Raw genomic sequence first — 57,671 nt, 5'->3', positions numbered from 1 at the left:
TCGCAGTCGTCACCACTGAGGGCATCCGTTCGACGCGACGCGAGGACATCGCCGCTGTCGATGTCCACCACGGAGATCGACGTACCGGATGCGCCGACGTCGAACAGAGCGACGCAGCGCTCGCCGGCCAGCACACGCGTCTCACGCAGTGCACCCAACTGCGCACCGAGTTCGGACACGAGCACAACGCCGTCGGAGAAGTCCTGGTCGTAGGCCGTCCTGGGGTCGCTTTCGCGCAGTGCGAGCACCGGATAGAAGTCCGCTGACGCATATTCGGTCGCCAGATTGTGTACCGAGGTGATGACGGCATCCCACGGATCGGGAGCGAGGCCGTTGGGTGCGGGCCGGGATGCGACGGGTTCGTGCACTTCCAGGACAGCACCGGGGCGAGCGTTGTCACTGATCACGCTGCGCAGACCACTCGACCCCAATGAAGCGCCGAGTACGGACACATCGGGAACCGCGGACACTAGAAACCTCGCTCTGGTAGGCCCCAACCCACGTCAGGTCACCAGAGTACCGCTACAACCGGACATTCACCACGTTTTACGGCGATGAAACAAACTGCGAGATCGTTTAGTCGACGCTCGACCGAACGAAGTTCAGGTAGGCCTTCGACGGCGTCGGCCCGCGCTGGCCCTGATACTTCGACCCCACCGCGGCACTGCCGTACGGATTCTCGGACGGCGACGACAGCCGGAAGAGACACAGCTGCCCGATCTTCATGCCCGGCCACAAGGTGATCGGGAGGTTGGCGACGTTGGACAACTCGAGCGTGATGTGGCCACTGAAGCCCGGATCGATGAAGCCTGCGGTCGAGTGCGTGAGAAGACCCAGCCGCCCGAGCGAGCTCTTCCCCTCGAGCCGACCGGCCAGGTAATCCGGCAGCGTCGTCAATTCAAGCGTGGAGCCGAGAACGAACTCACCGGGATGGAGGACGAACGGCTCACCGGCCGCAGGTTCGACCAGCGTCGTCAACTCGTCCTGCTGCAGCGACGGATCGATGTGGGTGTAGCGGGTGTTGTTGAACACCCGGAAGAGCTTGTCGAGCCGCACATCGACACTCGACGGCTGAACCATCGACGGGTCGAACGGTTCGATCGCCAGGTTTCCCAGGGTCACTTCGGCACGGATGTCACGGTCGGAGAGCAGCACCTCTGCAGGCTACTGGTCCTGGGCGGTCCCCCGCGACACACCCGAGTCCCGATCACGACATATAGCTCCGCAAAGGAAAAGCCGGACAATCGAGCGGCACAACCATTCACATTCGGGCAACTCCTATCAGGAAGAGTGAAATGACAATTCCGTTCGACGTCCCCACGTACTGGGATGACAGATCCCAATGCCTCGTTCTGGCTACCACTCCTGCCGAGAATCCGGCCTTGTGGGAACAATTTTTGGACGGCGCAGAGGAAAGCTACACGCGACACGGTGTGACCACCGCACTCGAAATGTCGACCATTCGTGACGGCAGCACTACTGCACTGTTCTTCGCCGCACTCGACCGAACCGGACAAATAGTCGGCGGGGTACGGGTGCAAGGACCGTATTCCTCGGTCGATCAATCGCACGCACTGATCGAATTCGCCGAATATCCCGACGGGCTACGCCACGTGCACACCATGCTCGACGAACGCATCGGCCACGGAGTCGTCGAACTCAAGTCCGCGTGGGTCGCTCAGGACGCACCCCACGGCCGCGCCGTCACCGCGATGATCGCGGAGTCCCCCGCCTACAGCACGGCTCTTCTCGGCGCGCGCTACGCCCTGGCCACCGCGGCCTCCCACGTCCGCGCCGCATGGCTCGACACCGGAGCGGTGATCGCCACCCAGATCGCGCCGATACCCTACCCCGACGAACGCTACCGAACCGAGGTGTTCTGGTGGGACAGAACAACACTCGCTTTCAACGCCGACCTGGCCACCTGGCGCCGGATGCGGCACAACACGGTTACCCTTCTCGCACACCGCCGCGCAGCCGTAGAACTCCCGGAAGCAGTCGCATCATGAACGATCGAAACACACCCGGCCACCACTGGAAGCCTGTGATATTCGACGAGACGGACGCCACACAGCGTGACGCACTCGACGAACTCAGACGCGATCCGACCCTCACATTTCTGGACGAGCGGAAGACACAGAGAAAGGGCCTGCACTCACTGCTTCCCAGCCCTGAGCAGAGCCTTCTCGACGAAAACGACAGGTGGGTATTCTTTCCCTGGCGAAAAACTGTCGTCGCCGTACTCGGACCCAACTCGTTTCGACACCTGAGGCTGGACAGAAACAGGAACAAGATAACCCTCGCGGAACAGAATTCCTTGGGAGATCTCACGATAGGAATCATCGGACTCAGCGTCGGGCACGCCATTGCCCACACCCTCGCACTCGAAGGAATCTGCGGGACGCTTCGCCTCGCAGATTTCGACGAGATCGAACTTTCCAACCTCAATAGAATTCCGGCGTCCATCCTCGATCTCGGCATCAACAAAGCGGTCGTCGCTGCCCGACGCATTGCCGAAATCGACCCGTATCTACGCGTCGAAATCGCCGAGGACGGCATCACCGAGAACACCATCGACGAGTTCTTCGACGGACTCGACCTGCTCGTCGAGGAATGCGACTCCCTCGACGTCAAGGTCCGCGCCCGCGAGGCAGCGCGGTCGCGACGCATCCCGGTACTGATGGAGACCTCCGACCGAGGACTGCTCGACGTCGAGCGCTTCGACCTCGAACCCGACCGCCCGGTGTTCCACGGCGTCCTCGGCGAGATCGACTCGACGAGCCTGCACGGGCTGGGCACCCGCGACAAGATCCCGATCGTGCTGGATCAGCTCGACGCCTCACTGCTCTCGGCACGCATGGCCGCTTCGATGGTGGAAGTGAGCGAAACGATCGAGACCTGGCCACAGTTGGGCGGCGACGTTCAACTCGGCGGTGCCACCATCGCCGCTGCCGTTCGACGCTTCGGCACCGGAGCGCACCTACCCTCGGGACGAATCCGCATCGACCTCGACAACCATCTCGACGCGCTCGCGCCCCCGAACCCGACGCGTCGGGCGCAGAAGTCCTCGGACGATACCGCCGTCGACGCTCACCGCACCTCCGTCGATTCCGACGCGCTCGTTCTCGACGCTGCCCGCCGAGCGCCGTCCGGTGGAAACAGTCAACCGTGGACGTTCACCCGAGACGGACGCACCGTACGGATCGGGGTCGATCGTTCACGAACCTCGACCCTCGACATCGCCTTCCGCGGCAGCTACGTGGCGGTCGGTGCGGCCGCCTTCAACGCGCGAGTGGTGGCCACCGCGCAGGGCAGGCTCGACCGCACCGATGTCGACGAGCACGGAGTCGAGATCACGCTGAGTGCGGGCGACCCACAACCCATCACCGATCGACGCCTGCTCGACGGCGTTCTCGAGCGGTGCACCAACCGGGAAATGGGCACCGGCGCGCCCTTGGACGCGGACATCGCCGCCGATATCGCCGCTGCGGCAGCAGCAGAAGGTGGACGGGCAGTGCTGCTGACGGCACCCGAATCCATTGCCGCAGCCGCGAACATCCTCGCTGCCGCGGATCGAATCCGGTATCTCACACCGCACCTGCACCGAGACATGTTCTCCGAGTTGCGTTGGCCGGGAGATCTCGATCCCGATCGGGGAATCGAGGTGTCGACCCTGGGGATCGACGACGCGGACCTGTCCAAGCTCGAGATCGTCAAGCGGCCGGAGGTCATGGAACTCGTGCATGCCTGGGACGCCGGCGCGGCGCTGGGGAGCGATATGCGCGATCGAGTGCTGTCGAGTTCGGCACTTGCAGTGGTCGTCGTACCCGGATCGACCGCAGAACATTACATCAGAGGAGGATCTGCAACGGAGAACGTTTGGGTAACTGCGCATTTGCGCGGTTTGGCAGTGCAACCGGTTTCCCCTGCGTTCCTCTACGCGCGGACCGCGGAGGAATACCGACAACTGTCGACGCACCACGCAGAAACACTGCAGCAGTTGAGTTTCGAGTTCCGCGCACTGCTTGAAATCGAAAACACCGAGTCCGTTGCACTGGTGTTGCGGCTCAGTTGCGCCCCGAAAACCATGATACATAGTCGCAGACTTCCTGTTTCAGCGTCTGTATCGGGGTAGAGTTCCGGCGAAGACCAGGGGGAACAGTCCTGCACTGAGTCTACGAGAGGCGGGAGTGGGGCCCTGGAGCACAATCGGACGCTCGAGGTCCTCGTCACCGGCGTCGCAACCGAACTCATGGGAGTCGATGCGGCGACGGTGCGCGAGGCCTACGACTCCGTGCTGCGGCAACTCGTGGACTACCTCGGCATCGACTTCAGCTTCCTTCGGCACAACGATTTCGAGGCCAGGGCCACCAGACTCAGCGCGGAATGGCCACCGCGACTGAGCGTGCCCGATCCCGATCCGCTCGCAGTGGTCTACTTCGACGACGCAGACTCGGTATTCCGCCTGGCCGAAACACTGACCGAACCGGCAGTGTTTCGGCCGGATCCGGGGCAGGAGGACTACCGCCGACGCGTCGAGCAGGGGTCGGGATTCTCCGCGACCTCGATGGCCGTCGTTCCGCTGCTGCACTCCGGACGCACCACCGGCATCCTCGGCTTCATCAAGATCGGCGACCGAAGTTGGTCCGAGGCAGAGCTCAACGCGCTCAAAGCAATTGCGGCACTGCTCTCTCAACTGCAGTCACGGGTGATCGCCGAGGAGCAACTTCGATTCTCGGCGCTGCACGACCACCTCACCAAGCTGCCGAACCGCACGGCCCTCGCGCAACACCTCCGCGAACGGCTCGACCCGTCCATGCCCGGCCCAGTCGCCGTGATGCACATCGACCTCGATCGACTCAAAGCACTGAACGACTTTCTGGGCCACCTCGCCGGAGACCACTACCTCGAGACCATCGCCGATCGACTGCAGAGCTTCGTCGGCAAGTCGGCCGGTCTCGTCGCACGCCTGGGCGGCGACGAGTTCCTGGTGGTACTCGCCGGGCCGTGCTCGGCCCGCGTCGCAACACACCACGCCGAGATGATCGCCGATGCCATGAACGCCCCCGTCACCCTCGGAGTCGAACGAATCAGCAGAAGCGCGAGCATCGGAATCGCCTTCGGTCAGCCGGGCAAGCACACCGCCGAGTCGCTTCTGCGGCAAGCAGATCAGGCCGCCCTGGTGGCCAAACGCGCAGGCGGCCACGACATCGCCCTGTTCACCGAAGAGATGCACGCCGAAGCCGAACTCCGCAACGACGTCGAGATCCATCTGCGCGACGCCATCGCAGGCGACTCGCTCACCCTGCACTTCCAGCCCGAGGTGGACCTGGTCACCGGACGCATCACCGCGGTCGAAGCCTTGGTCCGATGGCAACACCCCACCCGCGGACTGCTCCCCCCATCCGCATTCATCCCGGTGGCCGAGGAGACGAACCTCGCCGGTGAACTCGGCCGCTGGGTCCTCGACCGTGCCTGCCGCACCCTCGCCGACTGGCAACGCGAGATCCCTCACCTCGACATCGCGATGCGCGTCAACATATCCCCTGTCCAACTGGTCACCAACGGATTCGTCGGTGCCGTCGCCAGAGCACTCACGGAGTTCTCGATAGCCGGGCCGAATCTCTGCCTCGAGATCACCGAAGTGGCAGTGGTACAGGACCTTTCCCGCACCCGTGTGACACTGCGCGAACTTCGCGAACTCGGCGTGCAAGTGGCCATAGACGACTTCGGCACCGGATACAGCTCCCTGTCGCACCTCAAGGAACTCCCCGTCGACGCACTCAAGATCGACCGCGCCTTCGTCACCGACCTCGGAGCCAGAGACACCGGCGACCTCGCCATCGTCCAGTCCATCATCGGACTCGCCGACGCATTCGGACTGAACATCATCGCCGAAGGCGTCGAAACACAGAGCGCCAGAAACACCCTCATCGAACTGGGCTGCACCCGCGCACAGGGATACCTGTTCTCCAAGCCGGTAGCCGCACACGACGCCCTCACCCTGCTGCACGGCGTGCGAATCGACATCTGAACGCCCTGCTAACCTGGCACCCGCACCACACGCCGGTGTAGTTCATTGGTAGAACGCGACCTTCCCAAGGTTGAGAGGCGGGTTCGATTCCCGTCACCGGCTCCACAGACTTATGAACCTGCGTCGTTCCTGCAGGCTCCACTCCTGCCCCTCTCGAGTCGTTACTGCAGGCTCCACTCCTGCCCCTCTCGAGTCGTTACTGCAGGCTCCACTCCTGCCCCTCTCGAGTCGCTCCCGTCTCGTCCGTATCGCTGAACTCACAGACGCCGCCGAGTCACTGCGGTCACTCCTGAAACAAACCGACCACCGCTCAATATCGGTCGGTACCCTTGCTACCGACCGGTAACATAGGTGAATTCATTCATTGTATTCGCAAGAATTCCTGCATTCCAGAAGAAACTTCTACCGCCTACTTTGTCGTGCTAGAAATCCAATGTCGACATTTGTTCACCGACATATGACCTGACAGGAATCCCCCTCATGCGATCACTATTCACAATTATCGCGGTCGCCCTGACGACGATGGCCGTGGCCGTCTCGTCGGCGACCGCCGCCCCCTCACTCGCCGCACCCCCGAGAACCCAAGGCGGAGCAGGAACCCTGCTGTGGGAAGATCAATTCAACGGGTACGGCGGACCCGACCCCTCGAAATGGGGATTTCAGACCGGCCGCTGGGGCGCGAGTTCCGGTGAGCAGCAGTACTATACGAATTCCTGGAACAACGCCAACCAGTTCAACGGCTCACTGAACATCACCGCGCGTCGGGAGTACCCACCGGACCGCAAGCGGGCACCGTACAACTTCACCAGCGCCCGCGTGGTCAGTATGGGCAAGCAATCGGTGACGCCGCCGGTGCGGATCGAAGCATCGATCAAGATGCCGAGCGCCCAGGGCCTGCTGCCCGCATTCTGGACCCTCGGCCTACAACCCGGTGGCGAATATTCATGGCCCAGCCAAGGGGAAGTGGACATCGTCGAAATTCCCGGACTGTACGGACCGTCATTCAATTTGCACGGCCCCTCGAAGTGGAACTCCAATCAAGATGTGAAAACCGGCGGCAGCATGAATCCGGTCGACAACGGATTCCACACGTACCGAATCGACTGGCTGCCGAACAGCATCACCTGGTTCGTCGACGGAATCGCTCGATACTCCTTCACCCAGGCCCAGTACGAGGCGAAAGGCGGCAACTGGAAAGCGTTCTCGGGCGCTTGGCCGCACTACATCCTCTTCAACGTCGCCGTGGGCAACAACTGGACCGGCAAGACACTCAACAGCACGCCGTACCCGCAGACGATGAGTGTCGACTGGCTACGCGTGAGTCGCCTCTGACCTGCAGAGCAACCCTTCTGTCCGCACGGGGCCCAGCCACTACGGCTGGGCCCCGTGCGCTGTGCGCATTCGACACGGTTTCGGCGGCAGAACAATTCTTGTGACTTTTCTCAGCTGACACCCGATTTCATAGGGACATTCCACAGTTCGAGGAATATCGTCTGTTCATGCGCGGGCCACGGCGGACTCTGATCACCCTCGTAATCGCCGCTGCCGCTGCGCTGCTCGCGCCCTCCGCACACGCGGGGCCGCTGATGCCCATCGCCGCTGCCCCCGAGCAACCCGATCACGCCGATGCCATCCGCTACGCGGCATCGAATCGCGACGCCGCCCCTCCCGGCGCCAACGACATGAGCTGCAAGCCCACCGCAGCCCACCCCAACCCCGTCGTCCTGGTGCACGGCACCGACGCCACCGCATACTCCGACTGGGCCGGCTTCGCACCGATCCTGAAAGCCACCGGATTCTGCGTCTTCGCCATCAACTACGGCACGTCGCCGGACGGTAGAACCAACGGGTACGGCGTCATCGAAGACAGTGCAGCGCAACTGAAGGCGATGACGTTGTCGATCCTCCGGGCCACCGGTGCCGCCGCGGTGGACGTGGTCGGCTACTCGCAGGGTGCCGCGGTCGCTCGGTACTTCGTCAACAGGCTCGGCGGTGCCTACGTGGTCGATCGATGGGTGGGGATCGCATCACCGACATACGGCGGCACCATGTACGGAGTTGCGCCCGTCGTGCAGGCAGTGCCCGGTGCAACCGGTGTGGTAGCAGGCGAATTCGGGCCGGGTCTGGCCCAACTGATGGCCGGATCCGACTTTCTCGATCGGCTCAATGCCGGCGGCGACACCGTGCCCGGGGTGGAGTACACGTCCATCGCAACGAGGGTCGACGAGGTAATTCAGCCGTACACCAATGCGCTGCTTCGGGATCCGGGAGCGCACAACATCGTGGTGCAGGACGTGTGCCCCGATACCGAGGTAGCGCACTTCACGTTCACCTACGATCCCACCGCGCTGCGGCTGGCGCTCAACGCCCTGGACCCGGCGAACGCGCGTCCCCCGACCTGCGTACCGGTGGCGCTGGGAGCCGGAATCCTCGACGTCGTCCTCGCCAGCCAGTGACCCTCAGGTCAGCAGCTGATACGCCCTGAGCCCGACGTAGAGTTCGGCGGCCTGGATCGGATCACGGAAGTCGCGACCGGTGAGCTCGGCAATTCGACGCAGCCGATACAACACCGTATTGCGGTGGTAGTGCAGCGATTCGGCGGCGTCGCGGGTGGAACCGCCGCACGAGAACCATGCGTCCAGGGTGTCCAGCAAGCTCTGCCGTTCGGCTCGAGGCAACGCCAGCAGATCACCGAGTATCTGACGCGAGGCGATCCGGCCCGATTTGGGATCGCGGACCAGCAGTAGCGGCACCGGCACGGAGTCGTAGCGCACCGGTGCCGAGAGTGAGGCCCCGCTCGAGGTGCACGACCTCGCCAACCGAGCCTGACCCACGGCATCACCGATACCCGACGGGGACCGGAAGACCGAACTGACCCCCACCCGTCCCGGACACAGTTCGCTCAGCATGATCAACGCTGAATCGATCTCCGATTCCGTTGCGGCACAGATCAGCCCGACGCTACCGTCCACCTCGGCATCCCACACCGATTCGGCACCCGCGGTACGGAGACGGGCGATCAACCCGTCGATCCCCACCGCTGCGGTCAACGGCTCCTGCGAGACCACTGCGAAGTAGCCGTGGTCGGGAATGCGAAACGTGCGCAACGCGTCCGCTGCCGCAGTCGGATTGGCACCGTGATCGGCGAAGAGCACACGGATGAGGCGTCCACGAGCTTCGGCGCTTTCGCGCGCACGCATGTCGGCGCTCTCTCGATAGGCCTCCGCTGCCTCGTCGGAGTACACGTCGACCAGCGCCCAGACCTGAGCGGCCATGTCCAGCAACGCATGACTGGCCCGGCCGTCCGAGCGTTCCATCAACTCGTCCCAGACCAACCTGCCGCCCAGCCGAAAAGCATGCAGCAGAGCAGCCAACGGCACCCCCTGTTCGGCCTTGAGCCGGCCCGCGTCGCGCGCCGCCTCGAGTCGCATGGGAGCACGACCGGACAGCTTGCCCAGCATCGACGCCAGATTGCTCCGCGACGCCTCGTAGAGCTGCTCGGTGGTGAGCAGCGTCGATTCGAGGTAGGCGTGCTCGGCCCCCAGAATCCGTCGTACCAATTCGGTCGCGAGATCGTCGACGCCGTCGAGCATCGTCGCGGCCAGATCGGTCGGTGACGGATGCACGTCGAACTCGGTCGCGGTCATGACAGAACTCTAGCCTCACCCGTGTAAGCCACGCCACAGCGAAATTGTGCGACGGCACAAACCGTCGCACCCGATTGAGGCCCGTGGCCCATAGCGTCCGGCGTCCGAGTGCGACCACAATCACAGTGGAAGCCGTGTACCCGAACGACGAGTGGAGCCGAGAAGTTGACCAGCGACGTCACCCCACACCTGCAATCCGTACCGACGACGGGACCCACCGACGCAGTCGACTCCGCACTCGTCGATCTGTCCGAGGGAGAGAAGAACTGGGGACGTCTCACCCTGGCCGAGCGGCGGGCCCTCCTCGAACGCGTGCATGCGCTGACCACAGCTCACGCGCAGGAATGGGTGAGTGCGGCATCGTCGATCAAGGGACTCGACGCCTCGTCCAGCCTCGTCGGTGAGGAATGGCTGTCGGGTCCGTACTCGTTCCTGAACGGACTCGGCACCGTGGCGCACACGCTCGCGGCGCTCGAAGCCGGCACCAGCCCACTGGCCGGTGCCACGTTCGGGACGGCACCCGGTGGGCGCACGACGGTGTCGGTGCTGCCCCTCAACATCTTCGAGCGACTCCTGCTCAACGGGTTCACCGCCGAGGTGTGGCTGAAGCCCGGAATCGACCGTGCAACCGCACAGCGGACCGCGGGCCTCGCCCAGCTCGATCCCACCCGCACCGCAGGCATCGGAGTAGTACTCGGCGCAGGCAACATCACCTCCATCGCGCCGCTGGACGCGCTGTACGAACTGATCGCGTTCAACCGTGTCGTCGCACTCAAGCTCAACCCCATCATGGATCCGCTGCTGCCGGTGTTCGAGAAGATCCTCGCGCCACTCGTCGACATCGGCGCACTGCGCCTGCTCACCGGCGGAGCCGACGTGGGCACCTACCTGGTCCAGCACGTGTCCGTCGACCACGTGCACATGACCGGCAGCGCCATCACGCACGACGCGATCGTCTTCGGTCCGGGCTCGGACGGAGCTGCGCGCAAGGCGGCCAACGACCCGATCCTCACCAAGGAAATCTCCAGCGAACTCGGCGGCGTCTCGCCCACCATCGTTCTGCCCGGTGAGTGGAGCCGTGCCGACATCGAGTTCCAGGCCGAACACATCGCCACCCAACGCCTGCACAACAGTGGATACAACTGTGTCGCTTCGCAGGTCGTCGTACTGTCCTCGGAGTGGAAGCAGCGCGACGAATTCGTCGCCGCCCTGCGCGCCGCCCTCGACCGCGCGCCTGCACGAGCGCCGTACTACCCCGGCAGCGACAAGCGAGCGTCCGACGCCACCGCCACCTACCCGTCCGCCGAACGCCTCGGCGAGCGCGGCGGCCGCGTGCTCATCACCGATCTGAACCCCGGCGAATACGCGCCGCTTTTGCAGACCGAGTACTTCGCACCGGTCATGGGCGTCATCGAATTGCCCTACAGCGGAGCCGCGTTCGCGGCCAAGGCGGTACAGGCCGCGAACGAGGAATTCACCGGCACACTCGGCATCAACATCATCGGCACCCCCGGCACCATCAAGGGACTCGGAGAGAAGTTCGACACCATGCTCGCCGACCTGCGCTACGGCACCATCGCCGTCAACGCCTGGACGGCCATCGGCTTCCTCACTGCAGCGGCCACCTGGGGCGCATTCCCCGGCCACACCGTCGACGACGTGCAGAGCGGAATCGGCATCGTACACAATGCATTACTGATCGACGGGGCCGAGCGAACAGTGGTGCGCGGGCCGTTCCGGCCGCTGCCGCGCTCGCTGATCAACGGCGAGCTCTCCATCTCCCCGAAGCCACCGTGGTTCGTCACCAACAAGACCGCAGCATCGACCGGCAAGCTGCTCACCGCATTCGCGGGCGCACCGTCCTGGTCCAAGCTGCCGGCAATTTTCGCCTCCGCCCTGCGCGGGTAGAACCCAGCGTCGACGACGACCGAAGGACAATCATGAGCTCTCAGCGCACGACGGCCGACTACATCGTGGTTGGCGCAGGTTCGGCAGGCGCGGTGGTGGCCAATCGCCTCAGCGCAGACCCCCGCAACGAGGTGATCCTCCTCGAGGCAGGCCCCGAGGACAAGAACAAGTTCGCCCACATCCCCGCTGCGTTCTCCAAACTCTTTCGCAGCGAGGTCGACTGGGACTACCTCACCGAACCGCAACCGGAGCTGCGTGATCGCAGCATCTACTGGCCACGCGGCAAGATGCTCGGCGGCTCGTCATCGATGAACGCGATGATGTGGGTTCGCGGATTCGCCGCCGACTACGACGAGTGGGCGGCGGTGTCCGACGACTCCTGGTCGTTCCGCAACCTCGTCGGATACTTCCGCAAGATCGAGAACATCGAGGGCACAACCGAACTCGACGCAGGTACCGACGGCCCGCTCGTCGTCTCGCACCAGCGCAGCTCACGCGCCCTGACGTCCTCGTTCCTCGACGCCGTCGAGGAGGCCGGCTACCCGGTTGAAACGGCCAACCTGCCCGAGCCCAAGGGCTTCAGCCGAACCATGGTCAACCAGAAGCGCGGAGCACGGTGGAGCACCGCCGATGCATACCTGCGGCCGGCGAAGAAGCGCAAGAACCTCACCATCCTCACCGACGCGCAGGCCACTCGTGTCCTCTTCGAGGGCAGCGCCGCGGTAGGCGTCGAATACACCTCCGGCGGAGCGCTGCACACCGTGCGCGCACGCCAAGAAGTGATCCTGTCCGGCGGAGCCATCAACACCCCGCAACTGCTGATGCTCTCGGGCATCGGCGACCAGGAACAACTGAAGTCGCACGGCATCGCCGTCCGGCACCACTCACCGGGCGTCGGGCAGAATCTGCTCGACCATCTGGCCGCCCTGATCGGCTGGCAGACCGAGACCGACTCCCTCTTCCACGCCGAGAAGATCCCGGAACTGGTCAATTACCTCGCGCGCCGACGCGGCATGCTGACCTCCAACGTCGGCGAGGCGTACGGATTCATCAAGAGCCGCGAGGACCTGGCCCTGCCCGACGTCGAACTCATCTTCGGCCCGGCACCGTTCTTCGACGAGGGCCTCATCGCCCAGGACGCCCACGCCGCAGTCATCGGGTCCGTATTGGTGAAGCCGGAGAGCCGCGGCGAGATCACCCTCCGATCGGCCGACCCGTTGGCCAAGCCCATCGTCGAACCCCGCTACCTCAGCGACCCCGGCGGACTGGACCGCAAGGCGATGATCGAAGGCCTCCGCGTCTGCGTCGCGATCTCCGAAACCCCGTCGTTGAAGGGACTGCTCGGCGACGTCGTACGGCCAAGGGTGGCGTCGAACATCTCCCCGGCGGACCTGCTCACCGAGGCCCTCGAGCAGAATGCGCACACTCTGTATCACCCCGTGGGCACTGCCCGTATGGGCAACGATGCCGACAGTGTCGTCGATGCCGAGCTGCGGGTCCGGGGCGTCGACCGCCTTCGCGTCGCCGACGCGTCGATCATGCCGAGCATCATCCGCGGACACACCCATGCGCCGTCTGTGGTGATCGGCGAACGAGCAGCGGACTTGATTCTTCGTTGATCCGCGAGTGAACCTTCGGAAAATTTCCGGTTTGGCCGTCCGAATTGTCGGGTAACAGGTGGGCACGCTCCCTTACAGGGGATCGAGATGGAACCCATCCGCTCGGCAAGCAGCGCCGAATGACCCACAACGCTCGAGAGACGAGCACGGAAGGTTGACCGACATGTTCACTGTTCGTAAAGCTTTGGCCGCCACCGCAATCGGTGCACTCACCATCGTCCCGCTTGCCGCATGCTCCAGCGAGGAAGCATCCGACACCGTCGACGCAGCCACCTCTTCGGCAGCAGAAGCCGTGGAGAGCGAGCCCGAGCCCTCAGCCGAGGTCCCCGACCTCAGCAACGGTGTCGACACCGCAGTCGCTCTGGATCCCGGCTTCACCGGCGCACTGACCACCCTGGGCCTCACGCCCGGCGTCGTCGGAACCGCGACTCTCGCAGACGGATCCATCCGCTTCCCGATCACCGGCGGAGACGTCAAGTACTGGGAGCCCGGCACCGTCGATCCCTACGTCCAGGGCGAGATCATGCACGACGGCAGCGGCCTGTCGCTGACCGCAGGCGAGACCGTCGTCGAGCTCATCAACTTCGACATCGACCCGGGCACTTCGCTTCTCACCGGTGACGTCATGGTCAACGGCGAAGAAGCAGCCGCAGACGCAGTCCTGTTCGATCTCGACGGCCGCACCCTGCAGCCGTTGGCAACCGGACCCGACAACACCGCAATCCTGCAGGGCACCGAGGTGAAGATCTCGGAGACCGCTGCCGGACTGCTCAACAGCACCTTCAACACCGATGCTGTGACCCCGGGACTGCTCGTGGGCGTTGCGACCATCACGGTCAGCACTGCCTAATCACCCCCGTACACCCCGTGCGCGAGGCGTCACCGTGAAAGACGGTGGCCCTCGCGCACGGGTGTTTGCATCGCACGACCAGGAGCCGACAGATGAGAGCGTTCACGAGGATCTACGGCGGACACCCGCTGCATGCGGTCGGACTGCTGCTCTCGTTCGCGCTCGTCGGCTATGTCGTCACACTCGCCGGGCCCCTGACTCTGTGGAACAGCGACGTGTGGTGGAAATCCGTTCTCGTCTGGTTCTTCGGATCGGTACTGCTGCACGATGCCGTACTGTTCCCGCTCTACTCGCTGGCCGATCGGCTGATCACCAGCATTCCACGCCGACACCTGGCCGTGTCACCGGTGAATTTCGTTCGAGTTCCCGCTCTCGGGACTGCACTGACGTTTCTGATGTTCTTCCCCGGGATAATCTCCCAGGGCGCGGAGTCGTACCGGGCCGCAACCGGTTTGACTCAGGAACCCTTTCTCGGACGTTGGCTCGCGCTGACCGCGGTGTTGTTCACCGCGAGCGCCGCCGCCTACTTCATCCGATGGACCTTTGTACGGAGCCGAGCATGAGCGTTACCGCCGATACACTCTTCAACCGCGCAGCAGCCGGACTACCCTGCTGGATAGGCGATTCCGACGGCAGCAGGCAGCAACTCCCCACCGCACGGTGGATGGGTGGCAGCGCCTCGTCGGCCGAGGATCGCCGCGCGGACCACGCCATGCTCAGCCGCTGTACCGGGCCCACGATCGATCTCGGCTGCGGGCCGGGTCGGCTCACCGAAGCGCTTGCTCGACGCGGTGTTTCGGCACTCGGCGTCGACACCTCCCGAGCAGCAGTCGATCTGACCATCGGGCGCGGCGGCAACGCCGTTCTGCGCGATCTCTTCGAGCCGCTGCCCGACACCGGCAACTGGTCGTGTGTCCTCCTCGCCGACGGAAACATCGGTATCGGCGGAGACCCGGTGCGTCTGCTTCGCCGGGCGGCCGACCTGCTCGCACCCCACGGAGCCGTCATCGCCGAAGTGGATGCGCCCAGCGACACAGGAGTTCGCCACCGCACCGTTCGATGGGAAACCGACACCATGGTCGGCGACTGGTTCGCCTGGTCGAGTGTCAGCGCCGACGCCACCGCGGATCTCGCCGGTGCCGCCGGCCTGCGAGTGGTGGACGTGGCACCGATCGACGGGCGCTGGTTCGCTCAGATGACGCTGGCTCCGTTCACCAGTTCGTGAACAGCAGATGATTGATCGCCAACGCACCGATCACCTGCAGTGCCAACCAGAAACGATGCGTCCTGATCGGCAACACCGCGGGCGCGATCAGCATCCACATCGCGAAGGGCAGCCAGATTCTCTCGGTCTCGGCTTTGCTCAACTGGCTCAGATCAGCCATCACCACCGCGGCGATCGCCGCGATCACCAACAGATTGATCGGCTCGAGCCGGGTGAGAATCCGCGGGAACGCCGCGGGCACAGCAACACCCAGCGCGCAGAACAGCGCCGCGAAGTTGGCCCAACCCCAGTACTCGAACGGGCGATCGGTCGCGATGCCCTGGTAGTAGCGCTCCTGCACCAGCAAGTAGCCGTCGTACCACCAGAATCCGTACGCGGTGAAGATCCCGGCGACGATCAGTGCACCGATCAGCGCGCCGACGAACGGCAGAATCTTCCGTCCGGCGATCAGTACCGCGACGGCGGGCAGGCCCATCAGCACCAACCCGTAGTTCAGGTACACGCCGAAACCGAGCAACACTCCCGCGCCGATCGATGCGGGCCACAGGTAGCGCTTCGTGGAGATCGCCAGCAGCGCAATTCCCCACGCGGCGACACCTGCGTAGAACGCATCGGCCGAGACGGCGATCCAGATTGCCGCCGGGGCGATCGCCACGAACGGTGCTGCACGCCGTGCGATGTTCTCGTCGCCGAGTACCCGGAGTGTGAGTACCAGCGCCACAGCGGCACTCGTACCGACCAGCACGCAGAGCGTCGCCGCCCAGGCTCCACCGCCGAGGCCGAGACGGTCGAGCCACACGAAGGTGAGCAACGCGCCGGGTGGATGACCCGACACATGCGTCGTCCACGAATCGGCCTGGTAGTCCAGGATGCGCTCGGAGAAGCCGCGGAGCGTGGCGGGAATGTCGGTGACGCCGGGCACTTCGTGCAAGTACTCGTCGGTCGATGCCAACCGGTTCACGAAGCCGCGCTTCCAACCGTCCACCATCGCCAGCGACATCGTCCAGGCCGCCGACGCAGCCCACACAACGACGAGCAGCCGTGTCCACGACAGGCGTCGTGCGAGCGTCGGCCCCCACAGCACAGTCGCCACCGCGATGAGGACGGCGAACGGCGTTCCCCATCCCACGTGAATCTCGCGGAAGCCGAACAGCGGTGCCGCATCGGCGAAATCGCGCACCTGCTGCGGGGTTCGGTTGATGATGGGGGTGACGAGTTCGTTCCCCAGATACGGAACGACGAACGCGACCGCGACGAGCACGACGGCCAACGTGCCTGCGACGGCTTCTCTCCAGTAACGGATAGTGTTTTCTCCCTGCGGACTCGAGGCGAACGCGACTTCGGACCAGCATATCGACCGACTGTGATGGAGGATGAGTAGATGAACTACGACGTGACGGGGCGGGCCGAGATAGCCGTCATCGGCGGCAGCGGCTTCTACTCGTTCTTCGCGGGCGACGCCGAAGAGGTAATGCTCGACACCCCCTACGGCGCCCCCAGCGCCCCGATCACGTTGGGCGAGGTGGAAGGTCGGCGAGTCGCATTTCTGCCCAGACACGGCCGAAACCACGAGTTTTCACCGCACACGCTGCCGTATCGCGCCAACATGTGGGCGCTGCGGATGCTCGGGGTGAGTCGAGTGTTCGCTCCGTGTGCGGTCGGATCCCTGGTGTCCGAATACGGCCCGGGCACCGTCGTGATTCCCGATCAGCTCGTCGACCGAACCTCAGGGCGTGCACAGACCTACTTCGACGAGGGCGGGATTCATGTCGAATTCGCAGACCCGTACTGCCCCACGCTGAGGAAGTCCGCGGTCCAGGATTCGACGATCGACGGCGGCGTCATGGTCGTCGTCGAAGGCCCTCGGTTCTCCACTCGTGCCGAGAGCCAATGGTTCGCCCGCCAGGGCTGGACGCTGGTGAACATGACCGGCCACCCCGAGGCGGTCCTGGCTCGCGAACTCGAACTCTGCTACGCACCGATCGCATTGGTGACCGACCTCGACGCCGGCATCGAGTCCGGTCAGGGCGTCAAGGCGGTGGACGTGTTCGCCGAATTCCAGAAGAACATAGAGCCGCTCAAGGCACTGGTGCGCTCGGCCATCTCCGACGCTCCCACCGGAGACTGCCCCACGTGTCGGGTGCACACCGGCCTCACGCTGCCGATCGAACTGCCATGACGCGGGTACTGCTCACCGGCGCAGCCGGATTCATCGGCGGTCACATTCTCGATGCGGCCGCCGTCTCCGGCCACGAGGTGGTTGCCGTCGACGCCATGCTGGAATCGGCTCACGGCCCAGGAGCGCGGGCCGACGGCATCATCGATCTCGATGTACGCGACAAGGACTCGCTCGTCGACGTACTGCGCGGGGTGGACGTCGTGTGTCACCAGGCCGCCGTCGTCGGAGCCGGAGTCGATGCCGCGGATGCCCCGGCCTACGCCAGCCACAACGACTACGGGACGGCGGTTCTGCTCGCCGCGATGTACGAGGCAGGCTGTTCCCGACTGGTTCTCGCTTCCTCGATGGTGGTCTACGGCGAGGGGCGATACCTCAATTCCTCGGGCGAAACCGTCGTTCCGCCTCCCCGCACCCGCGCCGATCTCGATGCCGGGCTGTTCGACAATCGCGATCCGCGGTCCGGTGAGCCACTCGATTGGCTTCTGGTGGAAGAGGATTCGCTACTCGAGCCCAGGAGCACCTACGCCGCGAGCAAACTGGCTCAGGAGAACTACGCCTCCGCCTGGGCGCTCGCCACGGGCGGCTCCGTAATCGCACTGCGGTACCACAACGTCTACGGACCGCACATGCCGCGCAACACCCCGTATTCCGGTGTGGCCGCGATGTTCCGGTCGTCTCTGGAACTCGGTCAGGCCCCGACCGTGTACGAGGACGGCAAGCAGGCCCGCGATTTCGTGCACGTTCACGACGTAGCGGCCGCCAACATCGCGTCGATCGAGGCGGAGGTAGACGGCTTCACCCCCCTCAACGTCTGCTCGGGGCAGCCGATCACCATCGGCGAGGTCGCCACCATCCTCGCCGACGCACGTGGCGGGCCCACGCCCGAGATCACCGGACGCTACCGAGCGGGCGATGTACGGCACATCGTCGCCAGTTCCGCACTGGCCGAACAGACTCTGGGATTCCGCGCGAAGATCATGCCGAGGGACGGTCTCACCGCATTCGCCGACGCACCGTTGCGCGACGCCGAGGGCACGGGACCACCCCGTGTCTGAGCAGAAGTCGGTCACCGTCGTCATCCCCTGCATGAACGAGGCCGAATCGCTTCCTGCAGTGCTCGATTCGGTTCCCTCGGGCTACCTGACGATCGTGGTGGACAACAACTCCACCGACGCCACCGCCGCCGTGGCCGCTGCCCACGGAGCAACAGTGGTCACCGAAACGGTGCCCGGCTACGGCGCAGCAGTCCATGCAGGCGTCGTCGCGGCCGACACCGAGATCGTCTGTGTCCTCGACGGAGACGGCTCGATGGATCCACGCGACCTGCCGACCCTCGTGACCGCTCTGGATCACGCGGACCTCGCCGTCGGTCGCCGCCGACCGGCGAAGGGAAGCTCGCCCCTGCACGCCAGGATCGGCAATGCTGTTCTCTCACTTCGACTTCGCACCAAGTACAAGCTTCCCGTCCACGACCTGGGAGCCATCCGCGCGGTACGCCGTCAGGCATTGCTCGACCTTGACGTCACCGACCGCCGCTCGGGCTACCCGCTGCAGCTGCTCGTGCTGGCGGCCGAAGCCGGCTGGACCGTCGTCGAACACGACGTGGACTACCGACCACGGACCGCCGGTACGTCCAAGGTCTCGGGCTCGGTGAAGGGGACGATCGTCGCCGTGCGAGATTTCTGGAAGGTGCTCTCGTGACCGTCACCGCTCTCGTCGTCGCCAAAGCCCCCGTTCCCGGGCTGGCCAAGACGCGCCTCGCCGCCACGATCGGCGACGCCGCCGCCGCCGAACTGGCCGCGGCCTCGCTGCTGGACACCCTCGACGCCGTCTCGGCCGCCGACGTCGACCGCCGCGTCGTCGCCCTCACCGGCACCCTCGCCGACGCGGCCCGTGCCGACGAACTCACCCTGGTTCTGGCGTCGTTCACGGTGATAGCGCAGCGCGGCGACGGATTGGGCGAACGACTGGCCAATGCACACGCCGACGCAGCCACCACCGGCGCGGTATTGCAGATCGGCATGGACACCCCACAGGTCACGGCGCAATTGCTGTCCGACGCTGCCGCGTATCTCGGCACCAGCGACGTGCTGGGGTCGGCAGAGGACGGTGGCTGGTGGGCGCTGGGGCTGCGCAACCCCGCCCTCGCACGGTCCCTGCTCGACGTGCCCATGTCTGCGCCGTCGACGGGCACCGACACATTCGATGCTCTGGCCGCCGCGGGAGCGTCGATCACGATGCTCCCCGAATTGCGCGATGTCGATTTCGAGGCCGATCTCGAAGCGGTGGCGCAATTGTGTGCACCGACCAGCCGATTCCGTATAGCCGTCAGGCAAATGGGCAATTGATCGGGGTTTCGGTCCGTTCCGAAAGGTCTGTTTTCGACGAAACTCGAATTTGTGCCCGAAACCTCCACATCCGTTGTGGAACAGAGCCTTCGATCTGCCCGAATTGCCGGACCGGACACGACCAATATCGAATCGCAACAAAGCCGAACCACCGTTTCACGGCGATTTCACAGACACAGGTGCTAGAAAGTGTGACATGACCGGGTTGTTGATAGGCGTAGCCGTGTGGATGGTGTTCGCGACAGTCGTCGCCACCGTCCTCGGCCGCGTCGCACGCCGGGGCGATTCCGAAGAGTTGGGGTCCACCATCGAGTGGGACGTCGACGCTCTCGATCACGAAGTTCACCACGAGAACTGACGGCGTTCAGTCGACCCGTTCGACGATCTCGGTCAGAATACGAGCCGCCGCGGCCAGTGTCTCCCGCTGCTGCTGCGTCAACTCGTCCAATTGCTCGGCGAGCGCGATTTCCCGAGCGGCGACCTCCTGACGCGCAGTCGCCGTCCCTGCATCGGTCAGCCGCAGAACCACCTGCCTACCGTCCGTCGGATGCGGCTCCCGGCACATCAGCCCCGACTCGACCAAGGCGTGCGAGGACCTGGAAACCGACGGCGGCTTGATCCGCTCCCGTGCCGCCAACTCCCCCGTCGTCATCGGCCCCTCACGGAGCAACGTCGTCAGAATCGACAGGTGAGCCACCGGCAATCTGTCGCTGGAATGGCGCAGCCGAAGCCTCCGATTCAGCCGCATCGCACTGACGGACAAATCCCTTGCCAGCCGGGAATCGGGCAGATCACTCACGCTGTCCAGATTACGACACCGAGGTGCATTCGCCCGATTTCTCGAAACAGCGGATCCATCGATTTAATACCTCTCGAACAAACCGCTGATATGGTTCTCCACGGTTGCCGGGGAGTGAAATCGAAATCGGGAGAACGTCGTGAGTCGCGTGGGTTCCAAAGTATTGACCGTTGCCGTCATGGCCGTGGCTACGTCGCTGCTGGTCACCGGGCCCAACGCGATCGCCAATCCCAACGCGGTCAATCCCATTGCCGGACTCAACGGCACGTTCGGACTGCCGCAGCTGAAGGGTCGTGCACAAGCCGTCGCTCAGGTGACCGGGATTTCGAGCCCCAACAACACGCAGAACGTCAACATGATCGGCACCGATCTCGGCATCATGTGGGACAACGGCCGCGGCGAGGTGTTGACGGCTTTCGGCGATACCGCCGGTCTCGGCGTACCCAACCTGCTGCAGGGCAGCCTGTGGTCGTGGCGCAGCAACGCCATCGTGCGTAGCAACGACCGAAACCTCGCCGACGGCATGAACTTCGACAGCGTCGTACTGGACCCGATCGGTCAGACCAAAGAGGTCGTCCCCAGTCCCAAGATCCCGTTCGTCGAGATCAGCCGAATCCCGACGGCCGGCGTGGCCGTCGGCGACAGCCAGTACCTGAACCTGATGTCGGTCAAGAACTGGGGACCCGCAGGCACCTGGGAAACCAACTTCTCCGGCCTGGCGGTGTCGAACGACAACGGGGAGAACTGGGCAGCTCTTCCCGACACCCAGCGGCCCAGCGTCGGCGGCGATCGCAACTTCCAGCAGAGCGCCTACCTCAAGGACGGCGGTTACGTCTACCAGTACGGCACACCGCCCGGCCGCTTCAACCTCGGACACATCGCCCGCGTCAAGGAACAGGACATCGCCCGGCTCGGCGAATACGAGTACTGGACCGGCCAGGACTGGAAGAAGGGCGACCCAGCCGCGGCCGCACCCATCGTCGGCGGCGTCGGCGAACTCTCCGTCGCATACAACGCGACCCTCGGTCAGTACCTGATGATGACGACCGACAACGCCAACTCGATCGTGCTGCGGCGCTCGCCGTCGCCCGTCGGGCCGTGGAGCCCGCCGGAGGTTCTGGTCGACACCCGCGAGGTCAGCTCCATCTACGCGCCGTACATCCACCCCTACTCGACCGGCCGCGACCTGTACTTCCTGGCCACGGTCTACCAGAACTACAACGTGCTCCTGCTGCGCACAACGCTGTAGGAGCCCCCACTAGGCTTCCCCGGGTGGACGCCGCAGACTGGGATCGCAAGTACGAAGGCCGAGAACTCGTCTACGGCGAGGCACCGAACGCAACATTGGTGGAAGTCGCGACGACGCTGAAACGCGGTCGGGCACTCGACCTTGCGTCCGGTCAGGGTCGAAACGCCATCTGGTTGGCAACCCGCGGCTGGACCGTCGACGCCGTCGATTTCTCGTCGGTCGCACTGACGAAGGCGAGTCGTGTTGCCGCCTCGGCACCGCGCTCGGTGCGCGAGCGCCTGACCTGGGTCCACGCCGATGTGACGCAGTTGTCGACAGAACCGAACTATGACCTGGTTCTCATGTTCTACCTCCATCTGCCCCCGGAAGAGCGGCGTACGGCCGTATCGACGGCAGTTTCAGCGCTGAAACCTGATGGAATCCTCATGATTCTCGGGCACCATGCCGAGAACATCGAGTCAGGCGTCGGCGGCCCGCAGGAAGCCGAAATCCTCTACACACCAGAGGATTTGGCGTCGGACATCGGTTCTCGGTTGACCGTTCTCACGGCCGAGAACCGCTATCGCGACGTGACCGGCGGCACAGCGATCGATGCACTGCTACTGGCGAGTAGGTCTCCCCTTGGCAGCGAACCGGATCGGGGGTAATATCCCTTAAGTTACCGACGAGTAGCTAACTTGGGCGGTACTCACGAGACCGCACCACCGACTGGAGAGCGAACGAGCAATGGGCCATTACAAGAGCAACCTTCGGGACCTCGAGTTCAACCTCTTCGAGCTCTTCGGACTCGACGAGACACTCGAAGGCGACAACTTCGGCGACATGGACGGCGAAGTTGCCCGCGACATGCTGCGTGAGGTCGTACGCCTGGCCGAGGGACCGCTGGCCGAGTCCTTCGCGGACGCCGACCGCAACCCGCCCGTCTTCGATCCCGACACCCACAGCCTGAAGCTGCCCGACTCCTTCAAGAAGTCGTTCAAGGCGCTCTACGACGGCGAGTGGTGGCGCGTCGGCCTCGACGAGGAAATCGGCGGCATGCCTGCCCCGCGCAACCTCCTGTGGGGCATCAACGAGATGCTCCTCGGCTCGCAGCCCGCAGCATTCATGTACTCCGCAGGCCCCGGCTTCGCGAACATCCTGTTCCACAACGGAACCGACGAGCAGAAGGAATGGGCCAAGGTCGCTGTCGAGCGCAGCTGGGGTGCCACGATGGTGCTCACCGAGCCCGACGCCGGATCCGACGTCGGTGCCGGCCGCACCAAGGCCATCAAGCAGGACGACGGCTCGTGGCACATCGAGGGCGTCAAGCGCTTCATCACCTCGGCTGTCTCCGACGACCTGTTCGAGAACATCTTCCACCTCGTACTCGCTCGTCCCGAAGGTGCCGGACCGGGCACCAAGGGCCTGAGCCTGTTCTTCGTACCGTCCGTCCTCTTCGACTTCGAGAAGGGCGAACTGGGCGAGCGCAACGGCGCATTCGTCACCGGCGTCGAGCACAAGATGGGCCTCAAGGCCTCCGCCACCTGTGAGCTCACCTTCGGTGGCCACGGCGTCCCCGCCAAGGGCTGGCTCGTCGGCGAGGTCCACAAGGGCATCGCGCAGATGTTCGACGTCATCGAGCACGCTCGAATGATGGTCGGCACCAAGGCAATCGGCACCCTCTCCACCGGCTACCTCAACGCACTCGAGTACGCCAAGGAGCGCGTCCAGGGCGCAGACCTGACGCAGATGACCGACAAGACCGCTCCCCGCGTCACCATCACCCACCACCCCGACGTGCGCCGCAGCCTCATGATGCAGAAGGCGTACTCGGAGGGCCTGCGCGCGGTGTACCTCTACACCGCCGCACACCAGGATCCGGTCACCGCCAAGCAGGTCTCGGACGCAGACGCAGACATCGCATACCGCGTCAACGACCTCCTGCTGCCCATCGTCAAGGGCGTCGGCTCCGAAATCGCCTACCAGGTACTTGCAGAATCCCTGCAGACCCTCGGCGGCTCCGGATTCCTGCAGGACTACCCGCTCGAGCAGTACATCCGCGACGCCAAGATCGACTCGCTGTACGAAGGAACCACCGCCATCCAGGCGCAGGACTTCTTCTTCCGCAAGATCGCCCGCGACCGCGGTGTAGCGCTCGCTCACGTTGCCGGACAGATCAAGTCGTTCATCGACAGCGAAGCAGGCAACGGCCGTCTCAAGGCCGAGCGCGCACTGCTGGCCACCGCACTCGAAGACGTGCAGGCCATCGTCACCTCGATGACCCAGCACCTCATGGGTGCACAGGACCAGCCCACCGAGCTGTACAAGGTCGGCCTGGCATCCGTGCGATTCCTCATGGGCTTCGGCGACCTGCTCATCGGCTGGCTGCTGCTGCGTCAGTCCGAAATCGCCATCGCTGCACTCGACAACGGTGCAGAGGGCAAGGACAAGGCGTTCTACGAGGGCAAGATCGCCGTGGCCTCGTTCTTCGCCAAGAACATCCTCCCGCAGCTCACCTCCACCCGCGCAATCCTCACCAACATCGACAACGACATCATGGAACTCGACGAAGCAGCGTTCTGATCCACTGATTCACAACGGCCGCACTCGTTCTCGAGTGCGGCCGTTGTCGTGTGTGTTGGGGGCAGGTGGTTACGGGGTTGCGAGCCCCCACCGGTCGCAAATGCGCGCGCGTTTGTTGGTGGGGCATAGTTGCGAGGCTTCGGCTGCCGCAAAAGCGCGCGCGTTTGTCAGATGCGCGCGAATTCTGCGGGATCCTCAGGCAATTTCGCGCGCTTTCGGCGAATGCGCGCGCGTTTGCGGGCCACACGGCGTGCCCCGCACGCTCCCTCGCGGTGGAGGCAGGGCAGCAGCCCGCTCGACCGCGCGGGCTACGCGCGCCACCAACTCCGCCGGATTCGCCAGGTCCGCCCAGGTCCAACGCACGACGGGATAGCCGAGATCGCGCACCGCGTCCTCCCGTACCTTCTCCCTGAACACCACGTCGCCGGGGTTCTCATCCGGCCGTAAGTATCTGGTGTACTTGGCTTTACCATCGAACTCGCACACGACGACGCCATCGACCAGCCAGTCGACCCGCGCCAACGTACGCCCATCCGAATCCAGGATCTCCACCTGCGACTCCACTTCGAATCCATTCTTGCGCAGGATGATTCGACTCTGTGATTCACCAGGGTTTTCGCTCCGCCCGTCCATGAGAGACACGGCTCGTCGCGCCTGCGCCACTCCTTTCCATCCCCGAGCACGCTGCAGCTCCGCGTCGAGCTCCTCCGGATCGCAGCGCTTCAGAGCCACGTCACCTGCGATAACGGCCGACAGAAGGGGCTCAGTCCGGGCAAGGTCGACAATCGTCCGCGCCAGCGAGGTCACGGGAATTTCGTCGACGGTCGCGTACGGCACCCACGGCGCACAGTGCACAATCACCGCCGAGTTCGCGCGGCCTCCGCCGCGGCGATGTCGCGTGACATGGACCTTGTCGAATCCGCCAGTGGGCAAAGGCAATCCGTGCAGTAGCGCCGCCGAACGGTGACTCACTGCGCTGCCCTCGGCAATCGTCGGCAATATGGCGTCGATCAACAGCCGATGCCGCTCCTGCTCCGACAGGCCGGCGAGCCTCGACGAGGGAACGTAGACGCCGTTCACCAGACGCTCCCAGCCCTCGCGTTCATAGAGTGCTCGCAACTCGTGATCGGCATGGCCATCGGCAAGCGCCTCCGAGCGTCGCACCATTCGGTCATCCTTCATTCTCCGAGTCTCGGCTACACGCGCAGCGACCCGAGGACGAAACTGGCCGCCTGTGCACAACTTCGAACCTGTGGATGAATACAGGTACGGGGGTACCAGTTCGCCACGCCGTCCGTCACGCCGTCCGCCACGCAAACGCGCGCGCGTTTGCGAAGACAGGGGCCGAACGGGTACCGGGGAGATCCGAACACCGAGCGCGTCGGCGGCGCAACACATACCGGGCCCAGCGTCGACGGCCGACACGAGTCGCCGGACCACAAACGCGCGCGCGTTTGCCAGATGCGCGCAGATTCGCCCCCGATACGGTCACCATTCCGCGCGCGTTCGGCAAATGCGCGCGCGTTTGCGAACGCTGGGAACCGCAGGGGCCGAACAAAGCCGAATTGGCCGAGCCTGAGGAGCCGAGCCGAGCAGGAGCGAAGCGGAGCCCAGCAGGAGCGAATCGACCAGCCGCTATTGCTGCAGTTTGCGGAACTTGCTGCCGTGGAACACGATTGGGTTCACTTCGCTTTGCACGTCCAGGGAATGTATGCGCAGCAACACTATTGCGTGATCGCCTGCAGGGATTTGCTGCTCGATGGTGGTGTCGAGCCATGCGGTGGCACCGACGATGAAGGCTGCGCCACCGTCGGTGACGGTGAGATCGAGGCCGGCGAAGCGGTCACCGGTTTTGGCTGCCAGGGTACGGACGGCGTCGTTGTGTGCCTCGCCGAGAACGCTGACGCCGATGTTGGGTGCCAATTCGAGTTTCGGCCATGTCGTCGACGTGTTCTGGATGCACACCGCGACGAGTGGCGGGTCGATGGACACCGATACGAAACTGCTGGCCGCCAAGCCCACCAGGACGCCGTCGATCTTCGCGGCAATTGCGACGACGCCGCTCGGGAACTGCGCGTACGCCTCACGAAGCGTCTGCTGATCGAGGACGGTACGTGTGAGCGTCATGGACGAAGCTCCCCTTTCGATCTCGTGGTGCACCCCCGCGTGGGCACAGTTCTGTCGAGCGAACACCTAGTGCAAGCAAACACCCGATCGGGCGGCGACGCCACAGTCCGAATCGACATGATTCGAACTGCCGACTCGCGGTTGCGGCATCACTCGTCTTCGTCCGGTTCCGGGGCGGGATCCGCTGCGGGTGCCGGGTCCGGGCGATCGGGCTGGACGCACCGCACGATGGGGATCGGGTCGTACTTCACCGTTCTGGTGTTCCGCGAAATTTCCCTGCCCGACGCGGCATCGCTGATCACCCTGGTATCGCTGGCGGTGAATCCCTGGCCTCCGCCGGACGCGACGCAGCCTGCGCCTGCGGGCAGTGTCACCGTGTTCGGTGAGGTGAAATTGGTTCGCGAACCGGTGATCGATTCGACGTCGACGGTCTTCGTTCCCCACAGTCGCACGGTGACGCTGGACGAGTCGGCGAACGATTGGATGACCACGCCGGTGTCGTTCGGATTGGTGAACTTCAGGTCGATGGCACCTTCGAAGACCGTTGCCTCGCGCGCCTCGGGGTATCGGCTGATGTAGTAGCTGTGTTCGGTGTGGTCGGTGTCTTCCATGCCGGCGAAGTACGACGCGTTGTAGAGCGTCGTCGCGAACTGGCTGATGCCGCCGCCGACCGCGCGATCCGGTCGACCGTTGTCGATGATCCCCGACTCCACGAAGCCCTGCGCGGTGCCTCGGGGACCGGTGTACCCGTTGAGCGAGAACGTTTCTTTCGGCTTCACGAGCGCACCGTTCACGATCTGCGCCGTCAGCCCGATATTGACGCCCGACGCGTACTCGAACCCACCGGTGGTGTACTCGGCGATCACTTCTCGCACACCGAGATTCTGCGCGGCTTCGGTGGTGAGAGCGGGCGGGGCCGGTTCGTAGATCGCCTCGGTGGTGCGGGGTCCGTCGGCGGACAGCAGCGCGGGCAGTTGCTCGAGAGTCTTGCGCCACTCGACCAGCTCGCCCATCTCTCCGGGAACGACGGTCGGGGCACCGCCGGAGAAGGTGAACGACGCGTCCGTCGGCGGTACCTCGGTGCGCACGAGTTGCGGCGCGAGAATGCCTATGGCGACGTCGGTGTCGTAGATCGGGGTCAGTCCGCCCTGGCCGTCCGGGTCGAAGCGCAGAACCTCGCCCACCCGATCCGTCGGCAGGATCGCATCGACGTTCTGCCGGCCCGCTACGGTCACCGGTGCCTCGACCGCAGGAACGGCGATGTCGGTGAAGGCTCGATCCACGGCGTCCTGCGTGACCGTGACCGGTGTGGTTTCGTAGACCGCTTCCGTTGCGCCCGAGGCCCATTCGGCCTGCAGGTTTCGACGCGTCCCGTCGGCGTCGAGGACCCGGCCCGGCAGCGGCGCGACGGCAATCGGTGTGCTGCCGTCGAACACGACGTCACCTTCGACGGGCTCGCGGTCGGTCTCGACACGCAATCCGTCCACGGCAGCAGTGAGCGCTTGCCCGTCCGTGGTCGACACGACGCCGATCTCGCGGCTGCCGAAGAAGGACGTCAGCCGAGTGAACGGATTGATCGGCTGCGATCCGGCGCGGTCGAGCGTCGCGTTCCAGTCCACACCGAGACCGGCAGCGGCCGGGAGTACCTCGACCTGTCGATCGCCGACGTCGACCGACACGGGCTGCTCGGCGCGGGCACCCAACTCCGAGCGCAAGAGAGCTTCGGCGTCGGAGTGGCTCTTGCCGCCTACCTCGATACCGGCGACGGTGACGCCGCGGGGCACTCGATCGCTGGAGGTGATCCAATCCGCCGCGTACAACAGTGTGAGAACCGCTACCACCGCGCCGGTCCCGATCGCGATCTTCCGCCACGGCGGCACGAACCCGGACCCGTCGGCGGGCTGCGGCGAGCCGCCCTCCGGCGGAATCACGGGTGGCTGGACCGGCGATTCGGATTGGGGAGAGACCTCTGTCTCTGCAGGAACATCGGCTTCAGCAGGTCCAACAGATTCCGCGGCGGCGACAGGTTGCGCGGGGACTACCGGCTGCGCGATGGTAGGTGATTCGTCGGCTGCGGGCGGCTGCTGCGGGGCCGGGATCGAATCGGGCTCGGCGTCCCCCGGCACGACGGCAGCGGCGGGGGCTTCGGTGGCCTCGGCATCGTCGACGACCGGATCTGCGGTCACCGGGTCTTCGACCACCGGATCATCGTCTACCGACCCTGCATCGCCCGACCCCGGCCCATCGACATCGGTTTCCGCGCCGGAAGGCTGCTCGGCCTCGGCTTCCGGGACCTGCTCCGCCTCGGACGAATGCTTCGGAGCGTCCGTCTCGTCGCGGACCGCACCGAAGACCTCTGTGGGAGCGTCGTACGGCGGTACGTCGGGTTTCGGTTCGGCACCGTTGGGCGCGTCACCCGACCTACTGTTGCCCTCGCTCACGTTCGACCCTTCCAGGACCACCGTTGGTTGTTGTTCCGCCCTTCTGCACGGCGTACCCCTCGCACGAGCTTACGCAAACCGAACGGTGACGCTCACTCTGGAGACCATCGGCACAGCGACGAGAAAGGCCCCGCGCTGCTGCCGGGTCGGGGGTCAGGCAGCAGCACGGAGCCACTGGGAATATATGCACACCACGCCACGCCGTTACAACGACTGCAAAATTGTCTCGTCAATTCATTCGGTTGAATGATCCGCGGGCCGTCGAACTGTCCCCTTGCCCGACGGCTTGGGCCCAATGTCCCGTCCTGACCAGCGCGAGAGTGAGCAGGAGCCGATCTCGCGGATCGGTCAGATCATGCCCGGTCAACTCCTCGATGCGGTGGACCCGGTAGATCACGGTGTTTCGATGGCAGTAGAGCGCCTTGGCGGCGTTGGTGGGCGAGCCGTCCGACGCGAGCATGTGGGCCAGGGTGTCGAGCAGCGTTCCTCGATGCGGCTCCGGGTGCGTCCACAGTTTTCCCAGAGCGTGGCGCACCAGCAACTCCGACGATTGGTCGTCGGCCGCCATGATCACGCGGGGCAGTCGGTCCGTCGCCAGGGCCACGCCGCTGTCTTCGGTGATGGTCTCGGCCGTCAATGCCGCGAGCCGATACGCCGCAGCGAACGACGACAGGCCCTCCGGCGAATGCGCGACCCCCACAGGCCCGACGGCCTTGGCAGCGAGGGCGTCGACGACGGAGTTCCACGCTCCCGTTCCGAGTGCAACGAGCGCGAACTGATGGCCGTCCCTGGTGTTCCAATGCGAGACCGCACCGATCTGATCCAACGCGTCCTCGGGCGCCGGGAGCGGCGGCGACCCTTGATCGTCGAGCGGACCGACGACACACGCGATCTGCTGCGATGCCGAAAGGCCAAGGGTGGCACGTGCTTCCATGACGAACGCCGGATCACCGCCGCGCCCCGATCGAAGGCCGTCGAGTATCACCAGAACGTTGGCGAGATCGCGCTGCTGCATCCGGGCGCTTTCCTGCCGGTATGCCTCGACGAGGGTTTCATACTGGCTGTCGAGCGCGCGCCACAGCTGCTGACCCGCCACGAGCAGCAGATGCTCGTCGATGCTGGTTCGGCACTGCTCGCGCTCGAGCATCAGCTCCTCCCACAGCGTCCGACTCCCGAGCGTGTACGCCTTGAGTACCAGTTCCATCGGAATTCCTTGGCGTGCACGCTCTCTGCCGGTACGACGCCACACCTCGCGCGCGTTGTCACCCGCGGCGGGCAGCCCCGACAGGGTGCGGAGACCTTGATTGATGTGCTCGCGAGTGCTGCGCCGAATCTCGCCTGCGATGTCCGGAGTGGAGCTGGCCAGGTAGGCGGGTTCCTGCTCGATCAACGCCAGCGTGATGGAGTCAGCGATCGAATCCGCCCGTGACGTCAAGGCTGCCCACGCGCGTCGGATCTGCTCCTGGTCGGAGTCCGTCACCGCTCCCCGGGCAGCCGAACGCGCCGATGCGCGTCGACCATCGGGAGCACCCACCTGCACAGTTTTGCGCACTGAGCCCACATGACAGGTCGATTTGACCGTTACTGGTGCCCAGGGACCCAAACATTCTGTGCGCAGCGCCCATATCGCCCGTTGTGCGAAACGCACCATAGTGAACGCAACAGATTGTGAGGTGGATCACTTGAACGCTATCGACACGAAGGACCCGGTCCTCACCATGACGGACGTCGAGGTGTCCTTCGGCGGAATCGTCGCGCTGTCCGGCGTCAGTCTCGAGGTGCGACCCGGCGAAGTTCTCGGCGTCATCGGACCCAACGGTGCAGGCAAGACGACGCTGTTCAACGTTGCGTGCGGACTCGTTCGTCCCCAATCGGGAACGCTCGGACGACACGGCGAAACGTTGACCCGTCTCCGACCGCACGACCTACCCCGGCTCGGCATGAGCCGAACGCTGCAGGGACTCGGACTGTTCGATCGGATGACGGTTCTGGACAACGTCATGGTCGGTGCCGATCGAACAGCGAAGACCGGAATCCTCGCGGGCCTGCTCGGCCTACCGTCGAGTGCCTCCGACGATGCCGCGGTCCGCTCCACCGCGATGGCCACCCTCGAACGCTTGCGGATCGACGGCCATGCGCACCGATTGCCACCGAGCCTGCCGTACGCGGTGCGCAAACGTGTCGCACTCGCACGCGCCCTAGTGAGTGAACCGACACTGCTCCTGCTGGACGAGCCCGCCTCGGGTCTGTCCAGTGACGAAATGAGCGAACTCGGCGACGAGATCCGTGCGCTGGCAACAACAACCAGCGATTCGGATCCGGATAAACCCGCAACGTCGGTCATGCTCGTCGAGCATCACATGGATCTCGTCATGAGTGTGTGCGACCGGATCTACGTGCTGGATTTCGGCAAGGTCATCGCGCAGGGAACGCCCGACGAGATTCGCGAGGATCCGGCCGTGCTCGCTGCATACCTCGGAAACGAAGTGACGCATGAGGACTGACGCGGCGCACCTGACGATCACCGATCTGACCGTTCGATACGGACCGGTCACCGCCCTCGACTCGGTGTCGATGACCGTCACGGCCGGAGCTGTCACGGCCGTACTCGGCGCGAACGGAGCGGGAAAGACGACTCTGCTGCGCACCATCTCGGGATTGCTGAAACCGGTGTCGGGGAGGATCGAACTCGCCGGGGTCGACATCGTCGGCGTGGCACCGGATCGCATGTCCCGCAAAGGTCTTGCCCACGTTCCCGAGGGGCGGGGCGTCATTGCCGAGTTGACCGTCGACGAGAATCTTCGACTCGGCGCGATGGGACGCAACCGAAGTCACGACGCCGTCACCCTCGACCGCATCTACGACATGTTTCCGCCACTGACCGGTCGTCGAGCATCCTCGGCACACACCCTGTCCGGCGGAGAGCGACAGATGCTCGTGATCGGCCGAGCGCTGATGGCGACACCGTCGGTGCTTCTGCTCGACGAGCCGTCTCTCGGACTCGCACCGAAAGTCGCCGCGCAGATATTCGAGACGTTGCGCAGACTCGTCGACTCCGAGTCGATGACCGTCGTGCTCGTCGAACAGAACGCCCGCAGCGCGCTGTCGATCGCCGAACATGCCGTCGTCCTCGATCTGGGCAAGGTCGCGGTGGAAGGTCCCGCCGACACCTTGGCCGGGGACGACGCCCTCCGACACGCCTATCTCGGGTTCTAGAGCAAGCCGAAAGGACGCCAGCCACAGTGCAACAACTGCTCACCATCCTCATCAACGGCGTGACCACAGGCATGATCTACGCCGCGTTCGCGCTCGCCCTCGTACTCATCTGGCGATCGACCCGCATCGTCAACTTCGCACAGGCCCCGATGGCGATGATCACCACGTACGTGGCACTGGTCGTCATCGACGCCGGCTACTCGTACTGGATCGGATTCGGAGTCGCGCTCCTCTGCGGCCTGCTCCTGGGAGCGTTGACGGAGCGACTCATCATCCGATTCGTCGACAGCTCGTCGCACATCAACCCGGTCATTCTCACGCTCGGGTTGTTCATCATCATCCACGCGGTGTCCGCCATCGTCTTCGGTAACCAATTCCGTTCCTTCCCTGCACCGTTCGGTCTCACCGGACAGCGGATCGGCGACATGAACGTAGCGTTGACCGGGTACGACATCTTCAAGATCGTCGCCGTCCTCGTGGTCCTGGGATTGCTGATCCTGCTCTTCCGGTTCACCGATCTGGGACTGAAGATGCGCGCGAGCGCCTTCGAGCAGGAGGTCGCCAAACTCCTCGGCGTGCGTGTGAGTCGAATGCTCACTCTCGGTTGGGCGCTGGCCGCAGTGGTCGGTTCACTCGCCGGACTGCTCATCGCAGGTGGCTCGCTCGTACATCCGGGCTACATGGACTCGATCGTCGTATTCGGTTTCGTCGCAGCGGTTCTCGGCGGACTGGACAGTCCGGCGGGAGCAGTGGTCGGCGGCCTGCTGATGGGCATCGGGCTCAGTTTCGTCAGTGGCTATCTCGGTCAGGATCTGGTCTCCAGCGCGGCATTGGTGATCCTGATCGTCGTGCTTCTGCTACGACCGAGCGGGCTGTTCGCCAGCTCTGCGGCCAGGAGGGTGTGACATGAACGCAACTCTCACTCGCCTCACCGCAACACCGGTTCGACGCCACATCCTCGGTTCCCTCATCGGACTGATCGTCATCGTGCTCGCCCTCGAATCTCTGAGCACCTTCCGACAGAGCCAACTCACCTCGGTGGCCTACCTGGCCATCGCAGCCGGCGGACTGACGGTGCTGACCGGGCTCAGCGGCCAGCTCTCCCTCGGGCATGGTGCGTTCATGGCGGTCGGCGCATACACCGCGGCATTGATGTTGCGGGCCAACGATTCGGGATGGTCGGTACCCCTCGTTCTGCTCGCCGCCACCGTGGTCTCGGCGGTGGTCGGTGTCGTGGTCGGTGTGGCTGCCGCCCGACTGCACGGGCCGTACCTGGCCGGTGCGACGCTTGCTCTCGCCGTCGCGGTACCGGGCCTGGCCCTGTACTTCTCGGACTACCTCGGCGGCGAACAGGGACTCGTGGTGCCGGCACCGAAGGTGCCCGAGCTGATCGACGACATGATGTTCTTCGTCACCGGAAACGAGCTCAGCGGAACGAAATTCGTCGCCTATGTCAGCTGGATACTGCTGGTGATCGTGTTCTTCCTGCTGGCGAACGCCTCGTCGAGCCGGATCGGCCGTCGCTGGCGGGCCGTTCGAGACGACGAGGTCGCCGCCGAACTGGCCGGAATCGACCTGGGGCGCGCACGCATTCTCGCGTTCGTGGTCAGCGCGGCCTGTGCGGGCGCGGGCGGTGCAGTACTGGCGATGTCGGCACGAATCGCGGCACCGAGCGGATTCACGCTGACCCTCTCGCTGACCCTGCTCTCCGCCGTCGTCATCGGCGGGCTGGGAACCCTCTCCGGCGCATTGATCGGGGCTGTTCTGCTGACCTACATCCCACCCGTGGTCACCAACCTCGGGCTCGATCTGGGTCTGAGCAGTCTGCAATCGGCCGAACTCGCACCACTGGTGACCGGAATCTTCACCGTCCTCGTCATCCTGTTCGCCCCACTGGGTTTGGTGGGCACGTATCGCAAGTTTCGTCTGACCAGAAAAGGAATGAAATGAAAAAGTTCGGATCGGTGGCATTCAGAACGACCGCGCTCGTCGCCGTCGTCTCGTTGGCCGCGGCGTGCGGTGCAGGTGGCCGAGAAGAGACGACGGAATCCTCGGAAGGGTCGACGGTCGGCATCACCGACACTTCGGTGAAGATCGGTGCCCACTTTCCGTTGACCGGGGTCGCAGCGCCCGGATACAGCGAAATCCCCACGGGCGCACAGGCCTACTTCGACTACGTCAACGCCGCAGGAGGCATCAACGGCCGACAGATCGAATATGTGGTTCGGGACGACTCCTACGACCCGACGACCACCACCCAGGTCGTCAACGAACTGGTTCTCCAGGACGAGGTATTCGCCGTCGTCGGCGGACTCGGCACAGCGACCCACAGCGCGGTCATCGACTTCCTCAACGAGGAGGGTGTGCCGGACCTGTTCGTCTCCTCCGGCGCGATCATGTGGGGCAACGACCCCGAGAAGTACCCCAACACCTTCGGCTGGCAGCCCGACTACCAGGTCGAGGGCAAGATCATCGGTGACTGGGTGACGAAGAACCGACCCGACGCCAAGGTCGGACTGTTCCTCCAGGACGACGACCTCGGCCGAGACAGCGAAGAGGCGGTGCGGCAGTATCTCGACGATCAGATCGTCGAGGTCGTGCGGTACACCTCGGGCAACACCGACGTCGCACCTCAGATCGCGGCCCTGCAAGGTGCCGGAGCAGATCTGATCCTCGGCTTCAACGTTCCCTCGTACACCGCACTGAGCCAGCTGACAGCCATGCGGCTCAACTACGACCCCGAGTGGTTCTACAGCTCGATCGGTTCCGACGTCGACCTCGTCGGCTCCCTGCTCGGACGCTTCTCCCAGGGTGCGGTCACCGACGGCGCGCAGTCGCTCGAAGGGATGATCTCGCTGGAGTACATTCCGGGCGTCGACTCGCCGGAGAATCCGTGGACCCAACTGTGGCAGAAGGTCTGGGCCGAGAACGGAACCGGTGACCCCTTGACCAACTACCGCATCTACGGTCTGAGCCAGGCATACGCGTTCGTGCAAGCCCTCCAGGCGGCGGGCGAGAACCCCACCCGTGAGGGCATCGTCGCAGCCATCCAGGACGGCGGCATGGACTTCGAGGGACCGCAGTTGGCCCCGTTCCGATACTCGGAATCGAGCCATCTCGGAATCTCCGGTGCCAGTGTCTTCCAGATCCGCGGCGGCGTACCCGAGTATCTGACTCCGGTGCTGCAGACCGACATCGGGGATTCGGCAGTGGAGGAATACACCGGCGAGGAGTCCACCCCACCGGAAAGCGGCATACCCGGCTGATCACACGAAAAAGGGGCACGCAACGCATGCGTGCCCCTTTTTCACGTGGTGGTCGGCAGATCCGAAAACCCCTCGATTATCGGATCCGCCGACCCTTCTGTCCCCCGGACTGTGTCCCCCCGGATTGGGAGCAGCCGAAGCTGCAGCCGGTCAGCGCTCGATGATCGCCGTGACGCCCTGGCCACCGGCCGCGCAGATCGAGATCAGGCCACGGCCCGAGCCCTTCTCTGCCAGCATCTTCGCCAGCGAGGCCACGATGCGTCCGCCGGTCGCAGCGAACGGGTGACCCGCGGCGAGCGAGGAGCCGTTGACGTTGAGCTTGCTGCGATCGATGGAACCGAGCGCAGCGTCGAGGCCGAGCCGCTCCTTGCAGTACTCGTCGCTCTCGAAGGCCTGCAGAGTTGCGAGCACCACCGAAGCGAACGCCTCGTGGATCTCGTAGTAGTCGAAGTCCTGAAGCGTCAGGCCGTTGCGCGCGAGCAGACGCGGAATTGCGTAGGTCGGAGCCATCAGCAGACCGTCCTTGAACGATCCGTTGCCGTGGACGTAATCGACTGCTGCGGTTTCGGAATCGACCAGATGCGCGAGCACCGGCAGGTTGCGCTCGGCAGCCCACTCGTCACTCGACAGCAGGGCAGCCGACGCACCGTCGGTCAGCGGCGTCGAGTTGCCTGCCGTCATGGTCGCGTCGCCCAGCTTGGTTCCGAAGACCGGCTTGAGCGTCGCGAGCTTCTCCACGGTCGATCCCGGACGCAGGTTGTCGTCCCGAGTCAGGCCGAGGAACGGCGTCACCAGATCGTCGAAGAAACCGCGGTCGTATGCAGCCGCCATGTTCTTGTGGCTCGCTGCGGCCAGTTCGTCCTGGTCCTCGCGGCGGACGCCGAATTCCTTGGCGGTGATGGCGGCGTGGTCACCCATCGACAGGCCGGTACGCGGCTCGCCGTTGCGCGGGATCTCGATACCGAGCATGCCGGGACGGACGTTGCCGAGCAGCTTGATGCGGTCGGTGGTGCTCTTGGCCCGGTTCAGGGAGAGCAGGAACTCACGCAGTTCGTCGTTGACACCGATCGGGGCATCGGACGTGGTGTCGACACCGCCACCGATGCCGGCATCGATGCGGCCCGATGCGATGGCGTCGCCGACGGCGATGATCGACTGAAGGCCGGTGCCGCAGGCCTGCTGGATGTCGAAGGCCGGGGTGTACGGGCTCAATGCGCTGCCGAGTACGACCTCGCGAGTGAGGTTGAAATCGCGTGAGTGCTTGAGGACGGCACCGGCGGCGACGAGGCCCAGGCGCTCGCCCTGCAGACCGAATCGCGAGACCAGCCCGTCGATCGTCGCGGTGAGCATGTCCTGGTTGGACGCCAGCGCGTACTTCTTGTCCGAGCGCGCAAAAGGAATGCGGTTGCCACCGACGATTGCGACCGGTCGTAGCTGCTTGCTTGTCACTGACGTCTCCAAACATCGTCGAAAAAGGCCCTGGTGGAGTTTCATCTTACTGGCGAGTAAGTTGGTTGTCGACACCCGGTCGTGCGCCTCGCTCCTCGAGCGAGCAGCGCTGAATGAAAGGTACGACAGTGGCAGCCTCCAAGGGAGCCCCAGATCTCTACTCAACGTTCCTCGCGTCCGCGCCGGGAGCCTTCATCGCCAAGCAGGCCGGCCTGCCGCAGCCCGAGAAGCTGCGCCGCTACAAGGCGGGCGAGCCGCCGCTGGCCGGGCCGGTCCTGATCGGCGGCAGTGGCCGCCTCGTCGAGCCGCTCCGTGAGCTGCTCTCGGACTACCCGCAGTCGCAGCCGCACGACGACAAGCACGGCGGACTGGTGTTCGACGCCACCGGCATCGGCAACGTCGCCGAGCTCGAGCAGCTCTTCAAGTTCTTCCAGCCGGTCATCCGCAACCTGGCACCGTCCGCTCGCGTCGTCGTCATCGGCACCACCCCCGAAGAGACCTCGAGCGTCGACGAGCACATCGCTCAGCGCGCCCTCGAAGGCTTCACCCGCAGCGTCGGCAAAGAGGTCAAGCGCGGAGCCACGGCGCAGCTCGTCTACATCTCCCCCAAGGCGTCGACCGGCCTGTCCGGTCTCGAATCCACCCTCCGCTTCCTGCTCTCGGCCAAGTCCGCATTCGTCGACGGCCAGGTCATCGCCGTCGGTGACGCAGACTCGCAGGCCCCGGCCTCGTGGGACAAGCCGCTCGCAGGCAAGGTAGCCGTGGTCACCGGAGCCGCCCGCGGTATCGGTGCCACCATCGCCGAGGTCCTCGCCCGCGACGGAGCCACCGTCATCGCAGCCGACATTCCCGCTGCCGGAGAAGCACTCTCGCAGACCGCCAACAAGGTCGGCGGCACCTCGCTCGCACTCGACGTCACCTCGCCCGACGCCGGAGAGGTCCTCTCGAAGCACCTCCTCGAGCGGCACGGCGGCGCAGACATCATCGTGCACAACGCAGGCATCACCCGCGACAAGACCCTCGCCAACATGGACGACGCCCGCTGGAACTCGGTCATCGGCGTCAATCTCGCTGCCCCGCAGCGCATCACCGACGAGCTCGTCGCATCCGGCGCACTCAAGGAAGGCGGCCGCGTCGTCGACGTCTCCTCCATCGCCGGTATCGCGGGCAACCGCGGCCAGACCAACTACGGCACGTCCAAGGCCGGCGTCATCGGCCTGGTGCACGCGTCCGCACCGGTGCTGGCGAAGAAGAACATCACCATCAACGCCGTCGCTCCCGGCTTCATCGAGACCGCGATGACGGCTGCAATTCCGTTCGCCACCCGCGAGGCCGGACGACGCATGAGCTCGCTGCTGCAGGGCGGCGAGACCGTCGACGTCGCAGAGTTGGTCTCGTACTTCGCTTCTCCCGCATCCAACGCCGTCACCGGGCAGGTCGTGCGCGTGTGCGGCCAGAGCCTGCTCGGCGCATGAGCACCGTCACGCTCACCGAGCAGCCGAAGACGTCCGACATCTACACCTCGGCGGCGCTGGGCGCGCTGCCGTTCTTCGGATCCAGGTCTTCTTCGGTTCCCAGCACGGTGTACGAGCTCAAGGGTCTGCGAGTGGACCCCGACAACCTCGCTGGGTACTGCCGCGCGGCGGGCCTGCGATTCGGCGATCAGCTCCCGGTGACCTACCCCTTCACCCTCGTCTTCCCGACGGTGATGAAACTGATGGTGTCCAAGGGCTTTCCGTTCGCCGCCATCGGTTCGGTACACGCCGAGAACGTCATCGAGCAGTTCCGTGGCATCTCGTCCTCCGAGCCGCTGGACGTGCGAGTGCACGCGGAGAACCTGCGCGAGCACCGCAAGGGGTTGCTCGTCGACCTGATCAGTGAGGTCAAGGTAGGACGCGAACTGGTCTGGAAGCAGACCTCGAGCTTCCTGAGCCTGCAGAAGACGTCACTGTCCGGTGGACCCCGCGAGGCACCGCCCGCCGACGAGGTTCCGCCGCCCCCGACCCGCACCCTGCGCGTCGACCAGCGGATCATCAGCCGGTACGCGGCAATCTCCGGAGACCGCAACCCGATTCACGTATCCTCGCTGGGCGCAAAGGCATTCGGGTTCCCGAAGACCATCGCGCACGGCATGTGGAGCGCGGCAGCCGTCCTGCAGACCGTCGAGGGTCGAATCCCGGAAGCTGTGAACTACAGCATCCGCTTCGGCAAGCCGATCGTCCTGCCCGCGACGGTGAACGCCTACGCCGAGGCCGTCGGCACCGGCTGGGACCTGTCGCTGAAGAACCCGAAGAAGGGCTACCCGCATCTGACGGGAACCCTGCGGTAACCGGCTCGAACTCGAAGTTGTGGACGGATTTCCCTGGATTTCCGTCCACAACTTCGAGTTCGGCGAGTCTCAGGCCTAGGTGGTGGCGGTTTTCTTTCCGGCCAGGCCGCGCCACGCCAGATTCTCCAGGAGGTCCGCGGCCGCGTCGACCTCGATTTCGCCACCTGCCACTCTGTCGGCCACAGCCTCGCCCGCCCCGACCAATGCGACGGCCATCAGCCCGAAATTCTGTGACTGTTCCGGATCTCTCGTGCTCATCGCGAGCAGACCGGCCGTCAGCTCGATCAGCCGATCTCGGCTGCTCTGCACCTGCGAGGCGAACGCCTGCTGACCGATGGCCTGGCGGTAGAGCACCATCCACGACTTCCGGTTCTCGCCGACGAATCCGAGGAACCCGATCAGAGCCTTGCGCAACTGCTCGCGCGGCGTCAGCGTCGGATCTGCAGCAGGAGTCAGGGCCTCGACGAACTTGACGCCCTCGCGGTGGATGCACGCGGCGAACAACTCGTCCTTCGACCCGTAGTACAGGTAGAGCATCGGCTTGGAGATGGCCGCCTTCTTGGCGATCGAATCCATCGACGTCTCATGAAACCCGTTGTCGGAGAACACATCCACCGCCGCGTCCAGCATCTGCTGCTCACGGACGGCGCGGGGCAGTCTCTTTGTGCCGCCAGCCATGGACCCTCCAATACGTACGAAGTACTAGACGTTACTCCACAGTAAGGTCCAGTACCGCGCAATCAGGCCCCGCACGACCCCTTGAACCGAGCAACCGTCGCTGCGGCCTCGTCCACCTGAGCCGCCGGCAGGCGTCCCGTCGCCACCGCGTCTTCGAGATTGTCCAACACCGCGGGCACCTGATCGGTGGTGAGCCACAGCGCCACATCGGCTCCCGCGACCAACGCCGCCTCGACCGCGTCGACGATTCCGAGTCGGGCCGTGATCGCCGCCATGCCACTGAGGTCGTCGGTGAAGATCGGGCCGTCGAACGGCGCGGCACCGTATCCGACGCCATCGCGCAACAACGCCATCGTCGCCGGGCTGATGCTCGCCGGCACACCCGGCTCGGTCAGTCCGGGCACGTCGAGGTGCCCGACCATGACGCCGACGCCGCTGTTGTTCAGCGCCGCGAACGGCAACAGATCCTTGGTCTTCAACTCGTCGAGCGACGGTGTCGTCACCGCGCCGGTGTGCGAGTCGCCCGAACCCGAACCGTGCCCGGGAAAGTGCTTGATGACGGGCTTGACACCCGCGTCTTCCAGACCCCGCGCGTACGCCCCCGCGTACTCGATCACGACCTGCGGATCGTCGGAGAACGACCGATCGCCGATGACGGAATCAGCAGGCTGACTGCTCACGTCGACCACCGGAGCGAAGTCGACGGTGACGCCGAGATCCTTCAACCCCTGACCACGCGTCAATGCCATCGAATACGCCTCGTCCACCGACACCGTCTGCGCCAACTCCCGCGCCGACGGGGCAGCGCCCAACAGATCCGCGACCCGCGAAACCCGCCCGCCCTCCTCGTCGATCGTCACCATCGGAGCCACCGCGGAGGCGTCGAGCACCTGCGGTACTTCCCGATTGCCGAGCATCGACTCGTCGGTCCAACTGCCGACGAAGATGCCGCCGACCTGCTCGGTGGACATGATCGCCGCCGCGTCCGCAGTTCCGGTGACTCCGACGGTGAGCAACTGAGCCAACCGCTGCCGCTCCGACAATCCATCGACGAACGCAACGCAGCCGTCGACGGGCGGCACCGGTTGCGGCACCGTCGTGTCGACGGGGGTGGTCGTCGACGCAGGGGCCGCCGACTGCGTGGACGCGACCTGCGCAGACTCGGTGGAGCACGAAACCAAGAGGCCGACACCGACCGTCATCACCGCAGCGGACCGAACCGAAAACCGAAGTCGCATGGAATACGACGGTAGCCGAGATCGTCGGTGTCGCTGCCCACCCGGGGTTCGGATCGATGCGCCTTTGTTGCACTCAGACCGACTGAAACCCACATTCATCCGCCGAGGGGTGAGGGTAATCTGGACGAACGCGACATGAGGAGGAGTTCGACCGTGACCGCAGACCTCATACTCATTGCCTACGACGGCTCCGACAACGCCAAGCGTGCGATCGACTACGCAGGCCGCTTTCTCACCACCTCGCGCGCGATCGTCGTCACCGCGTGGGAGCCGATGGTGCGTCAGGCCGCTCGAATGTCCGGACTCTCCGGCGTCATGCAACCCGAATGGGTGCCCGACGACGAGGCCGAGGACGTTGCGCTCACCGACGCGAAAGTGACCAACAGCGAGGGCGTCGCGCTGGCCGAGGCCGCAGGCCTGAAGGTGGAGGGCCAGTGCACCGAATGCACCACCGCCATCTGGAGCGCGATCGTGGAGAAGGCCGACGAGATGAACGTCGACATCATCGTCACCGGCACCAGGGGCACCACCGGTCTTCGTGCGCTGCTCCAGAGTTCGGTCGCCGAGCATGTGCTACGACACAGCCATCGACCCGTCCTGATCGTTCCGCCCGGCAAGTAACGCGTCCACCGGCCTGATGGGCGGGTGCGAGTGATACCGTGATGCCCGCGTGGGGGTCCACCTCGCCCGCTTCTTTCCTGAGCCGACTGACTGGAGAACCGAGATGAAGTTTGCTGTCCCGGGTGTCATTGCCGCCGTCGTCGGAGCCGTACTGGGTGCGGGCGTCGTCTTCGGAGTCACCGCAGCTGCAGCCGACAACTCTCGTCCGGATATCGATCGCTCCGGAAACGCCGACTCGTCCTTGCTGAACCAGGTTGAGTACGGCAGCCGCTGACGCTGGTCGCTTTCGTGAATCGGTGATCTCGGCCGAGCCGCTCGGCCGCAAGTGGCTCTTCGGCGTCTCGATTCTGGCGTTCCTCCTCACCTTTCTGCAGGTCCCCGGCTTCACCGTCGCCGATACCAAGTACGACTTGGCTCAGAACCCACTCGGATTTCTCGAACGCGCCTCCCATCAGTGGAACAGCGCGGCTCCGCTCGGCCAGGTGCAGAACCAGGCCTACGGCTACTTCTTCCCCCACGGTGCGTTCTTCGCCGGCGGTGATCTGCTGTCGATCCCGCCGTGGATCACTCAACGCATCTGGTGGGCGCTGCTGCTCATCGCCGGGTTCTGGGGAATCGTCCGGCTCGCCGAAGCTCTCGGTATCGGCAGCCGCAGTTCCCGTCTGATCGCAGCGACGGCCTTCGTGCTCTCGCCGCGAGTGATCACCACCCTCGCGTCGATTTCCTCGGAGACGATGCCGATGATGCTCGCACCGTGGGTTCTGATCCCGATGGTGCGGTATCTCGCCGGGGATGATGCGAAACAGACGGTTCGGCGCGCCGCCGCGCAGTCTGCACTGGCGGTGGCCTTGATGGGCGCGGTCAATGCCGTCGCCACTGCCGCAGCCGTTCTGGTGGCCGTGATCTGGATGCTGACGCATCGGCCGAACAAGCGTTGGTTCGTCTTCGGCGGATGGTGGTCGGGCTTTCTGGTGCTCGCGACGCTGTGGTGGATCGTTCCACTGCTGTTGCTGGGCAAGGTCTCTCCACCGTTTCTCGATTACATCGAATCGTCGGGCACCACCACACAGTGGACGTCGCTGACGGAGGTGCTGCGCGGCACCGGCAGCTGGACGCCGTTCGTCTCTCCCGAGCGCGTGGCGGGTGCTGTTCTGGTGACTCAGCCCGCGGCCGTCATCGCGACGGGCTTGATCGCGGCTGCTGGAATCGCCGGCCTGGCGATGCGGTCGATGCCCGCCCGCGGCCGGTTGACGGTCATGCTGTTCATCGGTCTGGTCGGACTCGGTGCCGGGTTCGTCGGCGATCTGGACGGTCCGTTCGCGGCTTCGGTTCGGGTGTTCCTCGATTCTGCAGGCGCACCACTGCGCAACATCCACAAACTCGAGCCGGTCATTCGAATCCCGTTGGTACTGGGCCTGGCTCACCTCTTGGGCCGGGTTCCGCTGCCGGGTTCTGCGCCGCGGACGCAGTGGCGATCGGCCGTCGCGCATCCCGAGAAGCATCCGATGATGGCCGCGACCGCCTTGGTCCTGGTGGCCTTGACGCTGTCCACCTCGCTGGCGTGGACGGGCAAGCTCGCGCCCCGAGGAGCGTACGAGGCCGTTCCGCAGTACTGGCACGACGCCGCGGACTGGCTCACCGAGAATGCGTCGGGATCGAGCCCCGACGGTTCCGACGCGCAGCGGGCCCTGATCGTGCCCGGCGCACCGTTCGCTCTGCAGACCTGGGGATTGACCCGAGACGAACCACTGCAGGCGCTGGCCACCACCCCCTGGGCCGTCCGCGACGCCGTACCGCTCACCCCGCCCGGTGCCATCCGGGCACTGGACTCCGTGCAACGACTCTTCGCCGACGGTCGGCCGTCGGCCGGATTGGCCGATACTCTTCTGGGCCAGGGCATCAGCTACGTCGTCGTGCGCAACGACCTCGATCCCGAGAACTCCCGATCCACCCGTCCGGCATCGGTGCACCAGGTGCTCGACGGTTCGCCGGGACTCGAGAAGGTGGCCGAATTCGGTGAGGACGTGGCTCCCGGCCAGGTCGACGGCGTCGTACTCGACGGTGATCTACGACCGCCGTATCCGGCTGTGGAGATCTACTCGGTGGGCGATTCGGCAGACATTCCCGCGTCCGGTCCCTACACCGTCGATCTCGATCGTGTCCCGGTTGTTCAGGGTGGTCCGGAGTCCATTCTGCGCTCGAACGAGTTGCGGAACAACGGGATTCGCAATCCGGTGCCGTCGGGCCCCACGCTGCTGGCCTCGGATGCGGCCGCGGCGGGCATTGCCGTGAACTCGGTGACGGTGACCGACACCCCGATGAATCGCGAAACGGACTTCGGCCAGGTCGACAATCACAGTTCTGCGCTGCGGGCCGCCGACGAGCCGCGACGGTCGCTCAACGAGGTGTCCGACTACCCGGTGTACGGGGCGAAGACCGTGGACGCCGAGTGGGAGGGCGCGACCCTGACGGCGTCGAGCTCGGCGTCGGACGCCACACAGATCGGCGGCAGCGCCCCCGGCAGCGGTGTCGCCGCCGCGGTGGACGGCGATCTGGCCACCAGCTGGATCAGCAACGGCATCGAACGTGCTGTGGGGCAATGGCTTCAACTGGACTTCGATACTCCGGTACGCGGCGGGCTGCTGCGTATGCGCACCAGCCCGGGGACGATCGGCGACCCGGTGAAGTGGGTGGAGATCACCACCCCGAACGGCTCGACGGCCGCGCGCGTCGACGAGCCGGGTGAGCCGATGACGGTGTCGCTGCCGGGCGGTGAGACGCCGTGGCTGCGCATCACCGCGAAGTCGACGGTAGACGGAACCCGCGGCAGCCAGTTCGGCATCAGCGAGGTGTCGGTGGACGACTACTCCGACCGGGACAACCCGAAGCAGGTACCGATCGTGCACCGCGCGGTGCTGCCCGAGACTCCCGCCGGCGCAAGCGTCGATGCCTGGGAACTGGGCCAGGAATTCCCCGGCCGGTCCGGGTGCCTCGACACCGAGGATCGAATCCGCTGCAGCAGTGGACTGTCCAAGTCGCCCGAGGAACTGGGGCGCTTCTCACGCACGATCGACGTCCCGATGGGTACCGCCGTCATTCCCGATCTGACGGTCCGCACGCGTCAGTCTCCCGAACTCGAAGCGCTACTGGCGCAACCGGGACGGCCGTTGGCCGGCGGGGCGTCGGACGTCGCCGACCTGCACGGCTCGGCGTTCGCCGCGACCGACGGTGATCCGCGCACGTCCTGGGCGGCGCCGGAGAAGTCGATCACCGATCGAGCCGGAACCAACCCCACCCTGACCATCGAATTGCCCGCTCCGACACTGGTGGACGGGCTCGAACTCAGCCCCAGCCTGGGCGCACTCCCGGCGCACCCCACCCGCGTCGCGGTCAACCTCGGCAACGGGCCGATGGTGCGCGACGTCGACACCGACGGCTCGACGACCCTCGAACTGGCACCGTACGTGACGGACCGGATCGTCCTGTCGATCGTGGACTGGGAGGGAGTTCTGGATCGAAACTCGCTGGGCTTCATCCAGTCTCAGCCACCCGGCTTCGCCGAGGTGACGCCGCTGTCCGGTGGTGAACCGATCGGCGCACCGTACGACGGTGACCGCGAGATCACCGTGGACTGCTTCGCCGGCCCCATCCTCTCCATCGCCGGGCAGACGGTGCGCACGTCGGTGACGGCCACCGCGGAGCAGTTCCGTTCCGGTGAGCCGCTGAAGGCATCGGTGTGCGACGCCGACACCCCGGTGAACGAGAACTTCGTCAACCCGGTATCGCTGCCCGAGGGTCGCCAGGACGTGGTGGTGGAGCCGGGAGCGTCGTTCTTCGTCGACGGTATTCGGTTGCGCACCATGCCCATTCCGGCACAGTGGCCGACGAGCGCGGCACCGCAGTCCGCCAGGACCACCGCCTGGAGCCCCGATCACCGCGAGGTGACGCTGACCTCCACGACGGAGGATCGCTTGCTGGTCATCCCGGAAAGCAACAACAGTGGTTGGCGCGCAACCACTCCCGGTGGGGTCGAACTGTCCCCGGTTGTGGTCGACGGGTGGCAGCAGGCCTGGATCGTTCCGGCCGGGGCGTCGGGCACGATCTCGTTGGATTTCGCCACCGATCGCTGGTACCGACTCGGCATCTTCGGTGGGTTGTTGCTGCTGATTCCCCTGCTGTTCGCAGCGTTGCGTCGGCCGCGCAGCATGCCCGAGCTCGGGCCCGCACCGCGGCCTTGGCAGAGCCTCCCGGCGGGGATCGTGGCGCTGTTCGGAGCGACGATCGTGTTGGCCGGAATCGCCGGTGCTGCCGCTGTGGCCGTGATCGGCTTCGGTGCGATGTTCCTGGACCGCCGCTACGGTCGCGCGCTCTCCTCGCGCGTGTTGGTCAGCGCGGCAGGCGGATTCGCTTTGCTGGGCGCGGCGCTGCTCTCGCTCGGTCCATGGCGATCGCCCGACGGGTACGTGGGCGAATCGTACGGAGTGCAGCTGGCCGCGCTGATCGGAATCGTCGCGTTGGCGATCAGTGCGATGCGGAAACCGTGATCGGCGTCTTCTTGGCAGCGAAGCGTCGTCGAGCAGGGTCTTCCACCAGCGCGTAGCTCGCCGCAGCCACCGGAATCGACAGTGCGAGGGTCACCGGCAACACGAACCACATCCCACCCGTGAACGGGATGATGCCGAACACCGGGAACACGACGGCAAGCACAGCCAGATGCCAGATGAACAATCCGTACGACCAGCGGCCCAGCGTGAGCATCACAGGATGCTCGAGGAAGCGATGACGGCGACCGTCCTCGGCGAGAATCAGCGGCGCGAGCATCGCGAAGGCCAGTATCGCGCCGAGCAGGATCTTGATCTCGAACTGCCAGGCCGCCGGACGCACCAAGCCCTGCGGACCCGCCAGAGGAGTCGCCGACATGGCGAACGCGGCAACCGCGATGGACGACATGACAAATCGGCGACGAGCCAACCGATGCACCCAGGTCGGTGGCCCCACCGAGATCTCGGCGAGCAGCATCCCAGCCGCAAACCACGGGAAGTAGCCGGGGAGCCAGTTGTCATGGTGAATGCCGTCGGGGGTCGACACCGGAACGAATGCCCACGACAGAGTCAGCACCGCAGCGCCCAGAATGACTGGGATACGGCGGGCGGCGGCCGCGCCGCGCAGACGCACCATCAGCCAAGCGAACACCGGCAGCAGAAGATAGAAGGCGAGCTCGACCGATAGCGACCACATCTGCGTCAAGCCCTGGGTCAGGGTCAACGGCACGAACACCTGAGTGAACGAGAGGTTCGCCAGCCACACCCGGTAGTCACCGCCGGCATCGGGAAGAAACAGCAGGATCAGTATCACGCCGACCCAGTAACCGGGCAGAATTCTCGCGAGCCGCGAACGGAAATAGCGGCCGAGCGGCTGGGCACTCCGATGACCGCGGGCCGCCGCCGCGTGCGGACGCCACAGCAGGAATCCCGACAGCGAGAAGAAGATCGCCACAGTCAGGTCGAACCTTCCCCAGATATGACCCAAGATCGGCGACGTCGCGCCACCGGTCTGAAAGGCCACGTGGGTGACAACGATTCCGATACACGCGACGGCACGCATCCCCTCGAGTGACGGTACGAATCCACGAAGCGGGACAACGCCTGCCGAACGGGTCTGTGTGCTCATGGTGGCCTCAAGTGTGCCGTGTCGAACCGGCGCAGACGAGACCGGTGCCACTGTCGACTGTTACTGTCACCTGCGACGTGTCGTAATAAATCGGGCATCGGGTCGGGGCGAACGTGTTTCCCGCCCGCGGTGTCTTCCATGAAGCGGTCAACTAAGGAGATTCAGCATGGCGGAGCGCTCAGGGCCGAGCCGGATACTTGCCCTCGTACTCATCGGCTTGGGCGCGTTTCTGGTGGTCGCCGCCATCCTCATTCCCACGTACACCATTTCGGCGCTCGAGAAGACGCCGTTGGACCTCGAAGTCACCACCGTCTCCACCGGTGAGGGCAGTGTGCTCAACGCCAGCTCCCTCGCGGCCGGTCGCGCAGTCGTCGACCAGAACGTTCCCCTCGTCTCCCAGCGATTCGTCACCGTCGAGGATCCCTCCGACGCCGACATCATGACGCTGCAGGCAGGCCAGACTCTGCGTCGCAGCGACAAGCAGGCCGATACCGGGCTGCTGACCGCGAGCGTCGACCGCGTCACCATCGACCGCAAGACGTCGATGCCCGTCGAGAACCCGATCGGCACCATCCAGGTGGCAGGCGACGCGCCCGCCGAAGAGGTGGCCCACACCGGACTGCAGTACAAGTTCCCGTTCAACTCGGAGCAGAAGAGCTACCCGTACTTCGACGTCAATGCCCGGGCGACCAAGGACATCGATTTCGTCGAGGCAACCGAGATCAACGGCACGCCGGTGTACCAGTACCAGCAGACCGTCGGCCCGGTCGACCTGTCGACCGTGGTGAACCTGCCGACCAACAAGGTCACCCTGCCCGCCGACACCTGGGGTGTCGAGGGTGGAGACGCACCGGTGACGATGACCCGCTGGTACGAGAACACCCGCACCCTGTGGGTCGAGCCCGAGACCGGCGTCGTCGTCAAGGGTGAGGAGCAGATTCACCAGTACTACGCGCGTGAGGCAGGCCAGCCCGAGGTCGACGTCCTCAATGCTCCGATCACGTTCGACGAGAACACGGTCGAATACCAGATCCAGCAGGCCAAGGACGGCCAGGATCAGATCTCCCTCTTCGGCCGTACCGTCCCGATCATCGCCGGAATTCTCGGTGTCATCTCGCTGATCGCCGGAGTGTTCCTGCTGCTGCGCGGCGGCGGAAACGGCGGACATCGGCAGCCGGCCCGTACGGACAACGCTCCACGACCGACCCCCGGCGGCGGAGCAGCTCCCGCGCCTTCGAGCAACCGTGATTGGACGACGGATCGCACCGAAGAGATTCCGAGGACGAACCTCAACAAGGAGTAAGTGCCTGCGCAGGAGTGGAGCCTGCGGAACGACCCAGATGAGCAGTGGCGTGGTTGAGTGCCCGTGAGGGGCTGTCGCGTTTTGAGTGAGCGGTAGTTCGACGTTGCGAAGGGGTGTCCTCGGGTTCGATGCCCGGGTCACCTCTTTTTCGGCGCTGGAGTGCTCTGTTCCGCTCGGTCAGGCCAGTGCTGCGTTGGGTGCGGCAGTCAGGTGGGTGAGGATCTTGCCGATGTTGTGCACCGCGGCATGGAAGGACCATTCACTCGTCGCTTGGTCGAGGCCACGGCTGGTGAATCGCCGGAATCCGAGGTTGTGTTTGGCATGACCGAACGGTGTCTCGGCGATGTGAGACCGTTTGCGGTACGTTGCGATTCCCTCCGGGGTGGCTAATCGTTCGGCCATCCTGGCAATCGAATTACCCTGTGCTGGTGCAGAATCCGATACCGGCGTAGCTGCGGCCGCGGCAGCGGCGGCTTCGAGGGTCCGCGATTTTCCGGTGGCGATCAACCGGTCCGGGCCCGGTGCGTCGAGGTTGTCGATCGAGCAGTAGCCGGCGTCGAAGAGCATGATTCCGATCGACGGCGGTTCGGCCTGCGGTGGTGCGTTGTCGGCAATCGCGGCCGCCGCGGCGACCGCTTTGTCGACCATCTTCTCGTAGTAAGTGACATCGGAGGGGCTGGTGCCCACGCCGGTGGCGATGATGATGCCGTCCTCGGCGGTGAATGCTTGGCAGTTGTAGCCCTGCACCCAGCCACCACCTCGCAGCGGCTGCATCCGAGAATCCGGATCGGTGATGTTGCGCCGCAACACCGTTGGCGTCGTGCGCTCCAGAGCACTCTGTTTGGCGACCGCCTTCGATACCGAGGTGCGTGCGGCGATCACGCGGTGATGGTTCGAGGCCGCAACCGGAACCTTGCCTTTCGGTTTCCCGCCGCGACGCGCAGCAGCGTCGGCTCGCTGCCGGTACCGTGCCTCGGTGGCCGCGTGTCGTGCGATTTCCCGTGCCAGACGCCGGTGAGCAGCGGCCACCTGCGCGGCAAGCGGCACCCGACCCGCCGGGGACTTCCCGGCATCGAGACGCTCGAGATGACCCTCGGCAGCGGTCCTCGCGGCCTTCTGGCGGGCATCGTCTTCGGCTTCGATCTGCGCCAACGCCTCGGCGATCCGCTTCGATCGCGACGTCGGATCGGCCAACTCGGCAGGAACCCGACCCGGTCCGGGACCGTCCTCGCCGTAGAGTTCGTCCTCGGCAGCATCGACGTCGGCGTGCGCTGCGGCCGCGGCGGCAGCGATCTCGCGTGCCCGGGCCTGAGCAGCCTTCGCTGCCTCTGCTTCGGCGGCGGCCTTCAATCCTTCCGCACTGCGATTGGCTCCGATGGAGGCGTTCGAGGCGATCTTGACCCCATCGAGAGCGATGGTCCCCAACGACCCCAAACCGACCCGCGCCGCCAACGTCAATACCTGCGCGAACAGATCCTCGCAGGCCGCGTGGTTGTCTTTACGGAACCGAGAGATCGTTGCGTGATCGGGGGCATCGCCGGCGCAGATGACCCGGTAGGACACAACATCGGTGCACGCGGATTCGATCTGACGTGAGGACCGCATCCCTTTCGACCAGGCCCAGATCAGCAGCGTGAGCAGCATGTCCGGGTCGTATCCGGCGCGCCCGACACCACCGAGACGACGCCCGGCATGAAATACAGAGGTGTCCAGATGCGTGTCGACGATGTCGATGAGCGTCCACACAGGATGCTCCGCCGGTAACCATTCGCGCATGTCCGGCGGAATCAGAAACTGTTGATCACGATCGACCGGTCGATAACCCTTCGCCACCAACACATTGTCCCGCACCACCGACAATGGGGTGCCTCGACACTCGAGACACCCCACCATCAAAATGCAACAGCCCCGTGAGGGCGCACAACCACGCCACTCGTCTATGTGGAGACGGGACTGAACTCAGCGATGCTCCCCGAATCGGTGCGGTCATGGTGGCCGGGTCTCGTAGTCGACGGCCCGCTGACCGGTGGTGCGCGAAACGACATCTGGTCCGGAAAACTCGATGGCGTCCGCGTTGTCATCCGTCACTCACGTCGCACTCCTGATTCTCGATCCTGGGAGTGGCACCTGCTTCGCCACCTCCACGACTGTGGAATCCGCGTACCGGTGCTCCTCCCGTCGTCGGCGGGCAACTCGGACGTCGACGGCTGGCACGTCTACGAGTACGTGGAAGGTTCGCACCCCGAACCGAAGGACCCTCGGGTCACCGACGCCCTGACCGAGGTTCACGCCGCAACCGTGGGCTGGCCGCAGCGCCCGGGGTCGGCGAGTGCGACCGATCTCCCGGAACTCCTCGTCGGTGGGGACGTCGACTTGACCGCACTGCCAACAGGTTTGGCCCACCGGATAGTCGATGCGTGGCGAAGGGCACGAACGCCGTCCCCCACATGCGTGGTCCATGGTGATGCAGGTGCGCGCAATGCGATCATCGACGAGCACGGCCGCTGTGTATTGATCGATTGGGACGAAGCGCGGGTGGACCAGCCCCACTACGACCTACCGATCGGGCCCGCCGAACTCAGAGCGAATCTGGCGTGGGAGATCGCCACGTGCTGGATACCCGAACCCGATTACGCCAGGTCATTGGTGCAGACCTTCACCGGTACAGCTCCACGTTGATCTGTCCGGATTCCGTTGTAGCCGAATGACTTTCTAGCTGACAGAGCGATGGGTTTGCAGGGCCCGCTAGCGATCCACGCGGTTTCCCCACAACACCAGTCCACACACCACCACCATCGTCACCGCTGCGGTGACTGCGGCGACGACGACGAATTGCGCGAGTGTCGACGCCACGAACAGCAACAGCAACACCTCGACGCCGAGGGCGAACCAGGCGACGAGAGCGAGGTGGGTGCGCTCGCCCGCGATGGCCCACAGCAACGCGCTCTGCAGCACGGCCAGGCACGCACCCTGCAATACGAACAGCCAGACATATTTCTGCACACCGGAATACGTATCGCCCACCACCAGTGGCAACAGCGGAGACGCCAGCGCGCCGCCGACCACCAGAACCGTACCGAGCCCCGCGACGACGGCCAGAGCCGATCGCACCGCGGAGGCAGAATGCAGCGGGTTCGCCATCCGCGGATACAGAACGACGCCCACGGCCTGCGGCAACCAGAACGCCGCCTTGGACGCGACAGCCCCCACGGCGTACAGCCCGGCCTCGTTGGAGCTGAGCAGCGTGCGCGCCAGCACCAAATCCAGCGCCGACATCGCGATCAACACCAACTGCACCTGAGACGCCTGCAGCACGGCCAGAACCGTGACCTTGGTTTCCGAGACCGAGTTCACCGGCACCCCGGCCGTCCATCGCGCACCGAGCGCCACCACGCCGATGCCCGCGGCCGTGGCAAGAAGAACCGAACCAGGACCACCGCCGAGCACCAACACCAGCACGGCCGGAGCCACCTTGCCGAAGCCGGCGGCGGCCAACACGACACTCAGGGCTCCGAATCGCCCACGTCCCTGCAACAAACCCTGTTCGGCGGCCAACAGCACCAGCACCGGCGCAGCGATGACCGCCGACACGGTCGCCGCCATCGAGATGTCCATGGCCGCAGACAGTGCGGGTGCCAATGCCAGAGCGAGCACCCCCACCACCGCCGCGCACCGATACCCCACCGTTCGTAATTCGCGAGAACTGCGCCCGCGCACCACTTCACGCGCAACGACGGACTGCAACGCCAACGCCGGAACCGCGAGAACCAATTGCGCGGCAAGCAGACTCGCGAATTCTCCGTAGCCCTCGACGCCGAGCATCCGGCTCGCCAGAACCTGCAGCAGGTACGCCGCAACGTTCGCGAACATCGAACCGGCCGTCACCATCCCCATCCCGGCGACCGACGCACCCGCGGTGTGCTCTGCCTCGGACGAGGCGCGGAAAGACATGAGCCCACGGTATAGGGTGCCGATCATGGCGTGGTCGAGGTCGAGGTGGACACCGCCGCTCTACAGCCTGCTGCTCGCACTGGTGATTCTCGGCCCGCTGCTCGGCCCCGGTTATCTGCTGCTGCGCGACGCCGTCAGCACCCCCCGTTCCTACTTCACCGACTCCGCCTGGGGAATCGCCGACGCGGCCGCGAGGGCAGTACCGCAGGACGCCGCTATCGCCGCGCTGTCGACGGTGTTCGACGGTGGCCTGGTGGTCAAGTCCATTCTGCTGCTGGCCCTGTGGCTGACCGGATGGGGCGCAGCGGTGATGGCACGAACGATGCTGCCGACAGCCCCACTACCCGCACTGCTCGTGGCATCGACGGTGGCGGTGTGGAACCCGTACGTCGCCGAGCGACTGCTGCAGGGGCACTGGAGCCTGCTCGTCGGATACGCCGCCCTCCCGTGGACGGTGGTCGCTGCACTCGCGGTCAGAGAGGGCCGTTCCTGGTGGGCGCTCGCAGTCTGCCTCGCTGCTGCCGGACTCACCCCCACCGGCGCGTTGCTCGCCGCAACCATCGCCGTGGTGGTCCTTTCCCTCCCCGGGGGTGCCCGACGCGGCCTGCGCGTGGTCGGCGGCGTCGGGCTGGCGGCGGTGGCGTCGGCGCCGTGGCTGGTGGCGACGGCGGTGTCCGGCGGTGGCGTCGAGCAGGCGGATCCGGCGGGTTGGGCGGCGTTCGCGGCGCGGGCCGAGCCGGGTCTCGGCACCCTCGGCAGCCTCGCCGGCCTCGGCGGAATCTGGAATTCCGATGCCGTACCCGGCTCTCGGACAGGTCTTTTCGCTCTCGTGGGCACGGCGCTGCTGCTGGCCGTGGTCGCGTTCGGTGTGCGGCCGCTGATCAGGCGTCGAAGAAATCCGGTGATCGTGGGGCTCGGTGTGGTTGCCCTGCTTGCCATCGCAGTTCCCGCGCTGGCCGCGACGGGACCTGGTTTGGCAATGGCCCGCGCGCTGGGCGAGACGGTGCCCGGCGCCGGGCTGCTCCGCGACTCCCAGAAGTGGGTGGCGCTGGCGATGCCGATCTACGTGTTGGCCGCTGCGGCTGCGTTTTCTCCCCGGCGTCGACCGAATCCGGTGCGCTGGACCGCGCTGAGCGCGGTCCAGCGCACCCGATTCGGTAGCGCCGTTGCAATATTGGCCCTGCTGATCGCACTACCCGACCTGGGCTGGGGCGTCGGGAACTCGATGCGGCCCGTGGCGTACCCGGCGTCCTGGCAGGCGGTCGCAGCCGAACTGCAGGGCAACGACGGCGATGTCGCGGTACTACCGGCCGGGATGTTCCGCCGCTTTCCCTACAGCGGCAGTGCTCCCGTTCTCGATCCCGCGCCGCGCATGCTGCCACTGGACGTACTGCAGACCGGCGAGCTCATCGTCGCGGGCGGCACGGTGCGGGGTGAGGGGGCGCGCGCGACGGAGGTCCAGAATGCCCTGCTCGCAGGCGAATCCATGAACGTGATCGCACAGCTGGGTGTCGGCTGGGTACTGGTGGAGAACACCACCCCCGGCGAGCTCGGCGAATCCGAGCAGACACTGAATCCGCTGGACATCGCATACTCCGACGACCAGCTCACGCTCTATCGAGTACCCGATCCCGTGCTCACCGAAAGCCGGCCGGCGGCAGCCGTCGTCGTTGCCCACCTCGCGTGGGCACTGCTGCTTCTCGGGGGACTAGCGGTAGGACTGCTGGGCCGAATCCGAGTGCTGCGCACCCACCAGACCTGACGACCACGTGCCACGCGTCGTCGCGTCGAGCACCGAGTAGACACCTTCTGCGCACTGCTCCCAGGAGAATTCCGCCGCACGCACTCGCGCCTTCTCGCCCAGGCGAGTTCGGGCTTCGGCGTCCTGCAGCAGTTCCGAGACGGCGGCGGTCAGACCGGAGACGTCGCGGTCCTCTTCACCATCGGAAAGCCTGCCCACCAGAACACCGGTCACGCCGTCGATGATGGAATCGGTGAGGCCCTTGGAACTTCGGTAGCCGACGGTCGGCACGCCGTGCTGGGCTGCCTCGACGACCGCGAGACCCCATCCCTCCTTGCGGGAGGGCATGACGTGCACCCAGGACCGGCCGAGCAGGGCGTGCTTGCGGTCCTCGTCGACGTGTCCGTGGAAGGTGACGTACTGCTCGATACCCAGTTCTCCGACGTAGTCGCGGAGATTCTGCTCCCACCAGCCGCCGCCGATGACGTCGAGGTGGATGTCGGGGATCCGACCGCGAAGCGCGGCGACGACGTCGAGCGCGTCCTCGATCTGCTTGTGCGGAACCAACCGGGACAGCACGGTCAGCGAGGGGTGCACGGTGCGGGTGCTCTCGTCACCCTCGGGCACCGACCGGGGTATTTCGTCGGCTCCGTTGCGCACCACGGCGATGCGCTCGCGGTCGACGCCCAGTGCGACCAGCTCGTCCGCGGACGGCAACGACACCGTCAGGTACTGATTGCGGCGGTGGACTTTCGGGGACACCGTCGATTCGAGCCACCAGCCGAGCTTGGCCATCATCGGCCCCGCGACCGGCCACTGCTCGCGATGGCAGTGGTGCACCAGCAACGTCACCGGAACGCCGAGCGCGGCACGTGAGAAGAAGGGGATGCCGTTCTGGGTGTCGATCACCGCGTCGGGTGCGATGCCCTTGAGCGGGCCGAAACCGAGCCGCCCAGCTGCAATGGCGGCGAGAGCGCGGGGATACACCGACAGGCGTCCACCACCGCGACTGATGCGAATGCCGTCGACGATCTCCTCGGCGGGAGCTCCTGGATACGACGCCGTCCTCAGCGTGACGCGGACGCCGCGTCGAGCCAGACCTGCGCCCACCTGCTCGAGGTAACGCTCACTGCCGCCGCCCTGCGGGTGCCCGGTATCGCGCCAGCACAGCAACAGAACCTCGCGCACAGCCCGCTTCACCCAATTTCCGCATGTTCGTTTCTCGACCGCCGTCGATTACCGCTGCCACAGTAACCGCTAGGGTTCGTTTTCGTGACTTCCGCCGTGACACGTCTGTTCGCCTCTCGCGCGACACTGCGCCGCTCGGTGAGTCTGCTGAAGGACTTCGGTCACGAACAGAGCGCTCCCGACATCTTCTACGGCGCACTGGCCCGCGATTCCGTCGAGCTGATCGGTGATCTGTATCGGGGCCTGACCGGCACCGACATGTCCGCGGCGACCGTGCTGGACGTGGGCGGCGGACCCGGATACTTCGCCGAGGTCTTCGGGGCAAGCTGCGCGCGCTACCTGCCCGTCGAGCCGGACGCGTCCGAGATGCACGCGGCGGGTCTGCAGATACCGGGTTCGGTGCGCGGCTCCGGGATGGCACTGCCGTTCCGTGACGACAGTGTCGACATCTGCTTCTCGTCCAACGTCGCCGAGCACGTCCGTGAACCGTGGACCATGGCCGAGGAAATGCTGCGGGTCACCAAGCCCGGCGGGTTGACGGTGCTCTCGTACACCATCTGGTTCGGTCCGTTCGGCGGCCACGAGACCCGGCCCTGGCATTACCTCGGCGGCGAATACGCAGCCCGCCGCTACACCCGCACCACCGGTCACGAACCGAAGAACCGATTCGGCGAATCACTGTTCGACATCAGCGCCGCAGACGGATTACGTTGGGCACGAAGCACTCCCAACGCGACGCTACTGGCTGCATTCCCGCGCTACCATCCGCGCTGGGCCTGGTGGATGATGCGCGTTCCCGTTCTCCGAGAGTTTTTGGGCAGCAACCTCGTCCTGGTCCTGAAACCAACTGACTAGCCTGGAACGATGACGGCAATCGCGCTCGACATCGGCGGCACCAAGATGACGGCGGCACTCGTCGGCGAGGACGGGCGGCCGGAGAATCCGGTGACGGTGCCGACGCCCGAGTCCGGGGTGTGGCCGGCATGCGCTTCGTTGCTTCGGAAGATCGCTCCTGGACAGCACATCGACCGCATCGGCGTCGCCTGCTCCGGTCCGGTGAATCTCGAGAGCGGGTCGGTCGCACCGATCAACATCGACGAATGGAAGAACGGATTCGGTCTGAGCGAGCACATCTCCGCCGTGCTTCCCGAAGCCGACATCCGTCTCGCGATGGACGGCAGCGCAGCGGCACTCGGTGAGCACCGCTTCGGTGCTGCCGTGGGTGTGCCGGACGTGCTGAGTCTGGTGGTGTCGACCGGCATCGGCGGCGGGTTGGTATTGGGCGGGAAGATCGTCGCCGGTGCCAGCGGCAATGCGGGCCATATCGGTCACATCGTCGTTCCCGGTTCGACGACGCCCTGCGCGTGCGGCGGAATCGGATGCGTGGAAACCGTCTCGAGTGGGCCGTCGGCGGTGCGGTGGGCGCGTGAGCTGGGTTGGACCGGCAGCACCGGAACCGAACTGGCCGCCGATGCCGCCGCCGGGGAGCCGGTCGCCATCACCTCGTTGCAGCGCGCCGGAGTGGCACTCGGTCAGGCGATCGCGTCGGCCGTCGCCCTGGTTGACGTTCGCATGGTGGTGATCGGTGGTGGCTTCGCCCAAGCCGGCCCGCCGCTGTGGAATCCGATTCAGGAGTCGATCGCGCTGCACGCGCGATTGAAATTCCTCGACGGCCTGCAGGTGGTGCCCGCGGCACTGGGTGGACTCGGCACCTTGGCCGGGGCAGCCGCGCTCACTGCCTGACCGGGCAGACCCACACAGCCAGAACGGGGCCCACCCCTCGGTGAGCCCCGTTCTGTCTCGTGAATACTACGCGCCCAGGCGCTGCTTGAGGGCGTCGAATTCGTCCTGAATTCCGGTGGGGAGCTTCTCGCCGACGAAGTCGAACCACTCCTGGATCAGCGGGATTTCGGCCTTCCACTCGTCGGTGTTCACCGCGAGTGCCTCGGCCACGTCCTCGACGGTGGTGTCGAGTCCGTCGATGTCGAGTGCCTCGGCGGTGGGGACCACACCGATCGGCGTCTCGACGCCTG

The 57,671-nt window shown here is 65.4% G+C and carries 50 protein-coding genes and 1 tRNA gene (2 of these 51 only partly in view); 34 read left to right on the top strand and 17 right to left on the bottom strand.

Annotated elements, in window-relative coordinates:
* Positions 1-407, bottom strand: the start of a protein-coding gene (locus AB0366_RS16655; RefSeq protein WP_366244871.1) for an Hsp70 family protein. 1,129 nt of this gene lie to the left of the window's left edge; 407 of the gene's 1,536 nt are visible here — the first part of the coding sequence; the start codon lies at positions 405-407; its stop codon lies beyond the left edge, outside the window.
* Positions 408-576: 169 nt separating this feature from the next.
* Positions 577-1,155 (bottom strand): dCTP deaminase, encoded by a 579-nt coding sequence (gene dcd / locus AB0366_RS16650; protein WP_243595178.1) that lies wholly within the window; start codon positions 1,153-1,155, stop codon positions 577-579.
* A gap of 140 nt (positions 1,156-1,295) precedes the next feature.
* Between dcd and AB0366_RS16645 the strand changes: the two genes are divergently transcribed.
* From AB0366_RS16645 to AB0366_RS16620, 6 genes are all read left to right on the top strand, one after another.
* On the top strand, positions 1,296-2,009 hold the full coding sequence (locus AB0366_RS16645) for a hypothetical protein (protein ID WP_366244870.1): 714 nt from the start codon (positions 1,296-1,298) through the stop codon (positions 2,007-2,009).
* A complete protein-coding gene (locus AB0366_RS16640) occupies positions 2,006-4,135 on the top strand; it encodes an Rv1355c family protein (RefSeq protein WP_366244869.1) in 2,130 nt (709 codons plus the stop codon). The genes AB0366_RS16645 and AB0366_RS16640 overlap by 4 nt, the downstream gene beginning before the upstream one ends.
* Positions 4,136-4,252: 117 nt before the next feature.
* Positions 4,253-6,034, top strand: coding sequence for a bifunctional diguanylate cyclase/phosphodiesterase (locus tag AB0366_RS16635; RefSeq protein ID WP_366244868.1), 1,782 nt, complete (start codon positions 4,253-4,255; stop codon positions 6,032-6,034).
* Between the two features lie 31 nt (positions 6,035-6,065).
* A tRNA-Gly gene (locus AB0366_RS16630) sits at positions 6,066-6,139 on the top strand.
* Positions 6,140-6,514: 375 nt separating this feature from the next.
* On the top strand, positions 6,515-7,366 hold the full coding sequence (locus AB0366_RS16625) for a glycoside hydrolase family 16 protein (protein ID WP_366244867.1): 852 nt from the start codon (positions 6,515-6,517) through the stop codon (positions 7,364-7,366).
* Between the two features lie 167 nt (positions 7,367-7,533).
* The gene (locus AB0366_RS16620) at positions 7,534-8,490 is read left to right on the top strand and encodes an alpha/beta fold hydrolase (RefSeq protein WP_366244866.1); all 957 of its coding nucleotides are present in this window, start codon (positions 7,534-7,536) and stop codon (positions 8,488-8,490) included.
* 3 nt (positions 8,491-8,493) lie between these two features.
* Here AB0366_RS16620 and AB0366_RS16615 read toward each other — a convergent pair whose 3' ends face one another.
* Positions 8,494-9,681 carry a helix-turn-helix domain-containing protein gene (locus AB0366_RS16615; protein WP_366244865.1) on the bottom strand — a complete coding sequence of 396 codons (1,188 nt, stop codon included), beginning with the start codon at positions 9,679-9,681 and terminating at the stop codon, positions 8,494-8,496.
* 165 nt (positions 9,682-9,846) lie between these two features.
* Here AB0366_RS16615 and AB0366_RS16610 point away from each other — a divergent pair, with 165 nt between their 5' ends.
* The 5 genes from AB0366_RS16610 to AB0366_RS16590 all read left to right on the top strand — a co-directional run bounded on the left by AB0366_RS16610 (position 9,847) and on the right by AB0366_RS16590 (position 15,283).
* Positions 9,847-11,589 (top strand): aldehyde dehydrogenase family protein, encoded by a 1,743-nt coding sequence (locus AB0366_RS16610; RefSeq protein WP_366244864.1) that lies wholly within the window; start codon positions 9,847-9,849, stop codon positions 11,587-11,589.
* A 32-nt stretch (positions 11,590-11,621) separates the two neighbouring features.
* Positions 11,622-13,208 (top strand): GMC family oxidoreductase N-terminal domain-containing protein, encoded by a 1,587-nt coding sequence (locus AB0366_RS16605; protein WP_366244863.1) that lies wholly within the window; start codon positions 11,622-11,624, stop codon positions 13,206-13,208.
* Between the two features lie 163 nt (positions 13,209-13,371).
* A complete protein-coding gene (locus AB0366_RS16600; protein ID WP_366244862.1) occupies positions 13,372-14,058 on the top strand; it encodes a hypothetical protein in 687 nt (228 codons plus the stop codon).
* 92 nt (positions 14,059-14,150) lie between these two features.
* Positions 14,151-14,621 (top strand): hypothetical protein, encoded by a 471-nt coding sequence (locus AB0366_RS16595; protein WP_366244861.1) that lies wholly within the window; start codon positions 14,151-14,153, stop codon positions 14,619-14,621.
* Entirely contained in the window at positions 14,618-15,283 is a 666-nt protein-coding gene (locus AB0366_RS16590) for a methyltransferase domain-containing protein (protein WP_366244860.1), read from the top strand. Before AB0366_RS16595 ends, AB0366_RS16590 begins: the two co-directional genes overlap by 4 nt.
* Here AB0366_RS16590 and AB0366_RS16585 read toward each other — a convergent pair.
* The gene (locus tag AB0366_RS16585; protein WP_366244962.1) at positions 15,270-16,586 is read right to left on the bottom strand and encodes a hypothetical protein; all 1,317 of its coding nucleotides are present in this window, start codon (positions 16,584-16,586) and stop codon (positions 15,270-15,272) included. The two genes, AB0366_RS16590 and AB0366_RS16585, sit on opposite strands and share 14 nt — an antisense overlap.
* Before the next feature lie 78 nt (positions 16,587-16,664).
* Here AB0366_RS16585 and AB0366_RS16580 point away from each other — a divergent pair, with 78 nt between their 5' ends.
* The 5 genes from AB0366_RS16580 to AB0366_RS16560 all read left to right on the top strand — a co-directional run bounded on the left by AB0366_RS16580 (position 16,665) and on the right by AB0366_RS16560 (position 20,168).
* Entirely contained in the window at positions 16,665-17,462 is a 798-nt protein-coding gene (locus AB0366_RS16580; RefSeq protein ID WP_366244859.1) for an S-methyl-5'-thioadenosine phosphorylase, read from the top strand.
* Complete coding sequence (locus AB0366_RS16575; RefSeq protein ID WP_366244858.1) at positions 17,459-18,517, top strand: NAD-dependent epimerase/dehydratase family protein; 1,059 nt, start codon at positions 17,459-17,461, stop codon at positions 18,515-18,517. Before AB0366_RS16580 ends, AB0366_RS16575 begins: the two co-directional genes overlap by 4 nt.
* Positions 18,510-19,163: a glycosyltransferase gene (locus AB0366_RS16570; RefSeq protein WP_121871247.1), complete on the top strand. Its 654-nt coding sequence runs from the start codon at positions 18,510-18,512 to the stop codon at positions 19,161-19,163. The genes AB0366_RS16575 and AB0366_RS16570 overlap by 8 nt, the downstream gene beginning before the upstream one ends.
* A complete protein-coding gene (locus AB0366_RS16565; RefSeq protein WP_366244857.1) occupies positions 19,160-19,810 on the top strand; it encodes a DUF2064 domain-containing protein in 651 nt (216 codons plus the stop codon). The genes AB0366_RS16570 and AB0366_RS16565 overlap by 4 nt, the downstream gene beginning before the upstream one ends.
* Positions 19,811-20,006: 196 nt before the next feature.
* Positions 20,007-20,168, top strand: a complete 162-nt coding sequence (locus AB0366_RS16560) for a hypothetical protein (RefSeq protein WP_366244856.1) — start codon at positions 20,007-20,009, stop codon at positions 20,166-20,168.
* Between the two features lie 6 nt (positions 20,169-20,174).
* On the opposite strand, the gene AB0366_RS16555 is transcribed toward AB0366_RS16560, so the two are convergent.
* Complete coding sequence (locus AB0366_RS16555) at positions 20,175-20,609, bottom strand: MarR family transcriptional regulator (RefSeq protein ID WP_366244855.1); 435 nt, start codon at positions 20,607-20,609, stop codon at positions 20,175-20,177.
* A gap of 178 nt (positions 20,610-20,787) precedes the next feature.
* On the opposite strand from AB0366_RS16555, the gene AB0366_RS16550 reads away from it, so the two are divergent.
* The 3 genes from AB0366_RS16550 to AB0366_RS16540 all read left to right on the top strand — a co-directional run bounded on the left by AB0366_RS16550 (position 20,788) and on the right by AB0366_RS16540 (position 24,420).
* Entirely contained in the window at positions 20,788-21,858 is a 1,071-nt protein-coding gene (locus tag AB0366_RS16550) for a DUF4185 domain-containing protein (RefSeq protein ID WP_366244961.1), read from the top strand.
* Positions 21,859-21,881: 23 nt separating this feature from the next.
* Complete coding sequence (locus AB0366_RS16545; RefSeq protein ID WP_366244854.1) at positions 21,882-22,505, top strand: class I SAM-dependent methyltransferase; 624 nt, start codon at positions 21,882-21,884, stop codon at positions 22,503-22,505.
* Between the two features lie 79 nt (positions 22,506-22,584).
* Positions 22,585-24,420: an acyl-CoA dehydrogenase gene (locus tag AB0366_RS16540; RefSeq protein WP_366244853.1), complete on the top strand. Its 1,836-nt coding sequence runs from the start codon at positions 22,585-22,587 to the stop codon at positions 24,418-24,420.
* 195 nt (positions 24,421-24,615) lie between these two features.
* On the opposite strand, the gene AB0366_RS16535 is transcribed toward AB0366_RS16540, so the two are convergent.
* From AB0366_RS16535 to AB0366_RS16520, 4 genes are all read right to left on the bottom strand, one after another.
* A complete protein-coding gene (locus AB0366_RS16535; protein ID WP_366244852.1) occupies positions 24,616-25,602 on the bottom strand; it encodes a hypothetical protein in 987 nt (328 codons plus the stop codon).
* A gap of 453 nt (positions 25,603-26,055) precedes the next feature.
* Positions 26,056-26,547 (bottom strand): flavin reductase family protein, encoded by a 492-nt coding sequence (locus AB0366_RS16530; protein WP_068049175.1) that lies wholly within the window; start codon positions 26,545-26,547, stop codon positions 26,056-26,058.
* A 149-nt stretch (positions 26,548-26,696) separates the two neighbouring features.
* Positions 26,697-28,988, bottom strand: coding sequence for a VanW family protein (locus tag AB0366_RS16525; RefSeq protein ID WP_366244851.1), 2,292 nt, complete (start codon positions 28,986-28,988; stop codon positions 26,697-26,699).
* A 229-nt stretch (positions 28,989-29,217) separates the two neighbouring features.
* Positions 29,218-30,522: a helix-turn-helix domain-containing protein gene (locus tag AB0366_RS16520; RefSeq protein WP_366244850.1), complete on the bottom strand. Its 1,305-nt coding sequence runs from the start codon at positions 30,520-30,522 to the stop codon at positions 29,218-29,220.
* Positions 30,523-30,670: 148 nt separating this feature from the next.
* On the opposite strand from AB0366_RS16520, the gene AB0366_RS16515 reads away from it, so the two are divergent.
* The 5 genes from AB0366_RS16515 to AB0366_RS16495 are packed head-to-tail and all read left to right on the top strand — an operon-like array spanning position 30,671 to position 35,470.
* Positions 30,671-31,492, top strand: a complete 822-nt coding sequence (locus tag AB0366_RS16515; RefSeq protein ID WP_366244849.1) for an ABC transporter ATP-binding protein — start codon at positions 30,671-30,673, stop codon at positions 31,490-31,492.
* On the top strand, positions 31,482-32,204 hold the full coding sequence (locus AB0366_RS16510) for an ABC transporter ATP-binding protein (RefSeq protein ID WP_366244848.1): 723 nt from the start codon (positions 31,482-31,484) through the stop codon (positions 32,202-32,204). Before AB0366_RS16515 ends, AB0366_RS16510 begins: the two co-directional genes overlap by 11 nt.
* A gap of 26 nt (positions 32,205-32,230) precedes the next feature.
* Positions 32,231-33,109: a branched-chain amino acid ABC transporter permease gene (locus tag AB0366_RS16505; RefSeq protein WP_366244847.1), complete on the top strand. Its 879-nt coding sequence runs from the start codon at positions 32,231-32,233 to the stop codon at positions 33,107-33,109.
* A gap of 1 nt (position 33,110) precedes the next feature.
* Positions 33,111-34,154 (top strand): branched-chain amino acid ABC transporter permease, encoded by a 1,044-nt coding sequence (locus tag AB0366_RS16500; RefSeq protein ID WP_121871257.1) that lies wholly within the window; start codon positions 33,111-33,113, stop codon positions 34,152-34,154.
* Positions 34,151-35,470, top strand: a complete 1,320-nt coding sequence (locus AB0366_RS16495; protein WP_366244846.1) for an ABC transporter substrate-binding protein — start codon at positions 34,151-34,153, stop codon at positions 35,468-35,470. Before AB0366_RS16500 ends, AB0366_RS16495 begins: the two co-directional genes overlap by 4 nt.
* Before the next feature lie 150 nt (positions 35,471-35,620).
* Here AB0366_RS16495 and AB0366_RS16490 read toward each other — a convergent pair whose 3' ends face one another.
* A complete protein-coding gene (locus tag AB0366_RS16490) occupies positions 35,621-36,964 on the bottom strand; it encodes an acetyl-CoA C-acetyltransferase (protein WP_121871259.1) in 1,344 nt (447 codons plus the stop codon).
* Positions 36,965-37,047: 83 nt separating this feature from the next.
* Between AB0366_RS16490 and AB0366_RS16485 the strand changes: the two genes are divergently transcribed.
* Positions 37,048-38,394 carry a 3-oxoacyl-ACP reductase gene (locus tag AB0366_RS16485; RefSeq protein WP_366244845.1) on the top strand — a complete coding sequence of 449 codons (1,347 nt, stop codon included), beginning with the start codon at positions 37,048-37,050 and terminating at the stop codon, positions 38,392-38,394.
* Positions 38,391-39,248: a MaoC/PaaZ C-terminal domain-containing protein gene (locus tag AB0366_RS16480; protein ID WP_366244844.1), complete on the top strand. Its 858-nt coding sequence runs from the start codon at positions 38,391-38,393 to the stop codon at positions 39,246-39,248. The genes AB0366_RS16485 and AB0366_RS16480 overlap by 4 nt, the downstream gene beginning before the upstream one ends.
* A gap of 75 nt (positions 39,249-39,323) precedes the next feature.
* Here the strand turns inward: AB0366_RS16480 and AB0366_RS16475 are convergent, their stop codons facing one another.
* Positions 39,324-39,926, bottom strand: a complete 603-nt coding sequence (locus tag AB0366_RS16475; protein WP_032396646.1) for a TetR/AcrR family transcriptional regulator — start codon at positions 39,924-39,926, stop codon at positions 39,324-39,326.
* Positions 39,927-39,988: 62 nt separating this feature from the next.
* Entirely contained in the window at positions 39,989-41,164 is a 1,176-nt protein-coding gene (locus AB0366_RS16470; protein WP_366244843.1) for a glycoside hydrolase family 3 N-terminal domain-containing protein, read from the bottom strand.
* 153 nt (positions 41,165-41,317) lie between these two features.
* Between AB0366_RS16470 and AB0366_RS16465 the strand changes: the two genes are divergently transcribed.
* From AB0366_RS16465 to AB0366_RS16455, 3 genes are all read left to right on the top strand, one after another.
* Positions 41,318-41,785: a universal stress protein gene (locus AB0366_RS16465; protein ID WP_027495380.1), complete on the top strand. Its 468-nt coding sequence runs from the start codon at positions 41,318-41,320 to the stop codon at positions 41,783-41,785.
* A 103-nt stretch (positions 41,786-41,888) separates the two neighbouring features.
* Positions 41,889-42,059: a DUF2613 domain-containing protein gene (locus AB0366_RS16460; protein WP_082073827.1), complete on the top strand. Its 171-nt coding sequence runs from the start codon at positions 41,889-41,891 to the stop codon at positions 42,057-42,059.
* A 22-nt stretch (positions 42,060-42,081) separates the two neighbouring features.
* Positions 42,082-46,329, top strand: coding sequence for an alpha-(1->3)-arabinofuranosyltransferase (locus AB0366_RS16455; RefSeq protein WP_366244842.1), 4,248 nt, complete (start codon positions 42,082-42,084; stop codon positions 46,327-46,329).
* On the opposite strand, the gene AB0366_RS16450 is transcribed toward AB0366_RS16455, so the two are convergent.
* The gene (locus tag AB0366_RS16450; protein WP_366244841.1) at positions 46,307-47,455 is read right to left on the bottom strand and encodes an acyltransferase; all 1,149 of its coding nucleotides are present in this window, start codon (positions 47,453-47,455) and stop codon (positions 46,307-46,309) included. The genes AB0366_RS16455 and AB0366_RS16450 overlap by 23 nt on opposite strands.
* Positions 47,456-47,621: 166 nt before the next feature.
* Between AB0366_RS16450 and AB0366_RS16445 the strand changes: the two genes are divergently transcribed.
* Positions 47,622-48,758 (top strand): DUF3068 domain-containing protein, encoded by a 1,137-nt coding sequence (locus AB0366_RS16445; protein ID WP_366244840.1) that lies wholly within the window; start codon positions 47,622-47,624, stop codon positions 48,756-48,758.
* A 177-nt stretch (positions 48,759-48,935) separates the two neighbouring features.
* Here AB0366_RS16445 and AB0366_RS16440 read toward each other — a convergent pair whose 3' ends face one another.
* On the bottom strand, positions 48,936-50,534 hold the full coding sequence (locus AB0366_RS16440) for a transposase (RefSeq protein WP_366244960.1): 1,599 nt from the start codon (positions 50,532-50,534) through the stop codon (positions 48,936-48,938).
* A 165-nt stretch (positions 50,535-50,699) separates the two neighbouring features.
* Between AB0366_RS16440 and AB0366_RS16435 the strand changes: the two genes are divergently transcribed.
* A complete protein-coding gene (locus AB0366_RS16435; protein WP_366244839.1) occupies positions 50,700-51,437 on the top strand; it encodes an aminoglycoside phosphotransferase family protein in 738 nt (245 codons plus the stop codon).
* Between the two features lie 66 nt (positions 51,438-51,503).
* Here AB0366_RS16435 and AB0366_RS16430 read toward each other — a convergent pair whose 3' ends face one another.
* A complete protein-coding gene (locus AB0366_RS16430; protein WP_183130284.1) occupies positions 51,504-52,709 on the bottom strand; it encodes a polysaccharide biosynthesis protein in 1,206 nt (401 codons plus the stop codon).
* Here AB0366_RS16430 and AB0366_RS16425 point away from each other — a divergent pair.
* The gene (locus tag AB0366_RS16425) at positions 52,708-54,471 is read left to right on the top strand and encodes a hypothetical protein (protein WP_366244838.1); all 1,764 of its coding nucleotides are present in this window, start codon (positions 52,708-52,710) and stop codon (positions 54,469-54,471) included. The two genes, AB0366_RS16430 and AB0366_RS16425, sit on opposite strands and share 2 nt — an antisense overlap.
* Here AB0366_RS16425 and AB0366_RS16420 read toward each other — a convergent pair.
* On the bottom strand, positions 54,418-55,638 hold the full coding sequence (locus AB0366_RS16420; RefSeq protein WP_366244959.1) for a glycosyltransferase family 4 protein: 1,221 nt from the start codon (positions 55,636-55,638) through the stop codon (positions 54,418-54,420). The genes AB0366_RS16425 and AB0366_RS16420 overlap by 54 nt on opposite strands.
* Positions 55,639-55,722: 84 nt before the next feature.
* Between AB0366_RS16420 and AB0366_RS16415 the strand changes: the two genes are divergently transcribed.
* Positions 55,723-56,493, top strand: a complete 771-nt coding sequence (locus AB0366_RS16415; protein ID WP_366244837.1) for a class I SAM-dependent methyltransferase — start codon at positions 55,723-55,725, stop codon at positions 56,491-56,493.
* Positions 56,494-56,502: 9 nt separating this feature from the next.
* Entirely contained in the window at positions 56,503-57,381 is an 879-nt protein-coding gene (locus tag AB0366_RS16410; RefSeq protein WP_366244836.1) for an ROK family protein, read from the top strand.
* Between the two features lie 66 nt (positions 57,382-57,447).
* On the opposite strand, the gene AB0366_RS16405 is transcribed toward AB0366_RS16410, so the two are convergent.
* Positions 57,448-57,671 carry the final stretch of a phosphoenolpyruvate carboxykinase (GTP) gene (locus AB0366_RS16405; RefSeq protein WP_366244835.1) on the bottom strand. It continues 1,606 nt past the right edge of the window, so only the last 224 of its 1,830 coding nucleotides appear in the window; its start codon lies off the right edge, out of view — the gene reads right to left on this strand; it ends in the stop codon at positions 57,448-57,450.

This window comes from Rhodococcus sp. NPDC076796, from assembly GCF_040702765.1.
Lineage (GTDB): Bacteria > Actinomycetota > Actinomycetes > Mycobacteriales > Mycobacteriaceae > Rhodococcoides.
The sequence above is the reverse complement of the archived record's forward strand: the minus strand, read 5'-3'. Positions and strand labels throughout refer to the sequence as shown.

Coding starts and splice junctions, on each gene's coding strand:
- AB0366_RS16645 (WP_366244870.1), top strand. CDS start 1,296: ATGACAATTCCGTTCGACGTCCCCACGTACTGGGATGACAGATCCCAA.
- AB0366_RS16640 (WP_366244869.1), top strand. CDS start 2,006: ATGAACGATCGAAACACACCCGGCCACCACTGGAAGCCTGTGATATTC.
- AB0366_RS16635 (WP_366244868.1), top strand. CDS start 4,253: ATGGGAGTCGATGCGGCGACGGTGCGCGAGGCCTACGACTCCGTGCTG.
- AB0366_RS16625 (WP_366244867.1), top strand. CDS start 6,515: ATGCGATCACTATTCACAATTATCGCGGTCGCCCTGACGACGATGGCC.
- AB0366_RS16620 (WP_366244866.1), top strand. CDS start 7,534: ATGCGCGGGCCACGGCGGACTCTGATCACCCTCGTAATCGCCGCTGCC.
- AB0366_RS16615 (WP_366244865.1), bottom strand. CDS start 9,681: ATGACCGCGACCGAGTTCGACGTGCATCCGTCACCGACCGATCTGGCC.
- AB0366_RS16605 (WP_366244863.1), top strand. CDS start 11,622: ATGAGCTCTCAGCGCACGACGGCCGACTACATCGTGGTTGGCGCAGGT.
- AB0366_RS16600 (WP_366244862.1), top strand. CDS start 13,372: ATGTTCACTGTTCGTAAAGCTTTGGCCGCCACCGCAATCGGTGCACTC.
- AB0366_RS16595 (WP_366244861.1), top strand. CDS start 14,151: ATGAGAGCGTTCACGAGGATCTACGGCGGACACCCGCTGCATGCGGTC.
- AB0366_RS16590 (WP_366244860.1), top strand. CDS start 14,618: ATGAGCGTTACCGCCGATACACTCTTCAACCGCGCAGCAGCCGGACTA.
- AB0366_RS16580 (WP_366244859.1), top strand. CDS start 16,665: ATGAACTACGACGTGACGGGGCGGGCCGAGATAGCCGTCATCGGCGGC.
- AB0366_RS16575 (WP_366244858.1), top strand. CDS start 17,459: ATGACGCGGGTACTGCTCACCGGCGCAGCCGGATTCATCGGCGGTCAC.
- AB0366_RS16560 (WP_366244856.1), top strand. CDS start 20,007: ATGACCGGGTTGTTGATAGGCGTAGCCGTGTGGATGGTGTTCGCGACA.
- AB0366_RS16550 (WP_366244961.1), top strand. CDS start 20,788: ATGGCCGTGGCTACGTCGCTGCTGGTCACCGGGCCCAACGCGATCGCC.
- AB0366_RS16540 (WP_366244853.1), top strand. CDS start 22,585: ATGGGCCATTACAAGAGCAACCTTCGGGACCTCGAGTTCAACCTCTTC.
- AB0366_RS16535 (WP_366244852.1), bottom strand. CDS start 25,602: ATGAAGGATGACCGAATGGTGCGACGCTCGGAGGCGCTTGCCGATGGC.
- AB0366_RS16530 (WP_068049175.1), bottom strand. CDS start 26,547: ATGACGCTCACACGTACCGTCCTCGATCAGCAGACGCTTCGTGAGGCG.
- AB0366_RS16510 (WP_366244848.1), top strand. CDS start 31,482: ATGAGGACTGACGCGGCGCACCTGACGATCACCGATCTGACCGTTCGA.
- AB0366_RS16500 (WP_121871257.1), top strand. CDS start 33,111: ATGAACGCAACTCTCACTCGCCTCACCGCAACACCGGTTCGACGCCAC.
- AB0366_RS16495 (WP_366244846.1), top strand. CDS start 34,151: ATGAAAAAGTTCGGATCGGTGGCATTCAGAACGACCGCGCTCGTCGCC.
- AB0366_RS16490 (WP_121871259.1), bottom strand. CDS start 36,964: ATGAAACTCCACCAGGGCCTTTTTCGACGATGTTTGGAGACGTCAGTG.
- AB0366_RS16480 (WP_366244844.1), top strand. CDS start 38,391: ATGAGCACCGTCACGCTCACCGAGCAGCCGAAGACGTCCGACATCTAC.
- AB0366_RS16475 (WP_032396646.1), bottom strand. CDS start 39,926: ATGGCTGGCGGCACAAAGAGACTGCCCCGCGCCGTCCGTGAGCAGCAG.
- AB0366_RS16470 (WP_366244843.1), bottom strand. CDS start 41,164: ATGCGACTTCGGTTTTCGGTTCGGTCCGCTGCGGTGATGACGGTCGGT.
- AB0366_RS16460 (WP_082073827.1), top strand. CDS start 41,889: ATGAAGTTTGCTGTCCCGGGTGTCATTGCCGCCGTCGTCGGAGCCGTA.
- AB0366_RS16450 (WP_366244841.1), bottom strand. CDS start 47,455: ATGAGCACACAGACCCGTTCGGCAGGCGTTGTCCCGCTTCGTGGATTC.
- AB0366_RS16445 (WP_366244840.1), top strand. CDS start 47,622: ATGGCGGAGCGCTCAGGGCCGAGCCGGATACTTGCCCTCGTACTCATC.
- AB0366_RS16440 (WP_366244960.1), bottom strand. CDS start 50,534: ATGCGCGAATGGTTACCGGCGGAGCATCCTGTGTGGACGCTCATCGAC.
- AB0366_RS16425 (WP_366244838.1), top strand. CDS start 52,708: ATGAGCCCACGGTATAGGGTGCCGATCATGGCGTGGTCGAGGTCGAGG.
- AB0366_RS16430 (WP_183130284.1), bottom strand. CDS start 52,709: ATGTCTTTCCGCGCCTCGTCCGAGGCAGAGCACACCGCGGGTGCGTCG.
- AB0366_RS16410 (WP_366244836.1), top strand. CDS start 56,503: ATGACGGCAATCGCGCTCGACATCGGCGGCACCAAGATGACGGCGGCA.